Below are 57671 nucleotides of genomic sequence, written 5' to 3' on the forward strand. Positions count from 1 at the left end.
TGTGCTGGGAGTAAACGCGTGCGAATCATGCAGATGACCAGCGGCGGCAACACCGTCAATGGCGCGCTGCAGTACGCCGTGGAGCTGGCGACGCGGCAGGCGGCGCGTGGTCACGAGGTGACCATGTTGGCGCCGGAGGGCAGCTGGGTGGCCCAGCAGGTCGCCGGACGCGACATCCGGCACATCCCCAGCGATCTGCGACGCTGGCCGCTGGACGAGCTTCGCCGGGTACGCGATTTTGTCGCCACCGAGGGCATCGATGTGGTGCACGGTCACAGCAGTCGCGCATTTAATTTCGGCGTGTGCTTGCGGCGATTGTACGGCGTGCCCTGTGTCTCGACCGCTCATTCCAACAAGATTCAGGTGCACTGGGCGCTGGCCGATCATGTGATCGCCGTTTCCGCCGCCACGCTTCGCTTCCACCGCCGCTGGAATTGGGTCCGTCCGTCGCGGATTTCGGTGATCCACAACCCGATCGATACCCAGCGGTTCCGGCCCCTGGACGAGGAAGACCGCCGGCGGGTGCGCCGCGAAGTCGGGCTCGGCGAGACCGCGCCGGTGCTGTTGATCGCCGGTCACGTGATTCGCCGCAAAGGGCAACGAGTTGCCGTGCGCGCGCTGCCCCGCATCCTGGCCGAAGTGCCCGAGGCCCAGTTGGTGTTGGTCGGTCACGAATCGCACGAGTACGGTTTGCAGGTGCGGGCCGAAGCGGAGCGGCTGGGGGTGCAGCGGTCGGTGCACTGGTTGGCCAGCCGCAGCGACATCGAACGCATCTTCGCAATCGCCGACGTGTGTTGGTGTCCCAGTCTGGACGAACCGTTCGGCTTGACCGCCTGCGAGGCGCTGGCGTGTGAAGTGCCGGTGATCGCTTCGCGGCTGGGCGGATTCTTGGAAACGGTCCACCCGGGGCAATCCGGCGAACTGGTGCAGCAGGGCGACGAGCGGCAGTTGGCCGAGGCGACGCTGGAGCTGTTGGCCGACCCGCCGCGGCGGCGGCGCTACGGACGTCACGGCCGCCGCTGGGTCGAGGAGAATCTGGCCAGCGACGTCCACGACGACGCCGTCGAAGCGGTGTATCGTGCGGTGGCAAGAACCGCCGGGCAATAAAAATCGTCCTACCTCGGATTGGCATCCGAGGCTATCACCTGCCGTCGCTCCGCGACTCCGGACATGTTCTGGGGGCGTCCTACCTCGGATTGGCATCCGAGGCTATCAACTGCCATCGCTTCGCGATTCAGCGCCGCTGGCGTCCTCGTGCTCGTGCTCGTGCTCGTGCTCGTCCTCGTGCTCGTGCTCGTGCTCGTGCTCGTGCTCGTGCTCGTGCTCGTGCGCCGCTGCGCGGAGTACTGGATTGCGGCATACGAATTGCTATGTGTCTTGGTTATTCGTTGTTCCGCTCGACTCGTACTCTCGGTGGATTCACCCAGGCCCGTCATGCAACTGCTGAAAGCCAACTGCCCGTACTGTTCCAAAGAAGTGGAAACCACGGTCGACCGGATCGAGGAACCGATCGTCTGCCCGGCTTGTCAGAAGCCGTTTGAGATCGAAGTGCCGACGACGCAGGTAACGTCGGTGCGGACGGTGGAGGCGGGCGGCGAGGGGGCCAACGACGCCTTGGCCGGCAGTCCGGGCGAGCAGGAATTGTTCAAGGTGCATCCGGTGGCCTTTCGCGCTCGGCCGCTGAAGACGCTGTTGCTGCTCGTTGCCATCGCGGCGTGCCTGTTTGGCTTGTGGGCCGCGTTGCTCGGGGGGCTGGTCGCCGGAGGCCCATTCAACTGGCTGTTCTGGCTGTCGTTGGCCGGGTTGGTGGTCGTGGTTGGAATCGGGGCCAGTTGGATGCTGAAGAGCGCCTTTACGACGCTGACCGTGACCGACGACCGCACGATCCTGCAAGAGGGAATCATCGCGCGCGATACTTCCGAAGTACAGCACGACGACGTTCGCAACATCCAGGTCGACCAAACGTTTCTCGAGCGCATGTTGGGCGTCGGCGACATCGGCATCTCCAGTTCCGGACAAGACGATCTGGAGATTGTCGCCGAGCGGATCCCGAATCCAGCCAGGTTGGTCGAAGTCATCCGCCGCAACCAGTGACATGCTGCCGGGGCGGGAGTAGCCGGTTTTGGAAGCGTTCGGTATCTTGAAAACCGAACCCCGTTATGAAGCCAGATTCTCCCTCCCCACCGCCGTTTAACGAGGCCATGCTGGCCGATCGGTTTGCCCTGCGCCGCCAGTGGCAGCGGATCCAGGATTCGCAGTCCCAGGGGAATTCCACGGACCAGGACCAACAGCAACGCTTCGACCAGCGGCTGGAGGCCTCGCGTCAGCGGCTTGAGCAACGCCGGCGGATGCAGCCGCGGCTGGATTGTCCCGACGAGCTGCCGATTGCCGCCCATCGCGAGAAGATCGTCGAACTGCTTCGCACCCGCCAGGTGATCGTCGTCTGTGGCGAGACCGGCAGCGGCAAGAGTACGCAGTTGCCGAAGTTCTGTTTGGAAGCCGGCCTGGGCCGGGCCGCTCTGATCGGCCACACCCAGCCTCGCCGGCTGGCCGCGCGGTCCATCGCCGGGCGGTTGAGCGATGAAATGGCTTGCCCGGGGGCCGTGGGTTTCAAAATCCGCTTCGTCGACGAGACGGCCGATACGACGCTGGTCAAATTGATGACCGACGGCGTGCTGTTGGCCGAAACCCAGTCGGATCGCTACCTCGAACGCTACGACGCGATCATCATCGACGAGGCTCACGAACGCTCGTTGAACATCGATTTTCTGTTGGGTCTGCTGCGGCGGTTGCAGGGCAAGCGGCCGGATCTGCGGATCATCATCACCAGCGCTACGATCGACGCCGAACGTTTTGCCGCTCACTTTGCCGATGAGGACGGCCCGGCGCCGATCGTCAACGTCGAAGGCCGTGGTTACCCGGTGGAGCTGCGGTACCTGCCGTGGGAAGACGTCGTCGAAGGTGGCCGCGACGACGATGCGGACAGCCGCTCGGTGGTCCGCCGCGATTCGGATCACTACGACCTGGCGCGGCACGTCGTGGCCGGCGTCGAAGAGGTCATGCAGGCCGGCCCCGGCGATGCGTTGGTGTTCCTGCCGACCGAACGCGACATCCGCGAAGTCTCACACCGTCTGTCCGGGCACTTCAAACGCCAGGGCCGCGGCAATGTCGAACTATTGCCGCTGTACGCTCGTTTGCCACAGAAAGAACAGCAGCGGATTTTTAATCCGCAGGGCAATACGCGGCGGATCGTGCTGGCGACCAACGTGGCCGAGTCATCGCTGACCGTGCCGCGAATCCACTACGTCGTCGACGCCGGCACGGCGCGAATCAGCCGCTACAGCTCGCGCAGCAAAGTCCAACGCCTGCCGATCGAAGCGATCAGCCAGGCCAGCGCCAACCAGCGGGCCGGCCGTTGTGGCCGAATCGGACCGGGCGTGTGCGTGCGGTTGTACAGCGAGGAAGATTTCGCTTCGCGGCCCGCGTTCACCACGCCGGAAATCCGCCGCACCAATCTGGCCTCGGTCATCCTGCAAACCAAGACGCTGCGGCTGGGCGCGATCGACGAGTTTCCGTTTCTCGACCCGCCGCGGCCCGAATCGGTTCGCGAAGGCCTCAAAACGCTGCACGAAATCGGGGCCCTGGACGATGACCAGCGGTTGACGACGATCGGCCGGCAGCTGGGACGCATGCCGGTGGATCCGCGTGTCGGGCGGATGCTGTTGGCCGCCGAGGAGAACGGCGTGCTGCCCGAGGTGTTGGTGATCGCCGCGGCTATCGAAGTGCAGGACCCTCGCGAACGGCCGCCGGATAAACAGCAAGCCGCCGACGAGGCGCACGAGATCTTCCGCGACGCCGATAGCGACTTCATCGGTTACCTGCGGATCTGGGACTTTTATCATCGCCAGCAGAAAGAGCTGTCGCGCAGCCGGCTGCAGAAGGCCTGCCGCAGCCGATTCCTGTCGCCGATGCGGATGCGGGAATGGACCGACGTGTATCGCCAGCTGCGAAGCCTGGTCGGCGAGCTGCCGGCGGGTGGCAAACGAACGGGCGGCAAGCGAATGGGCGGCCGGTCGGCGGGTCGGTCGCGCGGCCGAGCACGTATCGAACCGCCGCGGTTATTGCCCTCGCAAGCGGCCGACGAAGACCTGGTGCCCCAGGATCGCTACGACGCCATCCACCGCTCGCTGCTGACCGGATTGTTGTCGGGCGTGGCGATGCTGACCGACAAGAACCGCTACGCCGGCGCGGGCGGGTTACAGTTGAGCCTCTGGCCGGGTTCGGGTGTGTTCGCCAAACCGCCCAAGTGGATCGTGGCCGCGGAGCTGGTGGAAACGTCGCGAACCTACGCCCGCACCGTCGCCCGCATCCAGCCCCAGTGGCTGGAGGATTTGGCCGAGCATCTGGTCCGCCGCAGTTACAGCGATCCGCACTGGAGCAAGAAGCAGGGCGGGGCGTTCTGTTACGAGCGCGTGAACCTGTTCGGGTTGCCGATCGTGCTTCGCCGCCGCGTGCCGCTGGCACCGGTCGACCCGACCACCGCTCGCGAACTGTTGATCGAACAGGGCTTGGTGGAACGCCAGTTGCCCACTCGCGCCAAGTTCGTCACGCACAATCGCCGCCTGCGCGATCTTATCGAGGCGTTGGCGGCCAAATCGCGGCAGCGCCAGTTCGTGGTCGATCCGTTGACGATCCTGCATTTCTATCACGCCCGGCTGCCGGTCGAAGTCGTCGACCGCACGAGCCTGGAACGTTTGGACCGCCAGTGGGATGTTCCCGACTGGAGTAAACAGCTGCGGCAGGCCGAGGACCTGGATCGTTGGCTGGACGAGCCGCCGGCGATCGAGGCCAACGAGTCCGAACTGTACATGCACCCCGGGGACCTGTTGCCCGAGGCGGCCGGCGGGATTCAAAGCCAGCAGTTTCCCGATGTGCTGGACGTGGGCGGATCGCAGTTGCCCGTCGATTACCACTACGAACCGGGCTCGCCGCGCGACGGGCTGTCGGTCACCGTACCGAAGGCCGCCCTGACCCAGGTCTCGGACCACCGCCTGGGCTGGCTGGTGCCGGGACTGCTGGAAGCCAAGCTCGTCGCGATGATCAAGTCGCTGCCCAAACGGATTCGCCGCAACCTGGTGCCGGCCGCCGACGTGGCTCGCGCCGTCTGTGACGAGCTGGCCGCAGACTACGGACGCGTGCCCTTCATGCCGGCGGTTTGCCAGAGCCTCTCGCGGCGGGCGGAGATGGAAATTCGCCCCGAAGATTTTTCGGAAGACAAACTGCCCGAACATTTTCAGATGCGCGTCAACGTCGTGGACGACCAAGGCCAAACGCTGGCCAGCGGTCGCAGCGTCAGCGGGGTGATGCAGGAGTTGGGCATTCAAGACTCGGCCGCCGGAGAAGCCGCGGGCGGCAAGCCAGTGGCCACGGCATCCGAACGCGAAGGGATGACGACGTTCGATCTGGAGCGCATCGAAGCCGAGGTGGTGACCGAGCGCGGTGGCGTGCGCGTGGCTCAGTATCCGGCGTTGGTCGACGATGGCGATTCGGTTTCGCTGCGATTGTTCGCCGACGCGGCCACGGCCGCCTGGGTGCACGAGGGCGGGCTGACGCGTCTGTTCGCGATCACCGAACGCAAAGAGCTGCGTTCGCAGGTGCGTTGGTTGCCCGGCGGGGATCAAGCTCGCATGTTGTTGGCTCGCGTGCTGCCGGCGGACCAGTTCGAAGCGTCGCTGATGGATTTAATTGCCCGGATCGCTTTTGTGGACGACCAGTCGCCGGTGCGCACGCGGGAGGAGTTCGAACAGCGTCGCCAGCAGCGTGGCCAGCGGATCGCGGTGGCGACGCAGAGCGTTGCCAAGTGGTTGCCGGCTTGGGCCGACGCCTTCCAGCAAGCGCGCAGCGGGTGGGAGTCGCTGGGCGGCAGCCGTCACGGGTGGGTGCGCGAAGACATCGATCATCAAGTCCAGTGGCTGACCCGGTCGGGATTCTTGACCGTTACGCCGTGGCGCTGGCTGCAGCATTACCCGCGGTACTTTGAAGCGATCGCCTACCGGATCGACAAGCTGCGATCCGGCGGCGAAGCTCGCGATCGCGATGCCACCGACCAGCTGTGGCGGCTGGCCACACGGCTGGACGAGCAGCGTGAGGGCCAGGCCGACGGTCAGCGGTCAGCGGCCATCCAGACGCTCGACTGGATGCTGCAAGAGTTGCGGGTCAGCTTGTTTGCCCAGCCCCTGGGCACGGCCGAAAAGGTTTCCGTGCCCAGGATCGAAAAGTTGATGGCGAAGCTGTAGTTTTTAAAAATCTATGATTTTCCCGTCGTCGCGGGTGAACAGGGCTTTCAGCTTTTCTTTGTCCTCACGAGGGATCGTGAGGACCGCCCCGTCGCCGCGCGCGGCTTGGAACCCGTCGGCACGCCGCTGGGAAAGGTTGGCCGCCGGGTTTTCCATATCGATCTGCACGTCGGCGGGTTTGGTCCACGGCACGGCGGCCGCTTCGGAGGCTTCGACAATCATCAGCGTGTTGCTCAGCCCATCGGTGATATCTCGGAAGTGTAGCGGTTCTCCAGCGGGAAACATGGTTCGCTCGCCGACCGGGACCTGGTACACGGTCTGTCCCGCCGGCAGGTTCAGTCGCGGATGAGCGTAGATATCGGGCATCTGTTCGAGCAGTGCCAGGTTGTGTTCGCTGTCCCACGGTTCATCCAGATGAAACTGTTCGTACAGAGCGTGCTGTTCAATGAAAGGCAGGATCTTGACTCGCCAGCTGAGCAGCGGCGTGCCATCTTCGGCGGTGATAGGCGACGGCAGCCGTGCATAGGCATCGTGATGGTTATGCATCGCCAGAGCCAAGTTTTTCAGGTCGTTGGCGACGACCACCCTGCGAGCCGCGGTGCGGGCGGCCTGAACGGCCGGCAACAGCACCCCGATCAGGACGCCGGACGAAGCCATCTTGCCACCGGCACGCAACGTAACGCGATTGCCGGTCCGCTGGGGCCGCAGGGCGTCGCTGAACTGTTGCGAGATGCGGGCATAGTACTTCAGCGTGGCCAGTTGAATCGGGTCTTCGGGATCCACGTCACGACCCATCTGCCGACGAAACTCATCGCGGCCAAAGTCCAAGGCGCCATTGAGGGCGGCTTCCAAATTGCTGGCCGCCGCTTCGTCGGTGCACAGCGCCACGGCCATGACCTGCATATCCAGCAGTCCGCGGGGTTGAACGTTGACGACCAACGCATCGGTCCACTCGGCAAAGTCGGTCAGGTCTCGCAGCGCGGGCGGCATTTGGTCGGCGTCCTGCTTCAGCATTCCCGTGATCATCGGCCGCACCGGCTCCATCACGCTGACGACCGTGACGCCGCCTTGGTTGGGGACTCGCGTGACCAGCTTGGACAGTTGCCCCTGGGTTTCGGCGGCGGTCAGCACATCTTCCAGGTAGCCGCCGGTAGCCAGGATCCAAGTGCGGCCATCGCGGCGGTGCAGGACCGTCCCCGGAGGGCCTTCGAGAGGATACACCTCGCGGTCGTCCATCTGCAGCGGCTCGGTGTCCAGCAGCAACCGCGGGTTCAAATCGCTGATCGCGTAGTCCTGTGTGAACTGGATGATCACCGCGGCGGGCGGTCCGTTGGGGCCGGGAAGGCCGGCGACGAAAGTCACTTGTTCGATGTGCAGCGGGTCGACACCCGTTTCCGCAATCGCTTGCGCCTGGATGATCTCCACCGGCATCATCCGCAGCTCTGGCGCGGTCATGATGGCCCGAGGCGAAACAAAGCCGGCGACGGCGGCATCGGGCGGTATGAAGGCGCCGGAGAACGCGGTTCGCTGGGCCGCCGGCCGGTCCGCCGCGTTGTCTTGAGCAAGTGCCGTCGTCAGGTTCAGGGCCAGCAGGCAGAGGCCTGCGCACAGCCGGATTGGGATCCACCGCATCGATCGTCCTCGGAAAGGAGGGAGCAAAGACAAAGCGGTAGTGTAACGCGCTGGCGGCGGGGCAGGTGAACCTGGGGGGCGTTGCTACCGCACGTGGAATCCACCGGTTGCGGGATCGAAGACGTACCGCGATTGCAGCTGGCGAAAGCGAGCTTGTTCGCGGGGCGTCCGGGTGGCGATGTAGCCGGCGTCGCGCAGGGTTTCGAGGCCCGCCACCGCCGCGCCATGCTGCGCGCGGTAGGCGTGCGCCAAACTGTTCAGGGTTGCCAATTCCTGCAGAGACATCCTGTCCATCGCGGTGTCGCCGTGGTGCGACATCGGCGCGACGGTAAGGACTGTCGCGGCGGCAACGACCACAAGAATCACGACGGCTGCGACGGTTTCCAGCAGCGAGAACCCCTGGCGAGATTCACGTCTTGGCATCTATCGGCTCCGGAAAAGTCAATCAGAATCGAATCGAAAAGGCTTCAGGACGAGGGGGTCTGGAGGAAACATAGCTCGTAAACCGCCGGCGTGCCCAGATTTTTTTTAACAGTGGCATAGGCTTCTAGCCTGTGAGCAGTGGCATAGGCTTCTAGCCTGTGAGCCGTGGCATAGGCTTCGGTGCCTGGGATGGTAGGGGCACGCGCGATGGGTGTTGGGTCCGTCGGTGCCGCGGCCGGATCGATCGGGATGAGGCCCGAGGCTAGCGCCTACGGCTCACGGGCCCGGCCGGTCGGTGCAATAGCCGCAGTACGATCAGCACCAGCACGGCCAGCGACACCATCAGCAGCGACACGGCGACCGCGGCGTCCAGGTGCCCGACGCTCAATTCCAAAAACACGCTGGTCGAAAGCACTTCGGTGCGCATCCGCGTCGCGCCGGCAAACACCAGGATCGGACCGAACTCACCCATCGCACGCGCCCAGGCGATCGTCAGCGCAGCGACCAGGCCACGCGAAGCCTGCGGTAGGGCGATCATCAGAAAGGCTTGGCCTCGGGTGCAACCGAGTGTTCGCGCGACGTCTTCACAGCGAGGATCGATCTGGTCGAAGGTGACCCGCATCGTGCGCGTGGCAAACCCGCAGGCCACCACGAACTGGGCCAGCACGATCGCCGGCCAGCGATACGTGACCTCCAAGCCCAGCCGCTGCGCAAGCCAACTCTCCAGCTGCCAAGAACCCAGCGACGTGTGAAACAGGATCAACAGACTCAAACCCACCACCAGCGGCGGCAGCACCAGCGGTACGTCGACCAGGGTGTCCAGCAAGCGGTGGCCGGGAAAGCGAAACCGCGACAACAGATAGGCCAGCGGCGTCGCGACGATGACCGACAGGATGGCCGCCGCCGAACAGGTCAGCAGGGTCAGCCGCAGCGAAGCCCGGATCTCCGGTCGCTCGAGCGCGACGCGAAAATCCGCCCACGAGGTGAAGGCCAGATCGGCGGCCAGCAGCAGCACGATCAGGACCACAAAACAGGAGGCGATTCCGCCCATGATGAAGAAGAACGGCAGCTGGGATCGCTGGTGCCGCTGCAATCGTTCCGGCCCGGAGGTCGTGGGCCTGAGCGTGTCGGGCGTCATGGTTTCGGCCCCTGCAGGCTTCGAACGTCGAAACCGAATTCAGCGTAGCGCCGCCGGCCTCCGTTCTCGGCAGTCAAGAAGTCGACGAATCGGCGGGCGGCGAGCTCGTGGCGGGACGTCGTCAGCACGGCGACCGAGACGTCCGAGCGGGCGCTGCTGAGTTCCGGCAGCGCGACCGCTTGCAGGTCGGGGTAGGCGTGCAGGACGGCATCGTAGACGATCCCCGCATCGGCCGACCCGACCAGTACGTCGTTGGCAACTTCGTTGACCGTGGCCCGAAAGGCCCGGCTTGCGCGTGCTGCGCCGGACCAGCCACCGGCGCGTTCTAACGCTTGCCGCGTCAACCGGCCGATGGCCGCCGAATCGGGGTTCGCCAACACCAGGGTGACGTCGCTGCGCAGCAGGTCATCCAGGCTGTGGATGTTCTTGGGGTTGCCGCGACGAACGGCCACCACCGCCCGCATTCGGGCCACCGGATGGCTGGCGGCGACCAGAGAATCGGCGGCGGCCAAGCGGACGTAGCTGTCGTCGGCCGGCAGGAATAGGTCGCCGGCGCGGCGGATCTGCAAAGTCGACAGCAGGGCCTGCGAGGGGCCGTAGTGGATCTCCAGATCCCGGCCGGATTGCTGGCGGTAGTCCTCCCGCAATCGCTCGATCACCGCCGCATTGCTGGCCGCACAGTACAGCACCAGCGGGTCGACGCCGCGATGTCGATCGCCGTGGGCCAACAAGCCCAGCAGGATCGCCAGGGCGGTGGCCGCGGCCAGGATCATCAACAACGAGCGATGCAGAGGGCTCACGGCCGATTGGCGGCTCACGGCAGACGGGCGGCTCACGGCAGACGGCGCCTCAGAACAAGCGGTTGTATCCGTTCAGTGCGGCGACCCGGTAGGCTTCGGCCATGGTGGGATAGTTGAACGTCGTTTCCACGAAGTACTCGATGGTGTTGTGCGGCGGCGGTTGGCTCATCACGGCCTGGCCGATATGGATGATCTCCGAAGCGTTTGCGCCAAAGCAGTGCACGCCCAGCACCTCCTTGGTCTCGCGGTGAAACAGCAGTTTCAGGATGCCGACGGTGCGTCCGGTGATCTGGGCCCGGGCCAAGCTCTTAAAATTGCTTTGGCCGACTTCGTAGGGAACGCAGGCCGCGGTCAACTCCCGTTCGGTCTTTCCCACCGAACTGATCTCGGGGCTGGTATAGATGCCCGTGGGGATGTCATGCAGGCGGAGGTTGCCGTCTTTCTTGCCCAGCATGTGCATCGCCGCAGCCCGGCCCTGGGTGTAGGCGGCGCTGGCCAGCGAAGGGTAACCGATCACGTCGCCCACGGCGTAGATGTGTTCGCGTGCGGTTTGGAACTGCTCGTCGACGACCAACTGGCCGCGACTGTTGGGTTCCAGGTCCACTGCGTCCAAGCCCAGAGCATCGGTGTTGCCTTGGCGGCCGTTGGCCCACAGCACCATGTCGGTTTTCAGCAGCTTGCCGCTTTTCAGCCGCATCACCGCTCCGTTGTCGCCCGGACAACCTTCCAGCGACTCGAACGATTCGTTGTGGCGGATCAGGATGCCCTGATCGCGCAAGTGGTAGGACAGCGCATCGATGATTTCGTCGTCGAGGAACTCGAGCAGTTTTTCTCGCGTGTTCACCAAATTAATTTTGATGCCCAGATTGCGGAACATCGACGCGTATTCCACCCCGATCACTCCGGCGCCGTAGATCGTGATCGAATGCGGCTTGGTATCCAGGTCCAGAATCGTGTCGCTGTCGAAGATGCAGGGGTGGTCAAAGTCGACGTTGGGCGGCCGGTAGGGACGCGAACCGGTGGCGATCACGAAGTGGTCGGCGGTGTAACGTTCGCCGGCGACTTCGACCGTGTGTTCGTCGACGAATCGAGCCGCGCCCTGCAGGATGGGCACGTCGTTGCGGTCGTAGAACGATTGCCGCATGTTGACCTGCTTGGCGATGATCGCCTGCGTGCCCTGTTTCAGTTGCCGCATCGAGGGGCTGAACCGCACGCCCCATTCGCGAAACATGGGATTGTTCAGGGCCGTCATGGTCGAGGTGATCGCATACCGCAGGGCTTTGCTGGGGATCGTTCCCCAGTGCGTGCAGCCCCCGCCGATCGAATAGTGGCGTTCGGCGACGGCCACGTGGTAGCCACCCTTGGCCGCTTGCATCGCCGCCCCCTCGCCTCCGGGGCCGGTGCCGATAACCAAAAGGTCGAAGTCCCGGTTGGAACCGCTGGCCGCTTTTTCGCGGTTCCGATACGTCCTGCAGCTGTTGGTCGTGTCGTTCATGCCTTCAAGTATCACGGAAACGGCGGCGTCTCGGTAGAGCGCCTCGCGTAGCTGAGGTCGCCAGACTTTGGGGATCGGTAGCTGACCCCCGCCCGGCTTATCGCGGTCTGGCGAGCACCGTATGCTGGGACGCAGCGTTCTCGCTAGACAGTTAGGACTCGATCATTCTTCGAACCAGGAAAATCAGACGATGCGTGTGGCCGCGGTGCAGATGGATGTTTCGTTGGCGGCATTGGCGGAAAACATCCAGCGGGTCGCTGGGCGGCTCGCCGACGCGGCCGCAAACGGGGCCGAGCTGGTGGTGTTTCCCGAGTGCGTGCTGTGCGGCTACTGTTTCGAATCCCGCCAGGAGGCCGCCGAGGTGGCGATCGGCCTGGACGATCCGGCCTGGCAGCCGCTCCGCGACGCCCTGGCGGCTCATCCCGGGGTTTCCGTCTCGCTGGGGTTTTTGGAGGCGGCCGAGGCGGGGCAGATGTTCAATTCCAGCGTGCTGTGGTCCGGCGGAAAGCCGGTGGGGCTGTATCGCAAGATTCATCTGCCGCAGTTGGGCGTCGACCGATTTGTCGATCGTGGCGACCGCCCCTATCGGACTTGGCCTGCGGGGGCGGCCAACGTGGGCATGGCGATCTGCTATGACAGTTCGTTTCCCGAACCCATGCGAGTGCTGGGTTTGGCCGGGGCCGACGTGATCGCCCTGTCGACCAATTGGCCCGTGGCGGCGCTACGGACCGCTCTGTTGGTGCCGCCGGCGCGGAGCATGGAGAATCACCTGTATTTCGTGGCCGCCAACCGCGTCGGGCAGGAGCGCAGCTTTCAGTTCTGCGGCCGCAGCAGCATCTGTGGCCCCGACGGCATCGAGCTGGCCCGGGCTGACGATGACAGCGAGCAGATCCTCTATGCCGACATCGATCTCGAGGCGGCTCGGAACAAACGCATCGAACGCACCGTCGGAGCCCATGTGATCGATCGTTTCGCCGACCGCCGCCCCGAGTTCTACGAGGCCATTGTCCAGCCCGCCCAGCCCGACCAGCCCGTCCAGCCCGACGGCGGAGCGCGCTAGGTCCGGCTGGGGTTGACCCCTCCGAGAAGGTTTTTGTACCACCTCCGCAGTGCTTCCTGCGGCAATTTGCCTAGGTTGCCTAATCCTGTTTCGGTTCCGCTTTTTCAGCACGAAACGGGGCGAGGCGGCCATGCGAGCCTAGCCGGCAGCGCTAGGATGCATACAAATTGTTGGCTGGCGGGTTTCCCGGGGAGTGGGAAGCCCGGCGTCGCCTGAACCGAAGGATATTGATGACGCTGTATTTCGAAGACTTGAAGGTGGGTGACCGGTGGTTCAGTCTGCCCCGGAAAATCGAACGCGACGACGTGGTCGATTTTGCGGATTTGACCGGTGATCACGACCCGCTGCACAGTCCCGCCGAAGGCGCCGCCTCGCCGTTTGGCAAGCCGGTCGCGCACGGGTTGCTGGGGTTGTCGCTGATGGCTGGGCTGTCGAGCGACTGTCCGGCCGTTCAGACGCTGGCCCTGGTGCGGATCGGCCAGTGGCAGTTCGAACGCCCCATCTATTTTGGCGATAGCGTTCATGTGATGACCGAGGTCGCGGCTCTGGAGCCCTACGGTCGCCGGGCGGGCCGCGTGATCTGGTTTCGGCAATTGATCAACCAGCAGGGATTGACCGTGCAGAGCGGCGAGCTGGAGACGCTGGTCGCCCTCCGCTCGCGAGTCACCCGCCGGATGGCCCCCAAGAGCCGTCCACCGGCCGCCGCCGGCCGGTGAGGCTGGAGATTTGAGATTTTCCCGCTGCCGGGTCGGGAAAGCTGGGAAAGCTGGGTTTCTCGAAAAACCATGCGTTGACAGCCCCGCAGTCCAGCTTCTACCATACCGGGCTTCATTGACCGCAGATCCTGCGTCAATCGACGGCTCCCTCTTGTCGGGAGACGTGGTTTACGGAAAACGTGTTCGCCTCCGAACCGGTACGCATAGAGAATATCGATGGCCGTTCCCAAAAGAAAACATTCCAACAGCCGCAGTGGTAAACGACGCAGTCACCACCGCATCAAGCCTCGTCAGTTGACCTACTGCCCGCAGTGCAGCAGCCCCGTGCCCACGCACGTGGTCTGCCCCAAGTGCGGCAGTTATCAGGGTCGCTACACCGTCGAAACCGCGCAGGAATAAGACCCTCGCGACTTTCTCGCAAGCCAAGGCGGTTTCTCGATGGCATTGGACGTCGACGCAGTCGGGTTTCTGTTTCCCGGTCAAGGGGCGCAGAATGTGGGCATGGGCAAATGGCTGTGCGACACCTATCCGGTGGCCGAGCAGTTGTTTCGCCAGGCCGGCGAGGTGTTGGGCTACGACCTGGCGGAGCTGTGCTTTGAAGGCCCCGCCGAGCGGCTCAACGCCACCAAGTACTCCCAACCCGCCCTGTTTGTCACCAGCATGGCGGCCGTCGAGGTCTTGCGCCAGGAGCAGCCGGAGTTGGTTGCCAAAGCGCGCTGTGCCGCGGGGCTCAGTCTGGGCGAATACACGGCCGTGTGCTTTGCCGGCGGATTGAGCTTTGAAAACGCTCTGAAACTGGTTCAACGCCGCGGCGAAGCGATGCAGGACGCGGCCGATCAGGTCGACAGCGGCATGGCCAGCGTGCTGGGCCTGCAGTTGGACGTCCTGGAGCAGGTTTGCGAGAGCGTGCGGCAGGGCGATGAAGTGCTGCAGCCGGCCAATTTGCTGTGCCCCGGTAATATCGCCGTCTCGGGGCACCTGAGTGCGATCGGGCGGTTGGAGGCGGCAGCCAAGGAGGCGGGTGCGTCCCGCGTCGTGCCATTGGCCGTCGCCGGGGCCTTTCATACCGTGTTGATGCAGCCCGCCGTCGCCCAGCTCCGCGAAGCCCTTTCCGAGACGCCGCCGACGGACATGCCGATGGCCGTGTACTCCAACGTCGACGCGACGGCTCACCGCGACGGTTCGGATGTGTTGCAGTTGTTGGCCGAGCAGGTGGTCAGCCCGGTGCGCTGGGAGGATTCGATCCGTCAGATGATGGCCGATGGCATCGAAGGGTTCCTGGAGATCGGCACCGGACGCGTCTTGCAGGGCACGATCAAGCGGATCGAGCGGCGTTTTCCGATGGATGGTTTTGGCGACGGAGCCGCGTAAGCTTCGGGGCCTTGGCAATGATTTATTGGCCGCCCCCTTGGGCGGCCCTCCCACCCTCAGAGTCTTCGCTCCCCCTTGCGGTCCGTCAGAGCCGAGGGGAATCGCGCCGAGCGAGTTTCCTACAGTCACCGAGATAACTACCCATGCAATTGTCGCTCACCGCCGATCTGAAAGATCAAGTTGCTGTCGTCACCGGAGCATCCCAGGGTCTGGGCAAAGCCGTGGCGACCGTGCTGGCCGCCAACGGAGCCCACGTGGCCTGTCTGGCACGCAGTGCCGAAAAGCTGGAGGGCACGGTCCAGGAGATCCAGGCCGCCGGCGGCACCGCCGAAGCGATATCCTGTGACGTGACCGATCGGGCGGCGACGACCGATGCGATCCAGGGCGTGCACAAGCAGGGCGGCCGGTTGGACATCCTGGTCAACAACGCCGGCGTGACCCGCGACAAGTTGCTGCGCGGCATGTCCGACGAGGAATGGGACGACGTGATCGCGACCAACCTGACCAGTTGCTTTGTGGGCTGCCGAGCGGCGGCGACGATCATGCGACGCGCCAAGTACGGCCGGATCGTCAACATGGCCAGCATTTCGGGCGTGATGGGCAACGCCGGTCAAACCAACTACGCCGCCAGCAAGGCGGGCATGATCGGCCTGTCCCGATCGCTCTCGCGCGAGCTGGCCAACCGCGGCGTGACCGTCAACTGCGTCGCCCCCGGCTTCATCGCCAGCGACATGACGGCCAAGCTGGGCGATGTGGTGCTCGACGAGGTTCGCAAACGCATCCCCGCCAACCGCGTGGGCCAGCCCGAGGACGTGGCCGCGGCGGTCCTCTTCCTGGCCAGCCCGGCGGCCAGCTACATCACCGGGCAAACCCTGATCGTCGACGGAGGGATGTGCTGGTAACAGGCGCCGCACCGGTAAAACGCCGCTTCACACCGACGTCCCCCGGTGGAAACGCGGACCGGCGGTGGAATCGCCATTTTTTTCGGGCATCTGCTCGATCGCCAGGCTCCCACTGTATTGACGCCTTTTGCACGCATCCCCTATCTTTCGGTCCAAACCTTTCCAATCAACTTTCCGATCCTACTTACTCAAAACCAAACTTTTGGAGAACCGACCCATGGCTTCCATTGAAGAGCGGGTTATCGATATCGTTGCCGAGCAACTGGGTGTCGAAAAAGAAAAGATCAATCGAGACACTTCGTTCGTCAACGATCTGGGTGCCGACTCGCTGGACACCGTTGAATTGGTGATGGAGCTGGAAGAGGAGTTCGACATCAGCATTCCCGACGACGCGGCGGAAAAGATTCAGAAGGTCGGCCAGGCGATCGAATTCATCGAAAAGGAAAAGGGCGACGACGCCTAGGCGTTCTCGCGAAAGATTGAATGGTCGGGTTGTCGTGGTCGCTGTGGTTTGCTGTTGAGGTCTCCGGATGAAGCGTCGTGTGGTTATTACCGGTATGGGGCTGGTGACACCGCTTGGCTCCGAAGTCCGGCAGGTTTGGCAAAATCTGTTAGAGGGTCAAAGCGGGATCCGCCGTTTGTCGACCCTGGATACGGAAGGGTTCAAGATCAAGATCGGTGGAGACATTCCCGGTTTTGGCCTCAATGGGATTGTCGAACCCAAAGAAGCGAAGCGACTGGACCGGTTCTCGCAGTTCGCACTGTGGGCCGGTGCTCGGGCCGTCGAGCAGGCCGGCATCGACTTCGCCCAGGAGGACACCACGCGGTGTGGCGCGATCCTGGGTTCGGGCATCGGAGGCCTCTGGGAAATCGAATCCCAGATGGAACGGATGCTGTTCAAGGGGACCGACCGCGTCAGTCCCTTTACGGTCCCCAAAATGATGCTCAACGCCGGCAGCGGCAACCTGGGCATCCACTTCGGTCTCCGCGGGACCAACTACACGGTCGCCACCGCGTGTGCCAGTGCCAGCAACGCCATGGGCGATGCGTTGGCGAATATCCAGCGGGGCGAAACCGACATCATTCTGACCGGGGGCAGCGAGGCGGCGATCACCCGGATCGGTTTGGCCGGTTTCCAGAACATGAAGGCCCTCTCCTCGCGCAACGACGCGCCCGAGCAGGCCAGCCGTCCGTTCGACGCCCAGCGGGACGGTTTCGTGCTGAGCGAAGGCGCCGGAATCAGCGTCTTTGAAGAATTGGAACATGCCCGCGCCCGCGGCGCGGAGATCGTCGCCGAGGTGATCGGGTTCGGCTGCAGTTGCGACGCCGGCCATATCACCCAACCCGACCCGCAGGGTGCCGGGGCGGCGCAGGCGATGCGCATGGCGATCGCCAGCGCGGGCCTGGAGCCCACCGATGTCGATTACATCAATGCCCACGGCACCAGCACGCCGCTGGGCGACAAGGCGGAAACCCGGGCCGTGCATTCGGTCTTCGGCGATCACGCCCAGAAACTGTCGATCAGCAGCACCAAGTCCGCCCTCGGCCATTCGCTGGGGGCCAGCGGTGGTATCGAAGCGGTTGTGACGGCGATGTCGCTGCACGATGGTGTCGTGCATCCGACGATCAACCTGACCAACCCGGATCCGGATTGCGATCTGGACTACACGCCCAACGAAGCTCGCCAGCGAAAGATCGAAGTCGCGATGAGCAACAGCTTTGGTTTCGGCGGTCATAACGCCTGCCTGGTCCTCCGCCGTTACGACGGTTAACGACCGCGGGGCGGGATGTAGCGATACTGTCCGCCATTGGCTTCGGCCAAGCGGCGCATCCGGGCTTCGCCGGATCGGCTGTGGTAGCCGATCGTATGCACGATACTGATCGGGCCGCGATGTCCGAACAGATTGCTGGTCTGATTGTGTTCGGCCAGCAGGTCTTCGATCCGCTGCGGAAATTCGCCGTCGGACAGCAGGAAGATCACGTCCGGCCGCAGCTTCAGGGCGAACAACAAGGCCTGCTCCGGCGGCGCACCACGCTGCAGCTCGGCGCCCATCGCCCAGCGTCTTGCCCGGCGTTTGTTCTCGTCGCTGGCCAGCACCGAAAAGTCGTCGGGCTGATCCGGATTGCCGACGCACATGCGATCCAAGCGTTCGCCATAGAACATGATGTAGAACCGCTGCTGGGGCTCGAGGGCGTCGATCGACTGCAGCAGTTCCAGGCGAGCCGAGGTGAACCGCCCGTCCTTCATGCTCTGTGAACTGTCGACGATGTAGACAAAGTGGTTGCCGCCACTGGCCACGCCGCAGAACTGCGAGCTGGACTTGTCGGCTTCGGCCAACGCCGCAGCGGCTTCGGTCGAGTCGGCCAGCGGCCCGGCCAGGGAGGGCGGCGACGGCGGGCCGGCAACGGCGATCGCGGGTGCCGGCGGAACGGACAAACCCGCCAAGGGGTCGACCGGAGCCAGCGGAGACGGTGCCTCGGCATGCGGTGGGGCCTCGGCCGTCGAAGGCGGTATCTCGGTGTCCAGCCGCACGGTTTCCAAAGCGGCCGCCGGTTGAGTGTCCTCCGCGGCCACCGTCAGAGCCACTTGGTCGGCGGGGTCGGGGATCGAGAACGTCAACGAGGCCAACAGCAACACGATCACCACGTGAGCGCCGGCGCTATACCACCAGCCGGCCATCCGCCGCCGCCGCGGCGCCGGCGGAGCGGTCTTGGTCAGCCAGGACGGGGGCGGGGACGATGGCTTCCGGGGCGTGACGGCGGACGCGGTGGGCGCGGGCTCCGGGGTGTGATCGGGCTCCGGGGTGTGATCGGGCATCGGGTTCCTGGCCGGGCCGGGCGGTTCGGCTGCCGGCGACCGCAGCGACCCGCCGGTTGGCAGCGACCCGCCGGCTGCCGGCGGCCCGCCGGTCAGAGAGTCCGGCGTCACGGTTTGCGGCGCGGAAGCCTCTGGCGGCGGCGGATGGCGGGCGGCGGCGACCGCCGCGCTGGCCACGGGAACCAGCGAAGCCCAGGAGGCGATGCGGCCGGCGTCCGAGTCCGGGCTGGCCGAGTCCACGCCGGTGGAGTCCGGGCTGGGGAAATCGGAACTGGTGCCATCTGGGCTGGTGAAATTCGGGCTGGCTAGATTCGGGCTGGCTAGATTCGGGCTGGGGGAGTTTGGCGGGCAGCCGGCGTCGGCGCGGCGCAGCAGCAGTTCCAGTTCGGCCGCGCGGGCTTCGAGCCTGGCGGCCAAGGCCTGCTTCTGGACTCGCCGCAGCTCCAGCCGAAGCTCGGCGACCGACAGTTCCTCGCCCGCCTCAGGGCCGGTAGCGTCAGGTCCGGCAGGTTTGGTGTTTGCCGGCGAAGGAGTCGGTGCGCCGTTGTGTTGCCCCATTGGTTGTGCCCCCGGCCGGTCGATTGCCACCTGTGTTGGTTCGTTATATCAGCTGGATAGGGGGTGTCAAAACAAAGCCGACAAATGCGTCAAAAATGTTCAAGTTCGCGGCGATTCGGTGTTGGAGGCGGCGGGGAATTCTTCCTATAGTCGCCGCGGCTCTTTTCCGCTGTTCCTGCAAGGAAACGATCGATGCGACTGCGAATCAAACTGCTGCCGGCCCTGCTCGGCTGCCTGCTGGGAGTCGGTGCTTTGGCGCTCGTCCCGTCCGCTTCGGGGCAAGGCATGGCGATGCCGTCCGAGGGCGCGGCCGGAGCATCGGCCGGCCCGCAGGCCGGCGCCGCAGCGCCCGACACCCCGCCCAGTCTCCAGCCCGTCCCGACGACGCCTCCGCCGGGAGCCGCACAATCGGCTGCCACGCCGTCTGCCGCCGCACCAGCTCCGGCCGCTTCCAGCCCCTCCGCCGCCCGCCCCTCCACGACGGCGGCTTCGACCGCCGGTGGCCAGTTGCCGCAGGAATCCGGCCAGCAGTACCGGCAGTACGACCTGCGTCCCTACACCGGATACCTGACCAAACACGATCGGCCCGAGCAGGCCATCGTCGACTGGGTCTTGCGCGAAACCGGTACCGACGTGTGGTTCACCGAACCGTTCGGTTTTCTGAACGCCAACCGCGATCGCTTGTCCGTCTATCACACGCCCGAAATGCATTCGGTGGTCGCCGATGTCGTCGACCGCTTTATCGCCGGCACCACCGATCCGCAGGTGTTTGGTTTGCGGGTCATGACCGTGGGCAACCCCAATTGGCGCAGCCGCATGCATCCGATGATGCAACACGTGACGGTCCAGTCGCCCGGCGTGCAGGCTTGGCTGTTGACCAAAGAGAACGCGGCGATGGTGGTTTCGATGTTGCGTCAGCGAACCGACACGCGCGAAGTCCAGGCCGTGGACGTGATCACCTACAACGGGCAAACCGAAAAGCTGGCCAGCATGCGAGGACGAAACTTTGTCCGCAACATCCGGCCCTCGGTCAATCCATTGGCTTGGCCGCCGTACGAACCGGAAACCGGTGAAGTGCAGGAAGGGTATCAGCTGGAATTCAGTCCGTTGCTGAGCCGGGACGGTGCCTCGATCGATTGTGTGATCGAAGCCAATATCGATCAGGTGGACAAGTTGTTGCCGGTCGATTTGGACCTGCCCCTGCCCAGCGGTCAGACGCACCGGGCGCGAATCGAAGTGCCGCAGGTGGTCAGTTGGCGGCTGCACGAGCGATTTCGTTGGCCCAGCGACATGGTGTTGCTGCTGTCCTGCGGCGTCGTGGCCAGCCCGGACCGGCCGCAGTCGTCGGTGCCGCTGTTGAACCTGGAGCGTTTGACCGGGCAGACCGCCGGCCGCGCCGACGCGCTGCTGTTCGTGGAGTTCCGCGGCAATGCGACCAACAATCTGATCCGCGCCCCGCAAGTCGCCGACTTGCCCCGCACGACCACCCCGGCTGGTCGACGGTACTAAGTGAGTCGCCTTTCGCTCCGCCGAAAGTAGATTAGAGTCGCCTTTCGCTCCGCGAAAGTAGTGTCGAAACCGGAGCAACTTTCGCGGAGCGAAAGGCAACACTGGCGACTTTCGCGGAGCGAAAGGCAACACTCTACTTCCTGCGTCCTGGGCCGATCAAATCGTCGCCGCCGGCGGCATTGCTGAGCACTTCGTCGGTGCTCTGGGCGTCGACCGCGCGGCAGGTTTCGGTCAACCGGTCGGCCAGATCGTCCAGCGGATCCTCCCACTGTTCGGGCGTGGTTTCCGAGGGCGGGATATTGGCCATCTCGTCGAGCAACAGAATCATCCGCAGCAGGTGCCGGAACAGGATGCCTTCCTCCTTCTGCAGCTTGTGCGCGGTGATGTACTTGTTGAAGTCGCCGTCGAACTGCAGCAGCTCGCCCACGATCCAGACCGGCCGCACCCGCACGTCTTGAACGCGGGGGAATTCGTTTTGGAACAGGCGATACAGTTTCTCGCCCAGGGTCAGCGGCCAGACACGCTCTTCGAACATCACCCGGCCGAAACCGCGGTCCTGAACCTCTTCGTCCTCGTCCTCGCTGGGCGAGCCCAGTTCTTCGGCGGTGGCCAAGCCCAGTTGCAGGAGCATCGGGTCCAGCCGCAGTTTGGCCAGCGGACCGGCCGGCAGGTCGTCGTAGCCGGGGACGCGGACCAGGCGGGCCACCGTGCCGGGCACTTCCAGCACGCTTTCCAGCGCCAGGATGCGTTCGGTCTGGTCGGCGATCGCCAATTGATCGGCCAGGTACACGCCGTACAGCGGATTGATGCTCCGCAGCTGGATCAGCAGTGGCAGGCGAGACGTGGGCACGGCACGCTCGGGCCGGTAATTGCTCAGCTCGTAACCGCGGCTTTCGATGGCCTGCTGCTCGCTGTCGCCGCCGGCATCGTCTGGTTTGGCGTCCTCTGGCCTATCGCCGTCCTCGCTCTTTTCGCTTTCGGCCTTGGGCACCGTGTCCAAAAGGTGCGAGAACAGGCCCTGCGGCTCGGCCGGCTGGCTCGCGTTCTCTTTGCTGGTTGGGTCCGCGGGCTTGCCGGCACCGGCTTTGCCGCCGGAGCCCTTGCCGCCGGATTTTTCGGGCCGATCGGCCGACAGGTCGGCGGCCCGCGGTTTGGGGTCCAGGCTGACGTAACCGGCTTTCCACAGCGTGATCAGCATCCGGTTTAGATCGCGCTGGGCATCTTCGAGTTGTTTCGGCTGGAGCAGGCGGCGGCCGACCAGATCGCGCAGGGGCTGGACTTCGGGGGATCGTTCCAGCATGTAGGCCAGCAGCCGCCAGGGCAATCGTCCTCGACTGGCCAGCCGGGCCGAGGGGGCGTCGCGAAGCTGGTCGAATTGTTGCTGCGTCCAGTACTGTTCGCCCGAGCGGCGTTTGGGCATCTTCTTCTTCAGCTGCTTGCGCATCTTCAACAGCCCCGGATCCTTGGTGTCTTCGGGGATCTGTTCGTACTGCTCGCGCCAGCGATTGATTTTGACGTCGTCCTCGTGGGCCAACGCGAAGACATAGCCCCGGTCGTCGAATTGAGGCCGGCCGGCGCGGCCGAAAATCTGATGGGCCGTGGCGGCCTCGACCACCTTCTTCTTGCCCTTGGGACCTTTCAGCAAACTGGGCAGGATCACGCTGCGAGCCGGCAGATTAATTCCCGCCGCCAGCGTTTCGGTGCACGTGCACAGGCTGAGCAGTTTGCGTTGGAACAGTGCTTCGACGATCCGCCGGTAACGCGGCAGGATGCCGGCATGATGCACGCCCACGCCGCGCATCAAGATGGCTTTGAGTTTCGGGCCGGCCCCCTCGCTCATGTCGGCGGCGTTGAGGTACTCGGCCAGCTCGCTTTGGCGGGCCTTGTCGATCAGCTTCTTGCCCTTGAGCATCTCGGCGGTGGTCCAGCACTGGGCGCGGTTAAAGCAGAAGACCAGCCCCGGCGTTCGGCGCTGGTCTTCGTCTCCGGCGGCGATTTGTTCGGAGAAATCCGCGAGGATCTGGTCCTCGACCCATTCAAACTGCAGCGGCACCTTTCGTTCGTCGCCTTGCACCAGCATCAAACGCCGGTTGTGGGCTCGCGACAACCACTGCGTGAACTCCAGCGAGTTGCCGACCGTCGCGCTCAACAGCAACAGCCGCGTGTGAGCCGGCAGCAAGCCCAGGGTCAATTCCCAGACCACCCCGCGCTCGCTGTCGTTGAACGAGTGGAACTCATCCATCACGACCGCCGAGACATCGGCAAAGTCGAAGGCGTCCTGATTGAGCAAGCGATTCAGCAGGATCTCGGCGACCACGACCAGAATCGGAGCGTCCGGGTTCACCTTGCGATTGCCGGTGACCAGCCCCACATCGTCGGCCGAAAACCCCCAGCGGACCGCCGACTGGCGCAGCTCGTCGAGTTTCTGGTCCGTCAGCGCGATCAGCGGCGTCGTGTAGTACATCCGCGTGCCGCTCCGCAGCGCCTCGTACACGGCCGCTTCGGCAATCAGGGTTTTGCCGGTTCCCGTCGGAGCGCATACCAGAACCCCCTCGGGACTGGTAAAGTATGCCAGCAACGCTTCCTCTTGGACCGGATACGGTTCGAAGGGCAGGGTCTGAAAATAATCCGCCGCAATGCTGTCGCGATCGGCAATGCTGTCGCGATCGCCAACGCCGTCGCGATTGGGCGGGTCCGAGGAAACGGACTGGTCTGAGGAAGCGGGTTGGCGGGATGGGGCCACGGAAGTGTCCACTGGGGCTGGCGGTGTCGGTCGAAAAGTTTCGTCGAAGAGCAGTCGTGGTAGGTTTGTTTAGCGTTAACGAGGCATCCGATGGTCATCCAGCAAGTCAAGTTGTTCAAAACAATCGAGAGCGAGCTTCCCGAGATGGAGCAGGAGATCAACCGCTGGATCCGCAAGCACAAGGTCAAGGTGCTCTCGATCACCGGCAATATTGCCAGCCACGGCGGAGCCAGCGGCGGGCCGATGAGCTCGTTTTCCTCCAACGACATCCTGATTGTGGTGCTGTATGAGAGAGAAGTCGAGTAGCGGGTGGAGGCGGCGGGAGACCGGAGCGAGATTTGAGATTTGCTGACTCTAACGGATTCTATGTATGGCGTGCGAAGTTCGAGCGCAGCAGCCACGGCAGTGGCGACATGCGGTAGCCCCAGGCGCGAGCCTGGGGTGTCGCCCCCACACCCGCACGCCAGTCCCAGAGGGACGACACGAATTCCGGTGCCAGACTTCCTGTCGCCCTTCCAGGGCTTTTGTTCGTAATGTTTACGTTTCCCCGGGCTCGCGCTTTGGGGCTACCACAGACAATCGCTCCGCGATTTAGGAACGTTCGTTCCAGTACATAGATTCCGTTAGGTTCAGGAGATTTGAGATTTTTTTGCTCCGGGGGGGCGAACCATCTCGCGGTGGCCGACGTCTGAAGTGAGTAGACAGGCTGCCTTCCGGGTTGCCCTTTCGAGGGCCAGCGGAAATGCTTGTCAGTGTTGGGTCGCGGTGACGCGTCGCGACGGACATTTCAGTACGGTTCGCTCGATCGCTCTGGTTGGCACCTGATCGAGGACCGTCGGGTATGTTTGCAAAGGAGGTGTTCAAGTGGAATATTGCTGTACTAGCCAACGGGGTGGTTTGAACCCGTAGTTAGAGTCGGCGGGCTGCTGATTGCGGCGGCCACCCCACCTCGCGCACCTTTTCAAGAGATACGCGAGACAAACGGCCCATCGGTTGGGATCCAAGGGATCTCGGCCGGTGGGCTTTTTTCTTGGCGGCGTTCGTCTTGCCGGCGTTCGTCTTGCTGGCGTTCTTCTTGCCGGCGTTGGCTGGCCGAGTTTCTCTTGTTTCCGCCGCCGCTTTTGGCGTAGGCTGCCCCTGTCGATCCGCCTGCTCGGTGGGCGTCTCGACCGAGTTCCTCTTGTGGCTGTACGAATTGCCTGCATGGATGTCTCCGGCAAACACTACCTGACCTGCCTGTGGCCCGGCTTGCCCGAGATGTGGTTCCGCGGCCAGTTGGCCGCCTTGCCCGCGGCGTTGACCTTTGCCGTCGCCCTGAATTTTCTGTTGGTCGCGCGGTTTCTGTACCCCGAGTGGCTGACGCCGCTGTTGGTCAAGATCGCCTGTTGGGTGGCCCTGGGGGTGTGGCTGTGGTGCGTCGCCAAGAGCGTGATGCGGTTGCCCGAGATCGTCAGCCCGCGTGCGGCCAGCGACCAACCCGACCGCTTTGCCGAAGCCCATGGCCAGTACCTGCGCGGCCACTGGGTCGAAGCCGAAGCGTTACTGGCCGATTGTTTGGAGATCGAACCTCGCGACCCGCCGGCCATGCTGCTGTTGGCCGGCGTGTATCGCCACACCGGCCGCTTGGCGGCGGCGGCCGGCGTCTTGGATCAACTGGAACGGCTCGAACGAGGCGACTTCTGGTGGTTGGAGCTGCAGGACGAACGACGACGCTGGCAACGCTTTGCCGACGCAGCGAACGAGGGTGCGCAGGCCTCCGGCGACGAGGAAGCGGCCTCCGGCGACGAGGAAGCGTCAAACGCTAGCGAGGCGGATGAGGCAACTTTGGCGGACGGCGAGGCAACTCCGGCGGACGAGACCGCTGGCTCCGAGCAGTCTGCACCATCGGCCGAGTCCGCACCTTCGGTCGAGTCCGCACCTTCGGTCGAGTCCGCGGCTTCGGATGGGCCCGAGTCCCAGGCGAATGCTAGCAGCCCAGCCCAAGCATCCGCGGCGATTGACTCGGCCATAGAGTCCTCACAGGGGGAAGCGACCGACCGCGCGTTTGCTGCCGATATGGCAGCGGACTGGAGCGAGCTTGGCGAGCGAGGCGTCTAAACCGTCAAGATTTTTCGAAAAGAATTAAGAACGCGATATTCTTGAGGTTTCGGCCGGCTTCGTCAGTGGTCTCCTACTCCCCCAAAACTGGAAAACCGATAGAATCGGCATAGCTGCTGCAATAAACGGTTTGTGGACGAGCTGAATGCCTTGGAGGGCCGCTGCGGGAGCGGAAATCCTCTGTGCGGCGTACAGTTTGCAATGTATAGAGCTGATAACCGGGAACGCCAGCCTGGCAGGCGAGTCCAAGCGAACACGCAATAAGAAGGTTCGAGATCATGTACGAACGATTTACTGACCGCGCTCGCAAGGTGATGCAACTTGCGAACCAAGAGGCCCAGCGGTTCAACCACGAATATATCGGCACCGAGCACATCCTGTTGGGCTTGGTCAAAGAGGGCAGCGGGGTCGCGGCCAACGTGCTGAAAAACCTGGAAGTGGATCTGCGCAAGATCCGCTTGGAGGTGGAGAAGCTGGTGCAGAGCGGGCCGGAGATGGTCACGGTAGGCAAACTGCCGCAGACGCCTCGGGCCAAGAAAGTCATCGAGTACTCGATGGAAGAGGCTCGCAATCTGAATCACACCTACGTCGGCACCGAGCACATCCTGCTGGGATTGCTTCGCGAGCAAGAAGGCGTGGCCGCGCAGGTGCTGATGAATCTGGGCCTGAAACTGGAAGACGTCCGCGAGGAGGTTCTGAACCTGTTGGGGCACGGTTTGGAAGGTTCCGAAGTCGGCGAACGCGGCGGTCGCGGCGGCGAAGGCGAAAGCAGCAGTAGCAGCAGCAAGAGCAGCAAGAGCAAGACGCCGGCGCTGGATAGTTTCGGTCGTGACCTGACCGAGTTGGCCAAGAAGGGCGAGTTGGATCCGGTGATCGGCCGCCAACGCGAAATCGAACGCGCGATCCAGATCCTCTGCCGACGTACCAAGAACAACCCGGTGCTGTTGGGCGAAGCCGGTGTGGGTAAGACGGCCATCGTCGAAGGCTTTGCCCAGCGAGTCATCGCCGGTGAAGTGCCCGAGATCCTGGCCGAGAAACGCATCGTCGTCTTGGACCTGGCGATGATGGTCGCCGGAACCAAGTACCGCGGTCAGTTCGAGGAGCGGATCAAGGCCGTGATGACCGAAGTGCGTCGCGCCAAGAACACGATCCTGTTCATCGACGAACTGCACACCCTGGTCGGTGCCGGCGGCGCCGAAGGAGCGATCGACGCGGCCAACGTGCTCAAGCCCGCCCTGGCTCGTGGCGAGATCCAGTGCATCGGAGCCACGACGCTGGACGAGTACCGCAAGTACATCGAAAAGGACAACGCGCTCGCGCGGCGGTTCCAGGAAATCATCATCGAACCGACCGGAACCGACGAGACGATCGAGATCCTCAAGGGATTGCGGGAACGCTACGAAGAGCATCACCGCGTGCAGATCACCGACGATGCCGTCGTGGCCGCCGTGGAGATGAGCGAACGCTACATCACCGCACGCTGCCTGCCCGACAAGGCCATCGACGTGATCGACGAAGCCGGGGCTCGGATTCGTCTGCGCACCATGACCCGTCCGCCGGACCTGAAGGAGATCGACGTCGAAGTCGAAACCCTGAACAAGGACAAGGAAGACGCGGTCGCCAACCAGGACTTCGAAAAGGCGGCCAAGCTGCGTGATCAGGCGGAGAAACTGCGCCGCAAGAAGGAGCAGATCACCCGCGAATGGCGCGAGAAGAGCCAGCAGACCGACGGCGTGGTCGACGAAGAAGTGATCGCCGAAGTGGTCAGCAAGATGACCGGTATCCCGCTGACGCGACTGTCCACCGAGGACTCGCTGCGATTGATGCAGATGGAAGAGGAACTGCACAAACGCGTGGTCAGCCAGGACGCGGCCGTCACCGCGATCTCCAAAGCCGTGCGGCGTAGCCGCAGTGGCCTGAAGGATCCCAAGCGGCCCACCGGTTCGTTTATCTTCGCCGGACCCACCGGTGTCGGTAAGACGCTGTTGGCCAAGGCGCTGGCCGAATACATGTTCGGTGACGCCGACGCCCTGGTGCACATCGACATGAGCGAATACATGGAGAAGCACAACGTCAGCCGTCTGATCGGTGCGCCTCCCGGATTCGTCGGCTACGAAGAAGGCGGTCAGTTGACCGAAAAGATTCGCCGCCGGCCCTACGCCGTGGTCCTGTTCGACGAGATCGAGAAGGCTCACCCCGACGTCTTCAACACCTTGTTGCAGGTGATGGAAGAAGGCCGTTTGACCGACTCGTTCGGACGCAATGTCGACTTCCGCAACACGATCCTGATCATGACCACCAACGCCGGTGCCGAAGCGATCAAGAACGAATCGGCCTTCGGGTTCCAGACGCCCGAAGACGACGCCAGTTACGAGTCGATGAAGTCGCGGGTGATGGACCAGATCCAACGCGTCTTCCGCCCCGAGTTCCTGAACCGATTGGACGATACGATTATCTTCCGTCACCTGACCGGTGAAGACCTCAAGAAGGTCATCGACTTTGAACTGGTCAAGGTTCGCGAACGACTGGAGGACCGCGGTTTCGCTCTGGAGTTGACCGACGAGGCCAAGGAATTCTTGATCAAGAAGGGCAGCGATCTGGACTACGGAGCTCGCCCGCTGCGTCGCGCGATCGAACAGCGCATAGAGGATCCGTTGGCCGAAGAACTGCTGCGTGGCACCTTCGAAGGCAAGGACACCCTGGTTGTCGACGTGTTCCGCAACGACGATGGCAAGGTGACGCGTCTGAACTTCGAAGGCGAAACCCGTGGTCATCAAGCCGCCGACGAACCGGTTCCGGCCGGAACCGGTGGCGACGATGCCAAGGGATCCGAAGGCGACAACAGCTAGGCGGCACGCGGTTCGTTAAGCATCGGACGCGATCCTGAGCCGTTTGGGCGAGAGCCCCGGTTTTTGTAGACGCGTTGCGAAGCAACCGCGGCTAGCGCCGAAACGGCTCAGGGAAAACCGCGGCTAGCGCCGAAACGGCTCAGGGAAAACCGCGGCTAGCGCCGAAACGGCTCAGGGAAAACCGCGGCTAGCGCCGAAACGGCTCAGGGAAAACCGCGGCTAGCGCCGAAACGGCTTAGGGAAAAACCGCTGAGCCGGTTCCGTCAGGACCTATACTAGAGAGACGCTTCGAACTCGTTCGTCGTCTCTCTTTATTTATGCTTGGGCTGTTCATGGCTACCGCACCCGTCTCGTCTCCGTCGTCCGGATCTCAGGTCAGCGATGCGTTCATCGAGCAGCGTATCGAAGAGGTTCGGCGGGGGCTGTGGCGGAGCGAATTGACGCGCTGTGTGCTGGGATTGTTGATCGGTGCCCTGGGCCTGTTGTTGGCTTGGTCGGTGGTAGACCAGTGGATTTGGTCGCCCGGCGTTTGGGGCCGGTCGCTGATCGCGGCTCTGGCGCTCGCCGCCGGGGTCGGTTGGTTGTGGATGCGTCTGCGGCCGTTGTTGACCGCCGAGATCGATCGGGCGTATGCGGCCTACGCGATCGAACGAGACCTGCCGGCGCTGCAGCATGCGTTGACCAGCTATGTGACTTTGCGCCCGCAGCGGGCCGATCCGGGGCTGCGAGGCGTCGTCGTGCGATCGATCGGCCGGCAGGCCGCGAGCCGTCTGCGCGGTCACGGCGACCGCCTGCCTCAGGAAGCCCACAGCAGTTTTCAGTTGTGGATGATCGTCGCGGCCGTTCTGGCCGCCCTGGCCCTGTATGCGGTCGTCTCGCCCAAGAACACGTTTCAGTCCGCCGGTCGGTTGCTGATGCCGCTGGCACGAATCGACGCGCCGACGCGCGTCAAGATCCTGGAGGTAACGCCCGGCAGCGATCGAGTGATGGCCGGCAGGCAGGTGTCCGTCAGCGCTCGCTTTGCAGGACTGGGCGGTCGTGACCAGCCGCAGTTGATGCTGCAGACGATCGGCGAAGCGTCGCGGCGTATTGAGATGCGGGCCGATGACGAGGCGTCCGACTTGTATCACGCTACGTTGGGGCAGCCCTACGGCCTGCAGACCACCACGCGATACGTTGTGACAGCCGGTGACGCCCGCAGCGAGCGGTTCACCATCGATGTGCGCGACGTGCCTGCGATCAACATTACGGCCGTGCGTTACCAGCCGCCTGCCTATACGGGCCGTCCGGTACGCTCCCAGAGTGCCGCGGCGGTCGAGGGGCTCGAAGGAACTCGCGTGATCGTACAGGCCCGAACGAATCGACCGATCCAATCCGGGCGGATCGAGTTTAATCCGCGCCGCACGCACGATCGCACGATCGCGTCGGCCGGTTCCAGCCCGCTGCGTTTGTCCGAAGACGGGCAGAGCGTCGAAGCCGAATGGACGCTGCGACGAGGCGATTCTGCTCGCGGACTGGTTACCATCGATAGTTATCGGTTGGTCGTCCAAGACGCCGCCGGCGCCGAGAACCCCGAACCGGTGGTCTATCCCGTTCGCGTGCTGCCCGACCTGGCGCCCGAAGTTTCCTTTGCCGTTCCGACGCGCTCGCCGAAAGACGTGCCGGTCGATGCACAGCAGTTGATCGAAGTCCATGCGCTGGATCCGGACTTCGGGCTGACCGAGCTTCGCCTGAAGCTGCAGCGAGGCGTTCAGTTACTGGCCGAACCGGTGCTGTGGAGCGACGCCCAGGGAGATCGTCAAAGTCGCGTCGCGATCATGCGGTTTCGACCGGCCCAGTGGAATCTCAAACCCGGCCATGAGATCACGGTAACGGCCGTGGCCAAAGACAACCGGCACGATTCCGAAGCGCGGCCCGCGCCCAACGTCACGCTCAGCGATCCGATCACGCTGCGCATCGTCGAGGCGGCTCAGTTGAGCGAGAACCAGCCTGCCGAAGACGGTTTGACGGCTGCGGATGATCAGCCAGCTGTCGATCCTCAAAACAATTCCGACGACGCTTCTCAGGACGGGCAAAGCGATTCGCAAGATGGTCAGGGAGAATCCCAAGACGGTCAGGGCGGTCAGGGTGGTCAGGGTGAGTCGCAGGGCGGTCAGGGCGAATCCCAGGATGGCCAAGGCGGCTCCCAGGACGGCCAAGGTGGTTCCCAGGACGGCCAAGGTGGTTCCCAGGACGGTCAAGGTGGTACGCAGGACGGCCAAGCTGGTACGCAGGACGGCCAAGCTGGATCGCAGGATGGTCAGGGCGAGATACAGGATGGCGCGCAAGATGGGCAGGGTGGTTCACAGGACGGGCAGGGAACGCAAGACGGCCAAGGGACGATGCCTGAGGGCCAACGCGGTACCCAGGACGGCCAAGCTGGTTCACAAGATGGCCAAGGTGGCTCTCAAGTCGGCCAAGGTGGCTCTCAAGACGGGCAGGGCGGGTCTCAAGACGGACAGGGTGGCTCTCAAGACGGTCAACGCGGTACCCAAGACGGTCAGCGCGGTGCTCAGGACGGCCAAGCTGGTACCCAAGACGGTCAACGCGGTCCCCAGGACGGCCAAGGCAGCCAAGGTACCCCGGACGGTGCTCCGGACGGCCAGGGGACGATGCCCGATGGCCAACGAGGACCACAAGACCGTCAGGGTGGCCTCCAGGATGGCCAAGGGGGACCTCAGGACGCCGAAGGCGGCTCGCAGGATGGTCAGGGAGCGGGCCCAGACGGGGACTCTCCGGCCGCCACGGGCGAAGCAGCTCCGGGCGCCGACGGGACCGGCAGTGCTGGGGCCGAAACGGGCGAAGCCGCGGGTGCGGAAGGCGGAGCCGGCGAGCAACCCGGCCAGCGTCCCGAGACCGATGCCGAAGCGTTCGAACGCATCAAAGAACACATCGAAGCGATGCGCGAGCAGTCCGGAGACGCGGCGACTGGACCCGATGCGGCCAGCGGAAGCGAAGCGGCCGGTTCTTCGGCTGAACAAGCGGCTTCGAGCGGTTCCGAATCCGGCGAGGGAATGACGCAGCCTGACGATGGTCAATCGGCCAGCGAAGCCGCGACGGATGCTTCCTCCTCGCCGGCCGACGCACAGCAAGGCGACTCCGCCTCTTCCGCCGCGGATGCGCCAGAGTCGGATGCGGCTGAGTCGGATGCGCCCGGCGCTCCCTCCTCTGACTCGGCGTCCGGCTCGCAAGCTTCCGGCGCCGAAGCGGGTGAAGCAGGCGAAGCGTCCGAAGCGGGCGCGTCGGAATCGGCTTCGTCCAGCGACGCCGCGTCGGCTTCGGAAGCCGGTCTTTCCAGCCGCGGCACGGCCGGCACGCCGGCGGATTCCGACGATTCGCCAATCGCGCCACCCGAAGCCGATCCGGCGGACTTGGAGTACGCCAAGAAGGCGACCGACATGGTCCTTGATTATCTCGACCAGACGCGTGATCGTCCCGACGAGGAACTGCTGGAACGATTGAACTGGAGCGAGGAGGACCTGCGTCGATTCGAACAGCGTTGGCAGCAAACACGCGAGCTGGCCCGGCAACCCGATGGGCAAGGCGGCGGGGAGTTTGAAGAGGCGTTGCGTTCTTTGGGACTGCGCCGCGACAACCCGCGCGCGATCCGTCAAAGCGATCGTCGCGACGCTTTACCGGGCGTGGAGGATGCGGGCACGCGCGTCCCCGCACCGCCGCTGTACCGCGATGCTTTCGAAGCCTTCCGTCGTTCTCTGAACCCGTAGCCGCCAAGCGACCGACTTGCGGCGATAAAAAACCGAAAAAACCAAAAAACTTTCGGTCGTCTCAGCGCGGCAAAACGGTGCGCTTCGAGGGGGCATAACGGTGACCGAAGCGCAGGCTACAATCGAGCCAGATCGGCTGTGTCGTGCGCCGTTTGTTCGCTTCGAAGTTTGGAATGAGACCCGTTCATGTTGTTGCAAGAACCCGCTCGATCTCCCTACGACTTGGAGTTTCGACTGGGAGACTTTCCCGTCCGCATTGCCTGGACGTTTTGGTTGATGGCGGCCGTCTTCGGTTACGGACTGGCGGTTGGAATCGACCAGATCTTTCTGCAGGAGTATCGACAGTGGACTCCCGGTGTGTGGCTGATCTTATTGGTTTGGGCGGTGTGCATTCTGGTTTCGATCCTGGTGCATGAACTGGGGCACGCCTTGGCGTTTCGCCGCTACGGCATCCACAGCGGGATCGTGCTGTATCACTTCGGCGGGCTGGCGATTCCGCTGGCGGGCAACGGCTTCGGGCGGTCGCCTGCGCGGCTTTCCAGTAAGGAAAACCTTGTGATTGCAGCGGCCGGTCCGGTCGCTCAGCTGTTGTTGGCCGCGGCCGTGATTGTCCTGACACGTGCGGCTGGCTATCAGGTCCGTCTCCTGCCGGGCTGGCTGTACTGGATCCCCGGAGCCGGCGGTGGCGAGCCGATTCTGAACGTCGGCACGTTCGCTCTGGTGAATTGTTTGGTTTGGCCTAGCGTGATGTGGGCGGTGTTGAACCTGGTGCCGGTGTGGCCGCTGGACGGAGGTCGCATCGCCCGCGAGTTGATCTCGCTTGGCGGCGGTACCCTGCGTCAAGCTCTGATGCTTTCGTTGGTCGCCGCAGGCTTGATGGCGGTCTGGGGATTCAGTTCGGGGAACGTCTTCTTGGCGATCTTGTTCGCCTCCTTGGCCTTCGGCAACTGGGAGATGTTGCAGTCGATGGGCGGCTGGTAAGCGGGCAGCGCTGCGCCTGCAGCAGCGCGCAGCAGCGACATCGATCAGCCGTTTAGAAGTGTCTCGGCGGGCTGGGAATTTTCCCGAAACATGTTGCCAAGGTCTAAGAAGCGCGTAAAGTTACGCAAAGTTTGTTTGGGATCAATTTGTCAAGTGCCGATAACGAGGATCGTGATCGGCAACTTGAACGTTGATCAAACTTTTTTTGCTTGACGGACGTGGCCGTGGTCATCGCGACAGAGTTCGCCTGACTCAAAAGTTCCGTCATGTTTCCTTTTCGCGGAGGAACCCCGATGGCCAAGAAGAAAGCAACGAAGAAGGCGCCGAAGAAGAAGGCCGCCAAGAAGCGCGTAGCCAAGAAGACGGCTACCAAGAAGGCCGCCCGCAAGACCGCCAAGAAGAAGGCAGTCAAGAAGAAAGCCGCTAAGAAGAAGGTGACCAAGAAGAAAGCGGCGAAGAAGAAGGCCGTAAAGAAGACGGCCAAGAAGAAGACGGCTAAGAAGAAAGCCGCCAAGAAGAAGACGGCCAAAAAGAAAACCGCTAAGAAGAAAGCGGCCAAGAAGCGAGCGACCAAGAAGAAGACTTCCAAAGCCGCTCCGAAAAAGAAAGCGACGCGTCGCAAGTAAGCGTCGGTCCCAAAGCCAAACCGCATCGAGCTGCCGCTCGATGCGGTTTTTTTTGTGGCATAGGCTTCCGCTTGTGGCATAGGCTTCTAGCCTGTGAGCGGACGGCGCCAGCCGCTACGCCCCCGCGTCAATGGGACCAGGGGGTTGTTGTTTTCACAGGCTGGAAGCCTGTGCCACTGGGCTACAGCGTGGGCAGCTGCGGCTTGGGCGGGGACGCGGCGGCTTTCTGTGCCAGACTTCGGATCAGCGACCGGGCGACCTTCTCCATCGGGGCTCGCGCCCGAGCGTCGTCGCGAATCACCGCGGCCAGTTCGCCCGCGTCGCCGGCTTCGCGAAGCACCGGATCGATGGGCACTTCGCCCAGAAACGGCACGTCCAGCTCTTCGGCCTTGGCCCGCGCTCCGCCGGCGCCGAAGATGTCGTAGCGACGGTTGCAGTCCGGGCAGACAAAGCCGCTCATGTTCTCCACCATTCCGGCGACGGGGATCTTCACCGTGCCGAACATGCTGATCGCTTTGACCGCGTCGAGCAGCGCCACTTCCTGGGGCGTGCACACGACCACCGCACCGGCGATCGGAACCGCACCCTGGGAAAGCGTCAGGGCCACGTCACCGGTTCCCGGCGGCATGTCGATGACCAGGTAATCCAGTTCACCCCAGTCGGTTTCGGTCAGGAACTGGGTGATGCTTTGATGCAGCATCGGACCTCGCCAGATCACGGCCTGGTCGGGTTCGATCAGAAACCCCATCGACATCACGGGCATCTGCCCGCAGCGGATCGGCTGGATCCGTTTGTTGGCTTCCAGCGTCGGCCGTCCTTTCAGGCCCAGCAGGTGCGGGACGCTGGGGCCGTAGACATCCGCATCCATCAATCCCACGCGGGCGCCCAGGCGTTCCAGGGTCAGGGCCAGCGACGCGGCGACCGTACTCTTGCCGACGCCGCCTTTGCCGGAACCGACCGCCAGAATGGTCTTGATGCGCACGCCCGCTTGGCCGCTCCGGGCGGGCGGCCGGGCGTGGGGATGCACTTGGACCTCGACGGTCGTGCCGGGCAACCGGGAGGCCACGGCCGAGGCCACTTGCTCCTTGACGTCTTCGGCGATCGGCAGGGAATGCGTCGAGAGTCCCAGGCGGATGTCGGCGTGTTGTTGGCGGACGTGGATGTCACCGATCTGGCCCATCGATCCCAGGGGGCGACCCGTTTCGGGGTCGGGCAGGTTTTCGATGGCGGCTCGCACCGCTTCGGCAGTCAATTTGGGTTCGCTCATATTTCCGTTGTCATAAATTCGGGCGTCAATGCGGTGCAGAGAAAGGTTGGGGTTACGATCGGCCGCGCTCGCTCCACAATCGCAACAGTTCTACTAGATGTTCGGTTGCGGCCACCATCTGATCAAGGCAGGCAAATTCGTGCACCGCATGGATGTTGTGTTGGCCGCTGGAAAGGTTGGGGGTGGGCAGTCCCTTTTCGGTCAGTTGCGAGCCATCGGTACCGCCGCGGACGATTGTCCGTTGGCAGCTGTGTCCCAGATTCTGGTAGGCCTGCTCCGCTAGCGCGGCCGCCTCGGGCAGTTTCTCGAGGCCTTCGGCAAGATTGCGATACTGGCGCCGCACGTTGACTTCGACTTCCAGGCCGGGGAATTTCTGTTGGGTCTGCTGGGCGCATTGCCGGATCACTTCGGCATAGCGCTGCAGTTCGGGCGTTTCAAAGCTGCGCAGGATCAATTCCACCTTGGCCTCGCCGACGCCGCCGCTGATGTTGTAGGGGTGGATGAAGCCCTGGCGATCCTCGGTGGTTTCGGGGCTTTCCCGCATCGGCAATCCGGCCAGAAAGTCGGCGGCCGCCCGCACGGCGTTGATCATTCGTCCTTTGGCGATCGCCGGATGGATGTTGTGGCCGCGCAGGATGACGCTAGCCGCGTCGGCCGAAAACGTTTCCACGTCCAACTGGCCGGCATCGCCCCCGTCCAGCGTGTAGCCGACGACCGCGTTCAGTTTGTCCAGATCGATGTAATCGGTGCCGCGTCCGATCTCTTCGTCGCAGGTGAACAGGATCCGCACCGGACCATGGACCAGGTGCGGGTTTTCCAGCAGGTGGTGGGCCAGTTCCATGATGATGGCCACGCCCGCTTTGTCGTCGCCGCCCAGCAGGGTGTTGCCGTCGGTGGTGATCAGGGTCGATCCGACCAAGTGTTTCAGTTCCGGCGTCTGGTCGACGCGAATCACTTGGCCGCTGGGCAGCCGGATGTCGCCGCCCTCGTAATGCTGGATCACCTGGGGCTGGACGTTATGGCTGGGCGCTTCGGGCGATGTATCCAGGTGGGCGATCAGCGCCACCGCCGGACCCTGTCCGCCATCGGTCGCCGGCACGGTGGCCCAGACCAATCCGCGGTCGTCCTGGTGCGGGTAATCGGCCGACATCTCGGTCAACTGCTGCGTCAGCAGGCGTCCCAGTTCCCACTGGCCGGCGCTGCTCGGGTACTGGTTCGGACCCGCCGCGGGGTCCGCCGCCGTATCCACCGAGACGTAGGAAAGGAAACGGTCGAGCAAACGTTGCCGATTGATCGCGGTGGTGGTCATGGCAGAGGCCTACGGAGACGAAATCGCTACAATAAAACCAGCACGGTATTGTGACAGCATCTAGCGACCAGAGGGAGATAGGCGGTTGGCCAACGCAAAGAAGATCGAGTTTCTGCTGTTCGATGTGGAAACCGTCGCGGATGGAAATCTGGTTGCAGCGGTGAAGTACCCCCAGGACGAACTCGCCCCCCAGGCGGCGATCCAGCGTTTTCAGGAGGAGCTGCGGGAAACGCAAAACGGACGCGACTTCATTCCCCACACGTTTCAGATCCCCATCGCGGTGGTGATCGCCAAGGTGGACAGCGACCTGAACCTGGTGGATCTGGTTTCGCTGGACGAGCCGCAGTTCCGTTCGCACGTGATGACCCAGCAGTTCTGGCGCGGCTGGGAACACTACGATCGGCCCACCTGGGTGACCTTCAACGGACGCGGCTTTGATCTGCCGGTGATGGAACTGGCCGCCTTCCGTTACGGCCTGTCGCTGGGGCAGTGGTTCTACAGTCGCGGGGCGGCCTACACCCATCCGCGAAACCGCTACAACGCCTCGTCGCACCTGGATTTGCACGAATGGCTGACCAATTACGGTGCATGTTGGTTTCGCGGCGGCCTGGACCTGGCCGCGACGCTGCTGGGCAAGCCCGGGAAGATGTCCACCAAGGGGGATCAGGTCCAGGAAATGTGGGACGCCGGCAAGCTGCAGGAGATCAGCGATTACTGTCGCTGTGACGTGCTGGATACGTACTTTGTGTTCCTCCGCTCGTGCGTGGTGTCGGGGCGAATTGATTTGAAACGCGAAGCGGAATTGGTGGATGCGGCACACCGTTGGCTGATAGGTCAAGCGGACTCCTGCAAAGCCTACGAAGACTACCTGTCGTGCTGGGGGGACTGGCACAATCCGTGGGCCGAAACCGAAAAGGCCGTGTGATGAACATCCGCCGCGCAAACCAGCCGTCGATTCCTGTCGCAACCTCTTCCCCTTGGCGGCGACGGGGGACGCTGGCCTTGCTGGTGGGATGGTTGTTCTGCGGCAGCTTGTCCGCTCAGCCGCCAACGGAGCGGGAATCGATCCGCGTCCCCGGCGCCGGGGTGTTTTCGCCGCGGATCATCGACATCCCGGTCGAGGCCGCCCCGGCGATCGTTCCGGATCGACCTCGGCCGCCGTCGCGACTGGACCGCGGCCGCTTGACCACCGAGGACGCGGCCCGAAGCGGGTTGGTTTTGGAAGCCGTTGCCGATCGGCCGGCGCGGATGGCTCGCGCGGCCCTTCGCGAAGGTCAGTTCTGGGTGGTGGTGCCGATCGATGCGGACGTGGTGCGCTTGCAATTGGTCGAGGCCGGCGACCTGTGGTCGCTGGCGGCCAGCGGACCGGCCGGAGCGGTGGGCATGGAGCGGTCGCGGCAGGACGCGCGCCAGTTGTGGCGAGCGGTTGCGATCGGCGGCGTGCTGCGACTGGACAGCGTGGCGTACCCGGGCCGGTCGCTGGCCGGCAGCGCCGATGGCCTGGTCCAGCTGGAACGGACCAGCGACGGCGAGGCCCAGCACTGGTTGGCCAATTTCGATCCGCCACCGCCCGCCCTGACTCTGCCGCCGGTGCGGATGGTCCGACGCGAGGTGCGTCCCCAGCCAGGCTTGCCGGCCGTGGACGTGCGGCTGGTTAATACGCATCGCGACGGCCTGTTGGTATCGGTGATCGAGATGCGAAGCGGCCGTGTGACCCACCGCGTCGATCTGCCGCCGCGTGGTTCCCAAACGATTCGTTTGCAGCGAGACGCCGGGGCCGCGATCGTGGAACGGTACCAGGTTGTCACGCCCGGGGGGATCGTCCACAGCGAAGAGATCGTCACGTCGCTTCCGCCCCAGCCGCTGTACAGCGTGGCGGTCTACGAACGCTACCTCGCCTCGATCGCCATCGACCGCACGGGCAAAAGTCCCAACGTGGTCGAGGACATCAATTACCAGAGCCGCGGCGTTGGGCAGTTTCTGTTGCCGGCCGGCGCGGAGCTGGATCGCGGGGCGTCGATCGACGTCTACGCTCGCGCCCGAGCGATGCGGAACCCGGGCAGCCTGCCACCGATCCGTTTGCCCGAGAACGACCGGCCCGGCCGCGATCCGCTGCAGCAGACCCTGGACGAACTGGGCGTTCCGCGTCGCTGAAAGTGTGGCATAGGCACGTCGCAACATTACCTTCGGCATTTCTCTCCCTCTGGGAGAGTCGGGCTCTTAGGCCCGGAGAGGGTTTTCGCAGGGCCCTCCCCGGGCCTAAGAGCCCGACCCTCCCGCTGCGCGGGAGGGTGTTGTCGCGGCTGCGCCCCTGTTTTCAGGTTCGCGGTTTTCCGGTCCAATGGTTCCGTTTGAACCTGTTCGAGTCTGCGGGAAACTGCCTCTCTGGGAAACGCGGGAATGTCGTTGAATCTTCGTGCTGCCGAGCTCTGCGATCAAGCTTTCGATACAGCCGACGGGGCGGTCGAGGTCCACACCATCGCCGGTGCGTGCGTGATCGATGCGGGCATCGAAGCGTCTGGCGGCCTGGCCGCGGGATTGTGGTTGGCGCGGGTCTGTCTGGGCGGCGCCGCCGAGGTGCAACTGGTGCCCGAAGACGCGGAACGATTTCACAGCGATTTGGCGGTCACGGTGCGCACCGATGCTCCGGTGTTGGCTTGCCTGGGCGGTCAGTACGCCGGGTGGCCGGTGCAGGCCGAGGACTACTTTGCGATGGGCAGCGGGCCGATGCGGATGGCCCGTGGAAAAGAAGCCGTCCTCGAAGCGTTGGCGCTGCGGGAAACGCCGGACCGGGTGGTGGGTGTGCTGGAATCCGACGCGCTGCCCACGCCGGCAGCCGTGGCCACGGTGGCCGAGCAGTGCGGGGTGGCCACCGAGCAGTTGATCCTTTGCGTCGCCCCTTCGACGTCGCTGGCCGGTACCGTGCAGGTGGTCGCACGCAGCGTGGAGACCGCCATACACAAATTGCACGAGTGCGGTTTCGATGTGGCTCAGGTTCGCAGCGGGTGGGGCACGGCGCCGGTGCCGCCGGTGGCTCACAAGACCATCGCCGGGATTGGCCGCACCAACGACGCGATCCTCTACGGCGGACGGGTGACGTTGTGGGTCGACGCCGCCGAAGAAGACGTCGACGCGGTGATCGAGCGGGTTCCCAGCACCGCTTCCAGCGACCACGGACGGCCCTTTGCCGAAATCTTCAAGCACTACGAATACGATTTCTACAAAGTCGACCCGAATCTGTTCAGCCCGGCGGTGGTGACAATCGTCAACCTGCGCAGCGGCAGCACGCGCCGCAGCGGCCGCCTGGACACCGACGTCCTGCAGCGCTCCTTCGAAGGGTCGTGACCTTGAGCCCGCAGCTGTCGCCTACGGATTCGCTTCGCTTTCTGGTGCTGGGACCGGACCAGGGTTGGCACGCGACGCAGCTGGCCGAAGCGGCGTCGGCGGCCGGGCACCGTTTGTGGTTCGCCGCGTATGAAAGCCTGTCGGCGAGCATTGATGCTGCCGGCCGCCACCGCGTTGGTTGCTCCGCCGGAGCGCTCGACCGCTTTGACGTCGTCCTCGCGCGGACGATGCCGATGGGGTCGCTGGAACAGATCACGTTTCGTCTGGCCACGCTGCATCAATTGGACGGGCCGGCTGCACCGCTGGTGATCAACGGGCCGCGGTCGCTGGAAACGGCGATCGACAAATACGCCACGCTGGCCGTGGTCCGGCGGCTGGGCTACGACGTGCCGGCGACGACGGTCGTCCAGTCGCGCGGCGAAGCGATGGCCGCGTTCGAACAGCTCGGTGGCGACGTCGTGGTCAAACCCATTTTCGGTGGGGAAGGGCGGGGCGTGATGCGAATCCAGGATCCTCAGTTGGCCTGGGTTTCCTTTGCCACGCTCGAACGCCTCGGGGCGATTGCCTACGTCCAGCGTTTCGTGCCTCCGGGCGGCATCGACACGCGGTTGTTGGTGATCGGTTCGCAGGTCTGGGGCGTCCGCCGCCGCTGTCAGGACGACTGGCGGACCAATGTTTCCCAGGGCGCTCGCAGTGAAGCGATCGAGGTGGACGCGGCCCAGCGAGAGATGGCCCTGCGGATTGCCGGCGCGCTTGGCTTGCACATCGCCGCGGTGGATGTGCTGGAAGCCAGCGACGGCCGCCCCCGAGTGTTGGAGGTCAACGGCGTGCCCGGTTGGAAAGGGGCACAGGGGGCCTTGGGAATTAATTTGGCCGAAGCCATGATCGCCCACGCCGCTCATCTGGTCACCCAGCCCCGCCAGCAGCGCCGCCCCACCGATGCGTATTCGCCGCCCGTCCTTCCTTCCGTCCCGACACGTTGAGCATGAACAAGACCGAGGATCGCAATGTTGCCCGTCGCCTGAGCAAGGTGGCCGCCCTGGTACCCGGCGGGATCGCCATCGCCACGCCCTTGGGCCGACCGCCCCGCAGCGGACCGCGGTCCTACGATGCGGTGACTTTCGAACAACTGGACCAGCGGACCGATGCCATCGCCCGCGGGTTGCTGGATTGGGGAGTCCAGCCCGGCATGCGGCTGGCCATGCTGGTCCCCTTTGGTCCCGATTTTCTGGCCCTGACGTTTGGCTTGCTGAAGGCCGGGGCGGTCGTGGTGTTGATCGATCCCGGGATGGGCCGTCGCAACATGGTCCGTTGTCTGCAGGATGCTCGCCCCGATGGGTTTGTCGCCATCCCGCAAGCCCAAGCCGTCCGCAGCGTGCTTCGCAAACGCTTCTCGCAAGCTCGCTGGAACGTCTCTGTCGGTGGCAAATGGTTCCTGCCCGGCGGCGGTCGGCCGCTGGAGTCGGTGGAGGTGACCGGCCGAGAATCCCAGACGGAGCTTCCCACGCGAGAGGACAGCGACGCGGCGGCGGTGATCTTTACCACCGGCAGCACCGGCCCGCCCAAAGGCGTGCACTACACCCACGGCATCTTTAATCACCAGATCGACCTGATCCGCCAGCGATACGGGATCCAGCCCGGCAGCCGCGACCTGGCCTGCTTTCCGCTGTTCGGCTTGTTCGACGCGATGATGGGCGTGACCACGATCATTCCCGACATGGATCCCACGCGTCCGGCCGACGTGAATCCGCGCCGCGTGATCGAAGCGGTCGAGCAGTGGGAGATCGATCAAGCGTTTGGTTCGCCCGCCCTCTGGAACACGGTGGCCGGATACTGTGTCAAGCAAAACCAACGACTGCCTACGCTGCGCCGGGTGCTGTCGGCCGGCGCTCCGGTGCCGCCACAGACCCTGGCCATGCTGCGCAGCGTGATCCATCCCGATGGCGAAATCTTTACGCCCTACGGCGCGACCGAATCGCTGCCGGTCGCTTCGATCGAATCGCGCGACGTGTTGACCGATACCGCGCATCGCAGCCGCCAAGGTGCGGGAACCTGCGTCGGCACGCGGTTCGAATCGATGCAGTGGCGCGTGATCGAAATCAACGACGGCCCGCTGGCCAGTATCGACGAGACACGCGAAATGCCGGCCGGCGAGATCGGCGAATTGATGGTCAGCGGTCCGGTCGTCACCGAGCAGTACGTGACGCGGTCCGACCAGAACGCCCTGCACAAAGTTCGCGATGGCGACCGGGTGTGGCATCGGATGGGCGATGTGGGATACCTGGACGCCGAGGATCGCTTCTGGTTTTGCGGCCGCAAAGCGCACCGCGTCCGGACCGCCGGCGGCACGCTGTACACGGTGCCCTGTGAGTCGATCATCAACACGCATCAGGACGTGTATCGATCGGCGCTGATCGGTTTGGGAGCTGCGCCCGAGCAGCATCCGGTGATCGTGGTCGAACCCTATGGGTCGAGGCGTCCGCGGAGCCCGCGAGCCAAGCAGCGTTTGATCGACGAGCTGAAGCAGTTGGCCGCCTCGCACGAGTTGACCGCGGCGATCAGCGACATTCGCATCCACCCGCGGGGGTTGCCGGTAGACATCCGCCACAACAGCAAAATCTTCCGCGAGCAATTGGCCGACGTTTATCGCGGGTGAATTGGTTGTTGGTTGTTGGCGCCGCGTTTTCAGAGCTCAAATCTCAAGCGGAATCTATGAACGGCCTGCGGCAGGCGAACGCGATAGCCACTTAGGCCCAACGGGCCGGCCTTAGGCCAGCCCAGGCCGTTGGCCTGGGCTGACCTAAGGTTGCCCCGTTGGGGCGAGGAGTCCAAAGTCTGGCGACTTCAGCTACCGAGGCGGCTGGCCAGTTGCGGGCTGATCACTTTGGGCAGCTGGCGGATGATGAAGCGGGGGCCGCGAACGATCAACTGCGAGCTGACCGGATCCACGGCCGCGGTGATCTCCTCGACGGCGATGCCCACCGAGGCGGCCAAGCGAGTCAGCACGGCATCGGCCTGCGAAGCCTCGACCGGGACGATGGCGACAAGCTCGGAACGGTCGTAGGAGGCGGCCGAGCCGATCCACCACCGCGAGTCGCCGGCTTGATAAGCCTTTAAGCCGTGCGGCTGCAGCATGTCCTCGAGGACTTCGCCCGCGGTGACCCCTCTCAGCCAGGGCATCGAATCGGTCGCTGGCGAAAACCCGCCCGCCAAAGCATCGGTCCAGTTGATCAAGGGGAAGGCGTCGTTGGCACGGGCCAGACGGACGATCAGGTCCAGGGTCGGCTGCGGTTGATCGACCGGCTGCAGCGACGCGCCTTGGCGGACCAGCGGCCATTCGCCGTCGGAGCCGCGGACCAAGTAGCGGGCGGTGGACTGCCGCGGCAACCGCGGGGGCAGATCGCGAGCCAAACGCATGGCGTCGAGCGTCAAGGCGACCAGCCACTGCTCGGACGCCGTCGCCTCGGGCCAGGTGAGCCGGCCCTCGGCGTCGAGCTGGACCTCGGCGATCCCCGCCACACGGGACACGATCTTCTTGAATGTCTCGGGGCCGTCCGCGGCCGGGCCTGCCAGGTCGTCGACTCGCAACGCAGCGGCGATCGCGGCGCTGATCCGCTCCGGGGCCACATCCACCAGAACCGCGTCCTCGGTCACGGTCAGGCGGCATCCGGCTTGCCCGCACAAGTGCTCGAGCACTTCGCCGGCTGTCGACCAACCGGGCGGCGGAGTGACCGAGACCCGAGGATCGATGCGAGCGGCGTCCAGCGCGACCATGTCGACGCCCACCGGTACGCCGCTCAGCTGCGCCAACAGGTGCAGCCAGCGAATCAGTGGGGCAGGGCGTTTGTCGAAGGCCATCCGCCGTCCGAGCCCCAGGGAGACATCGATGTCGCCGATCGCTTCTTCGTCTGCCTGAGCCGCCGCGGGCAAGTCCAATTCAACTTGATCGATCGTCGGCGGAGCGGCTCGATCGTCTTGTTCGGCCGGCCCGTCCAGGTCTAGGACCTGAACCCAGCGACGCATCGCGGCCGGCATCTCGGTCGAGGCGCCAGCAGTTGCCGGGTTGGTCGCGGTCGCGTTCTCGGGCGGTTCGCCAGCAGCGTCCTCGGCCGGCACGTCCAGGATCGGATCCGCCAGCAGCGAATCCGCAATCTCTTCGGCGGTCGGTTGGTGGTTCGTTGCCGGTGGTGGGTTGTCGGTGCTGGGGCCGGCGGGGGGCATCGGTTCCGGTTCGGTCGCCGGTTCTGAAACACCTGGCCCGGCCGAATCGGTTTGCTCGGCGGAGTCGGTTTGTTCGGCGGGGTCGGTTTGCTCGGCGGGGTCGGTTTGCTCGGCGGGGTCGATTTGTTCGGCCGGATCGGTTTGTTCGGCGGAGTCGGTGGGAGTCGTGCTCGGATCGGGCGTGGGATCCGTTGCATCGGCCGCAGTGGTGGCGGTCGCTGGGGTCTGTTCTGCCAGCTGCGGCCGCGGCTCGGATTCGCTTTGCCACCACCGCACGAAGAGGATGAAAGCCAGCAAGCTGGCGGCCAGGGCGACCGTGGACAGGGCGGTGATCAGCCCGATCTGTCGGCGGCGATGGCTGCGATCGCTCTGCGCAAACGCGGCGGCCGACCAGCGGCTGGCCTGTTCGCTTTGCGCGTCGTGCGGGTCGGCTGCCGGCGGCACGCCCGCGGCTTGAAAGACGCCCGAATCGCCTGTTTCGCCCGTTTCGGCCGCGGCGGCGCTCGCGGGCGCGGTTGCGGCCGGATCCAGATCATCCTGGGTGATCGAATCGCGCGTGATGGCTTGGCTGTCGACCGTTCCGTCGGGGCCCACACGAATCCGCGATTCCGTTTCGCCGGCGGGCAACGGCTCTCCGCCGGCGGGCGCGTGTGCTCCGCTGGCGGGCGCGTGTGCTCCGCCGGCGGGCGTTTGGGGCTGCGGGTCTGCCGGATCGTCCTGGTCTGGGGAACTCGGCGGAGCCGTGATCTGCACCATCGACCCGCATTTGGGGCAGGCCAGGATCTGTCCGACCAGGCTGCGGTCGCGGACCTTCAGCCGGCTTCCGCAAGTCGTGCACTCGATACTGAAAACACCAGAAGATTCCAAGGCGACCACTCACCGAAAACAATGACTCGAACGCTTTCTCCAGTCTACCAGCGAGCGGGCGGTCGCCCTGGAGAAATAGGGCTTTCCGTGAAAAATGTTGACCCCACCCGATGGGTTCGTCAGGATAAAAGGGTCCGTCCTTGGGGCATTCTCTTCTCGACTTCGGAGCCTGTTGGATGAATCACACGGTCACTGCTCGCGATATGATGGTTTCGAATCTCGTCACGCTTTCGCCCGACATGGATACCTTGGACGCGATCGACGTGTTGCTCAAGCACAATATCTCCGGGGCGCCGGTGGTCGATGAAAACGGCCACTTCCTCGGCACGTTCTCCGAGAAGAGTTGCATGCAGTTCATCGTCAGCGTGACGTACGAGCAATTGCCCTCGTCGAACCTGATGAGTTTTGTGCTGAAAGATCCGCCGACGATCAACGAAGAGACGGACCTGCTGTCGATCGCCCAGAAGTTCCTCGACGGCGAATGCCGCCGCTTGCCGGTCCTGGACGACGCCGGCCGGCTGTGCGGACAGATCAGCCGCCGCGACATCATGCGTGTGGTTCAGCATCAGTTGCGGACCCGAACGCCTGTTAAGACCGGCGGCGGACCGTATTTCAGCGCCTTGAACGCACCCCAGGATCGCCCGATTTAAGTGGCCGCGGATGATCCCTTTCGCGTCCTTGAGCCGTTTGGGCGATAGCCCCGGTTGTTTTGTCTACGGGCAAAAACCGGGACGTTCGCCCAAACGGCTCACAGGCTGGAAGCCTGTGCCACTACGGCGTGGCGGCGGCGGCTCGGCTGTCGGCCGCTTCGCTGGTGCGGGCGTGGATCTGTTGCAGTTGATTGGTCAGGTCCAGGTTCGAGCGATACAGCGAAGTTAATTGTTGTTTGGTCGACGCGATTTCCTGCTCCAGCTTGTCGGTGTAGGTCTTGATCGCCCCGCGTTCGGTCAGGATCTGTTCGCTGTCGGCTTCCAGTTCGGCTTTTTCGATCTGGAATTTTTGATTCATCGCGTCGGTCATCGCCATGGTTTCCTCCAGCAATTCCTTTTGCTTGGTCAGCTCGGCGATCAGGTCCTGAACTTCGTCGATTCGCAGGTCGGTGCGGCGGAGCACGAAGCGGTAGTCGTTCAATTCCCGCACGGTATAGTTGTCCAGGATCGTCGCCACGCCTTCATCTCGCAGTCGCGTGGCCACGTCGGCCGGCACGTAGACTTCATCGCCGCTTTGGAATGTCACTTCCGGACCTTCGACCCGTTTCAAGCGGCTGTCGACGGCATAGCCCATTTCGAAGAATCCGCCCACCTTGGCTTCGCGCTGTTCGGTGCTGTCGACCGTCTCGCTGTAGGCTTGGGTGAACTGGATCTTGGACCACAGTGAAAGTTGTTCGTTGCGTGCGCCGGCTCCGCCGCCATCGTCCTCGTCGGCGACGATCGCCGCACCCTCGGCGGCTCGTTGGCCGTCGCGAAGGTAGGCATCCAGCGTTTCCGGCGAGACGCGATTGCCCAGCAGACGCTGGACCAGCTCGGTATCGACGCGGCCGAACATATTGCCCTGATCGGGCTGGCTGCCTTCGGCGATGAACGGTTCGTGCCCGTCCAGCGGTAGCACTTCGTACAGGCTCCAGCGCGCCGCACGACCGCTTTCGATCAACTGGCGCTGTTTATCGGTGGGTGGATTCAGGTTCTGTACGACCACTTGGTTGTTCGTGCTGCTGACGACTTTGAATTCACCCAGATAGGCCACCGGGACGGACCAATTGCCTTGATCGAACTGCATGTCCTGTTCGGCAAAGCCGTAGACGATCGACGTGGGGGCGATCAATTCGACGTTGGGGTCGGCAGCGTCGCCGGCATTGGGATCCGCGGCGGCGGCCGGCGGGGCCCCCATGGGGTCCAGCCCCGCTGCGGGCTGGGGCATCTGCCTTAGGGTGACTCCCTGGGGCGAGACGTTCTGCATTTGCATGCGTCGCCACACCCGGCCCGATTCCAGGCTCAGGTTCTGCAGCTGCAGCTGCAGGTCATTGACGCCGCCCTCTTCCTCGTTGAGCCGCTGGAATTTGGCTTTCTCCGTTTCCAGTTGGCCTTCGACGGTCTCGAACATGCGGTTCCAAGCCGTGCGCGCTTTCAGTACCCCTGCCAGAGGGGCCAGGAAGACGATGCCCAGGATCAGGATCAGAGCGGCCATGGTGATGTGATACCACCGCCACACCGCCGCGCTCTTCCAGAGCAAGACGAAGAAGCCGATGACGTACAGCACCAGTAGTACAAGCAGGACGATATTCATTGTTTCAGCGTATGCCAACTCCGTGGGAGACGCATGCGGTCCAGAGGGGCGCCAGGGAAAAGACCGGTACGATCTAACCTACGGTAAGTTGGGTTATCTGAAAGGTCAAGTTTTTCATGTTTTCGCGTATGGAAAACGTTTTCTCTGAACCGAATCGGCCAGTTTGTTTCGCGCAACCGGCAGAGCTTGCCTGATCGGTGCGGCGCGAACCGCTCCTTCGTTACCAGCGGTGCGGGGCGTGCAATCCGGTCAAGCCGTGCCAAAGGAACCACCGAACTAAAGCACAAGCCACCACCGGTCTGCAGGTTGTCGCCGGTTGTTCGTATGGATCGTCATCAAGGAAGAGGGCATGCCCACGATCGACTCTCGCGTGTTATCCGGTCCGTCAGTGTCCCCGCCCTGCCGTGACCGCGTCGATACCCTGCGAGCTCTGGCGGCGATGCTGCTGGCCATCATGCTGGGGTGTCTGACGATGGGATGTCATCGGGCGCATTATCGCGTCCAGGCCGATGCCGAAGCGTACGCCTTGCTGGACGAAAAGGCCGCACATCTGTGCGAGCCGGTCGACGGGCCGCTGCGCATCGAACCGGCCCGCGAGAGCCGAATGTTCGATCCCTTCGATCCGGACCGCCAACCGATGCCGGTCGACGATCCGGCTTCGCACCGCTACATGGCCTGTGTCGATGGACGCCGCGGGTACCCGCTGTGGCACGTCAATGGCCAGACCAATGCCGCCGAATCACCCGACTGGTGGCAGTTCCTGCCGCTGGACGAAAACGGCGTCCTGGTGCTGGACAGCGAGATGGCGGTGCGGTTGGCACTGCTCCACTCGCCGGATTACCAGCGGCAACTGGAGCAGTTGTACCTGTCGGCGTTGGACGTCAGCAGCGAGCGTTTTCGTTTTGATACCCAGTTCTTCGGCGGGGCGCAGACGTTCTTCACCGCCGACGGACCCGATCGCAACGTGCTGGGCGGCGAGAGCAGCACGACGCTGCAGGTGGGGCCGTTTTCCAGCGGCCGCCGACCCCTGTCCGCCCAGCGGACCTTTGCCACCGGAGCGGACTTGGTGGTGGGGCTGGCCAACAGCATCGTCTGGGAGTTCAGCGGTCCCAACACGCAAAGCGCCAACACGATCTTGGACTTTGCCCTGGTCCAGCCGCTGCTGCGCGGCGCGGGCCGCGACGTGGTCCTGGAACAGTTGACCTTTTCCGAACGCACCCTGCTGGCCAACGTGCGGGCGATCGAACGTTACCGACGCAACTTCTATCTGTTCGTCACCACCGGTCGCAGCATCGATACCCAGGTGCAGCGCGGCGGGGTCGACATCGGCTCGGGGCTCAGCGGCGGCGGTTTCGGCCAAGCCGGCGGCTTCATCGGTCTGCTGCAGACCCAGCTGCAGATCGAGAACCAGGCCGAAAACGTCTCGCGGCTGAAAGAGAACCTGATCATCCTGCAGGATACGTTGGTCGAGCAGATGACCAAGATTCCCGACAGTGCCGAAGACATCCTGCGGCAACGGCTGCAGGTCGCCCAGGCCCAACAAGCGTTGATCGGCGCCCAGTCCAATCTGCTGTCGCGACGGGCCTCCTACCAGGCCTCGGTCGACGACTTCATGCGGGATCTGGGGCTGCCGCCGTACCTGTGCGTGCGGATCGAAGACCCGATGCTGAAACGATTCGAATTAATTGACCGCGACCTGCGTCTGCGTCGCGAGGAGCTGACGGACCTGCGAAACAGCACCGGCCAGACCAACCTGGAGCTGCTGGGGTTTGCCGAACAGACGGTCGACCCCGACACCAATCTGCCCAGCCGCGTGATCCGCTGGTCGCCCGAACTGGCGGCGACCTTGAAAGAGCTGCGCGGCCGGCTGGGCCCGCTGGCTCGGTTCCGCGACGAACTGGTCAGCGAGGACCTGCCGCGCGTGGCCGCCGACATCCAGCGACTGGAAGCCTCCTTGCCCAAGCGGCGTCAACAGATCCGCCGCCTGCAGGCCCAGTTCCTCGAGCAGCGCGAGCAGATCTGCGCCTTGTTGGATCTGCCGGCCCTGGATGAAGACCTGTTCAACCTGGGACGCGTCGAGGCGCTTTCCGGAGAACTGCAAGCCGAGTACGAACGGCTGGAGGGCCGCTTTGCGGGCTACGAGGAGCGAATCGTCCAGCTGGCCGACCAACTGTCCGCCCTGGCCAGCCCCGAGGCGGCCGAGATCGACGACGCCGAGCTGATCAACCGCCTCCGCGACGACGTCATCCTGGCGTCGCAAGACCTGCTGGCCGAACTGTCCGACGATGTGTTGGCCCTGCAACTGATGCAGGCCCGAGCCCGCACCGAAAGCGTGTTGCTGCCGGAAGTGGACCTGGAACCGGGCGAGGCCCTGGAGATTGCTCGGGTGAATCGCCGCGACTGGGCCAACGCTCGAGCCGCCCTGGTCGACGCTTGGCGGTTGATCGAAGTCACCGCCGACGATCTCGAAAGCAGTCTGGATGTGGTCTTCAGCGGCGATGTTCAGAATGCGACCGACAACCCGCTGGACCTCCGCAGCAGCACCGGCCGGTTGCGGGTCGGGCTGCAGTGGGACGCCCCGCTGACCCGCTTGCTCGAACGCAATACCTACCGCGAGTCGCTGATCCAGTTCAACCAGCAGCGGCGTCGCTACTACCAGTTCGAAGACGGCGTCTGGCAGGCCCTGCGGCGACAGGTCCGCCAGCTGCAGGCCAACCAGTACAACTTCGAACTCTCGCGACAAGCGGTGCGAATCGCCGCCGCCCAGATCACCTTGAACGAGGACATCCGCCAGAACCGCGAGGCGAGGGGGTTGTCCAGCGGCCCCACGGCGGCTCGCGATACGATCTCCGCCCTGAACGACTTGCTGAACGCCCAGAACTCGCTGCTGAACGTGTGGGTCAACTACGAGGTGCTGCGGCGGGATCTGGACCTGGATCTGGGCACGATGCAGCTGAGTCCCGAAGGGTTGTGGATCGATCCGGGCGAGATCAACCTGCGAACCGTCGGCGGCGAAGGCTCGCTGGATCCGGCCGGGATGATCGACGGCGACATGCCTCCTCCGCCGCCACCGGTCGCGGCCGAACCGGTGCCTCAGGTCGAACGGATCGACCTGCCGCCGGCTCAGCAAGAAGCTCTGTAACGCGGTTTATCGTTGTTTTTAAAGCGTTCGCCCATTATACTTTGGAGTGGTTATGCGCTGCTTGCGCCTCACTGGGCGCCGCTTTTATTATCTTTTCGGAGCACTTCTCTCATGCCCAACCCTCGCAGACAGGGGTTTACCCTGGTCGAACTACTCGTTGTGATCGCCATTATCGGTGTCTTGGTGGGGTTGCTGTTACCAGCGGTCCAGGCCGCTCGTGAAGCCGCTCGGCGGATGAGCTGTGGCAATAACATGAAACAGCTGGGCCTGGCCATGCAAAACTATCACGACACCTATAAATCGTTTCCGCCGGCGGCCAGCGGAACCGATACGGGATCAAATCACAACGGCGGCAGGCTGTCGTTCTTCGTGGGAATGCTGCCGTACCTCGAACAGCAGCCCCTGTACGATACGATCATGGCCAACAACGGTCAGACAGGACATCCGGGGAGCCCTACGACTTTCCAGAGCTGGGCCGATACCGATCTGCCGTTCTTGACCTGCCCCTCCGATGCAGGGTTCCAGGATCGCGACCGCGGCAAAACCAGCTACGTTGGCAACAAGGGCGACCGCACCACGGCCCTGACCGACTGGCGGTTCGAGCAGGGGCGGGGAGTCTTCTTGTGGAACCGGCCCCTGGGCATGGAACACATGAAAGACGGTGCGAGCAACACCCTGGCGTTTTCCGAAGTCGTCAACTCGCCCAGTTACGGCGGCGACAACCTGGAGGTTCCCGGCGGGATCCTGCAGGGGATTGACGTGCACGCCAATCGTCCCGCGGCTTGCAAGGCCGCCGTCGATCCGGCCGCCAAAGAATGGTTCCTGCCTAGTGCTGGCAGCGGCACCCACTCGGATCAGCGGCGTGGTAATCGCTGGGCCGACGCGCATCCGACGTACACCGGATTTACCACCGCCCTGGGGCCGAATTCGCCGTCCTGCTCGGCAGCAACACCCGAGTTGTCGGCCAATAGCGCCGTCTTGTCGACCTACTCGTTCCATCCCGGCGGCGTGCAGGCCACCTTGGTCGACGGTTCGGTACGCTTTGTGGCCGAATCGGTCGATACCGGCGACGCGACTGCAGCCGATCCGGGACCGACGCGACGGCCCAGCCCCTTCGGCGTCTGGGGCGCGATGGGAACCCGCACCGCCGGGGAGTCGGTTGTGTTGCCCTAAGGTTTGACGCTAATCTGGGACGCTGACCAAAGAGTCGAGCACTTTGCGTGCTCGACTCTTTTTCTTCCTCGGTTGCCGCTTCTGTCCACACCGCCAGGAACCCTGTCTGGGGTTGATCGCACGATGATGAATTTCTGGAATGCTTTGTTGCCCACCGCTGTGGGTGCCGCGTTGTTGCTATCGGTCGGATGCGGCGGTGGCGACAAGAACCCCGGCGTGGATTTGGAGCCGGTCAAGGGCAAAGTCCTGCTGGATGGTTCCCCGGTGCAGGGAGCGATTGTTGTTTTTCATGGCGAACGGGGCGCGTCGGGAGTGACCGATGCCAACGGCGAATTCATCCTGACGACGTTTGACCCCGGCGATGGAGCCAAGGAGGGCATCTACAAAGTGACCGTGGCCAAGAGCGAATTGGTGGGCGTAGATTCGTCCTACAGCGATATTAATTCGCCCAACTACGGCAAAACGCCGCCGCCCGAAGCAATGGGTACGCGGAAGTACATCGTTGCCCAAAAGTATTCCCAGCCCGAGACGTCGAACCTAACCGCAGACGTGCAAAGCGGTAGCAACGAATTCACCTTCGAAGTGACCAGCAAGTAAGCCGCGGTCGGGAAACACAAAAACGGTCCTGCCGCTAGCGCCGATGACTACACCGATTCTGAATATCGCTGCGTACAAGTTCGTCACGCTCGACGGCTTGCCCGAACGCCGCGAGCAGTTCCGCCGGGCCTGTGCCGAGCACGATCTCCGCGGCACCGTGATGCTCAGCCCCGAAGGATTGAATTGTTTTCTGGCCGGGGCCACCGAAGCGGTGCGGGCCTGGGTGCGGTGGCTCCGCACACTGGAAGAATTCGCCGACATCGAAGTCAAAGAAAGCTTCAGCGAGCGACAGCCGTTCAATCGGATGTTGGTCAAGCTGAAGAAGGAGATCATTGCTTTTGGGGTCGAGGGAATCGATCCGCAGCAGCGGACCTCGCCCAAGTTGCCCCCTGCCGAACTCAAGCAGTGGCTGGACGAAGGCCGCGATGTTGCCCTGCTGGACGTGCGCAACGACTACGAGGTCAAACTGGGAACATTTGCCGATGCCCAGCCGATCGGCGTGGACCATTTCCGGCATTTCCCCGAAGCCGTCGAGAAACTGCCGGCGGACTGGAAAGAGAAGCCGGTCGTGATGTTCTGCACCGGCGGGATCCGCTGTGAGAAGGCCGGGCCGTTGATGGAGCACAAAGGTTTTAAGAACGTGTTTCAGTTGGAAGGCGGGATCCTGAAATACTTCGAGCACTGTGGCGAGGCGCACTACGAAGGCGATTGTTTCGTGTTCGATGGACGTGTGGCGGTCGATCCTCAGTTGCAACCCACTCAGGCCGCGCAGTGCTTTGCCTGCCAAGCCGTGTTGACGGCCGAGGAGCAGCAGGACGCACGCTACGTCGTGGGCCAGTCCTGTCCGTACTGTTACCTGACGCCCGAGGAACGGACGCAGCGGCGGCTGGAAAAACGACAATCTCAGATCCGCGCCGCCGTCGATCCGTTGCCCGGCAGCGTGCCCTATACCAACCGCCGGCCCATCAACATTCCGGCTCGCTACGAGGGCCGGACGTTGCTGGAATGTTTGACCGAGATGCATCCGCACGTTCCCACCGCACAGTGGCAGGCGAGCTTGGATGCCGGTCGGATCGTCCAGGGCGCACGTCCCGTACGACCCTGGCGCGTGGTCCGTGGCGGCGAGCAATTTACGCATGTGATTCCCGACACGGTCGAGCCCGACGTTAACGCCGCGATCGAGATCCTGTACGAGGACGAAGCGATCGTCGCGGTCGCGAAACCGGCCCCGCTGCCGATGCATCCCTGCGGTCGCTTTAATCACAATACGCTGGTTTCGATCCTGAACCGCGTGTACGCCCCGCAGGTATTGCGTCCGGCTCATCGTCTGGACGCCAACACGACAGGCGTCGTCGTGTTCTCGCGGACGCAGGCCATCGCCCGCCGCTTGCAACCGTGCTTTCAGACGTCCGAGGTCGACAAACGTTATTTGGTGCGTTGTCAGGGACATCCCCCCGAGGACCGGTTCGTATGCGACGCGCCGATCGGCCGCGAAGCGACCCGTGCCGGAGGCCGGACGGTGGACGAGGATGGACTGCCGGCCCGTACCGAGTTTCGCGTGCTGGAGCGATACGCCGACACCACAGCCCTGTTGGAAGCCCGGCCGATCACCGGCCGTACCAATCAAATTCGTGTCCACCTCTGGCATCTGGGTTGGCCGGTCGAGGGCGACCCGGTGTATCTGCCCGACGGCCGGCTGGGCGAATCTCAAACCCTTCCGGCCGCCGGCCAGCCGATGGCCCTGCATGCCTGGCAGCTCCGCTTCCCCTCGCCCAGTACCGACGAGCCTCTGACCCTGGTTGCCGAGCCGCCGGCGTCGCCTTTCGCGCCGAGTGTTGCCTTTCGCTCCGCGAAAGCAGCCCGCGAGACCTAGGAAACTTTCGGCGGAGCATAAGGAGACACTCGCCAAGGGCGTCGCGTGTGCCGTATTCGCGGGTGTAACGCGGCGAGGAATCGCGTTGGGCCAGCTTCGCTCACCAGTCGGCCGGCCGGTTATGGCTCTGCCGGCGCCCTGCCTATCAACTCTGCACATCGACCAACTCCCCGGTCCTTGCTAAGTTAGGCGAATCATCGACTCCATTTCGTAGCCGATCAGCAGAAAGTAGTGCACATGTTATCGCAATACGACGACGAAGAACTGCAACGCGCCCTGGGTTGGAAGCGGTTGGCCTGGACCGACCCGACCGAACGCGAGCACCTGCTCAGTTACATCGCGTTGCAATTGGCTTCGGCCGGTCTGCTGCCGGCGGATTTGGGCGAATCGGATCGCGGTCTGGCGGCCTTTTCTCGCGGTATGTTGGAGAATCTGCGAGAGAAGAACCGTTTGTTGGCCGAGCACCGGGCGCCGGTGGACCAGCGGATCGAGTCGTTTCTGGCGAATTATTTTGGCCCCCTGGCGGCCGACGCGCCGCTGTCGCTGCCCTCGCGCACGCTGGTGCTGGACCGGCACGGGATGGCTCGCGAGATGAGCCTGCCGGCTCAGGGCGAGCGGTTTGAAAACGAACTGGTCGAGTCGACGCGATGCCTTAACGGTGTGGTCAACAATCCGGTGCACGACCGCCGGACCACGGCCGGTACGTTCCACGTGGTCGAGGGTGGGCTGCCAATTCCCGGCGACAAACGCGAGGTGCCCAAGCAGGCGTTCGTGGCCCTGTTCCGCGCTGCGGTGCAGCCACCACGCGACCTGACGCTGTTGCCCTACACCTGCCAGTCCGATCAGCCGGCCCACACCTGGGTGTCGCTGCTGCTGCGGCCGTTGGTCTGTCCGGAGGTGCCGGGTTACTGCCGCAAGAAGACCATGGAGACGCGGTTTTTTGCGCCGGCCAGTTTGATCAGCAACCTGGACTTTGTCGAATCGATCTTCGGCAACGCCGGCGATCCGTTGGTCCCGGACAACGATGCGGGATTGGACGCGCGGCACTGGAGCGGGCACAGCGGATGCGTGATTCTGGCTCCCCACCTGACGCAGTTGACGAAGAAAGAGCTGGGGCTGCCGCACGTCAGCGAAGCCAGCGAGCGTCAGCGACGGGACGCGATGTGCTGGGAAGACCCCGCCGAACGCTACAACGACGGCTCGGCGTTCAAGCTAACCTGTCGCGACGAATCGGGCGTCGTGGTCACCCTGATCGCCGACAACTACTACGGCTACTGCAAGAAAGAAGTCAAGACGCAGATCAGCTACGCCGCCAACTTGATGGGCGGGGTGGAAGAGGAACACGCCGGCGGCGCGCTGGCCTTTGCCTCGTACTCCCTGGGCGACGAGTTTCGCGTCAACAGTCGTCGTTACAACAAGGGGACGTTCGCCGAAGTGGCCAAGGAGTATGCTTCGTTCATCGACGTCCAGCCCGAAGGCTATGGCATCGATCGCCGCTTTCCCACGCTGATCTACATCCCCGAGGACGCGATCGTTTCGCAGACCGAGCGTTGTGTAAAGTGGCAGCAAGGCGACCGGCAGCGCAGCATTCCGCTGTCGCCGGAAAACGTCTACATGGCGCCCAGCGGCTACAAGATCCGCTTGGAAAAGCACCCCGAGGCGCCGTCTTGGCGGCTGGTGGGCACCGTGGGCGAAGGCATCATGTGCCACAAACCCTGTACCGTCAGCGGTGGTGGCAAGAGCGAGATCAGCAAGAGCCTGCGAGACTACATGCTGTACGGGCCGATCTTTGTCGCCGACCAGGAGAAGGACTTTGAACAGCTGGACGAGCTGTTTCAGAAGGACTACCAGGACCGCTGGCGCGAAGACTATGCCGACAAACCCAGCTATGCCGATCGCCCCAGCCGCGCGCTGTTGGATCCCAGGCGGAGCCTCGGTAGCGTGATCCAGTTGTTGACGCCCACCGGTGAGTACAGCGACGCGTACAACGCTTGGTTGGAATCGATCCCGGATCACATCTACAGCATGGCCTTGATCATCAAGCGGTTTACCAAACCGGGGATGGAAGACAACTGGCGCGAGCACTTCGGCGTGGACATCGTCAACGGTACCAAGGGGCACCAGTTGAAGATGGGCCGACGAGCCCTGGTCGGGACGTACTTGCGGGTCGGGCTGCAGGACGCCAGCTGGCGCACGTTTAAACTTCGCCAGGACTTCATCGCCGCGGCCAAGGTCCAGCGCGAAGACGACATCACGGCCAGCACGGTCGTTCCGGCCCAGCGGGTGGGGCCGATGGGCGAGGCGGTGTTGGAGACGTTTAGTTACAAGTTCGTCGAGAACTGCGAGTTTCGACTCTTCCAGCGTCCCGACGACGCGGTTCACCGGGGGCTGGACAAACAGACCGAGTACGACCTGTCGCGGCGCGGCGGTTACATCTGTAACTTCCAGCCCTTGACCGCTCCCGAGGCCAAGGCCTTGGTCGACGATGTGATCGATTTCGACCAGTACACGTCACCCATGCAGGACCTGTTGCGCCGGGCGGCCGATCGTGACAGCGGGTACGTGGTCAGCAGTTCGCATCCGCGGGTGATGCCCGATGGTCGGGTGAGCAAGAATCCGCGTTACCTGCAGGATCGGCCCGACCTGGTGCAGGATCGAGAGACCTATATCGCCGAACGCGGCATGCGGCTGTTTCGCAAAACGCCCGTCGATCAAGCGGTGTATGCGCCGGTCGGAGCGGTCCTGGCCGGACGTCGCAACAACCCGCCGGATCCGGTCGCCGGTTTCCGCTCTCTGGCCGTGTACAGCCCGCTGCACTACCAGGAATTGCCCGAGTTGTGCATGGACTGGATCTGTTCGTTGACCGGCAAAAGCCCCAGTACGACCGGGGCTGGCAGCGAGGGAGCCCTGACCAAAGGACCGTTCAATGCCCTGCTGCCGACAACCGACTTGAACGCGGCTTTTGTCAGCATGATCCTGACCGGCCTGGGCGGCTTTAGCACCGCCGCCGGCCACGTCGGACCGGATTTCGAAGTCGGGCACGACATCAGTCTGTTGATCCCCGAACTGTGGTGCCGGATGGGACCCGAGGAACGCGATCCCCAGCGGATGATCGCCGACGGGATGCTCGAGCGGATCGAGGATTTTGAACACCACGGTGAATCGATCCCGGCCAGCCGCTTGGGGTATCGGATTACGCGGCGGTTCGTTCGTCAGTACGCCGCCCGCGTGTTCGACAATCCCAGCAAGGTCTTCAGCGACGACATTCTGCGGCCCGAGCTGCAGGATGCGGATTCCTATGCCGATGGCATCCTGCACATCGCCGAAGCCCAGCAGCGAGTTGCCCAGCGATACTTTGACGACGGCAGTCTGCCCCTGGCCTGTCCGCCACTGCAGGCGATCCTGCACATCATGGCCCACGGACACTGGCATGGGCACGATGTTCGCAGTGACGTCCTGCGGCGGATGTTTACCCGCGAATACCTGCTGGAAAGCGATTGGTACAAAGCTCGACTGCGCGCCAAGCAGCGGCAGGATATTCGTCGTTGGCAGCGATTCGTCGACAACCTGCAGACCTATGCCGAGCACGCCAACCACGCCGATTCGATCGCGGAAATGAATATCGAGGGACGTTTGCAGTACGCTCGTGAACAACTGGAGCGTGTCTCGTCCGATTCATTCCTCGAAGAGTTGGTAGGAACGATCGGTGCCGACCCGATGGAACCGATCGACGTTGCCGCCGAACTGGCCCAGTCTCAGCACGCCGAAGCCAAACAGTAATGAACCGATGCTCCGACGCTCCGTGCGATACATGGC

General features: G+C 63.8%; 41 protein-coding genes (2 of these 41 running past the window's edge). 30 read left to right on the forward strand and 11 right to left on the reverse strand.

Annotated features, from left to right (window positions below; genetic code table 11):
- The 4 genes from GE027_RS04715 to hrpA all read left to right on the forward strand — a co-directional run.
- Positions 1 to 14, forward strand: the final stretch of a protein-coding gene (locus tag GE027_RS04715; protein ID WP_153556024.1) for a dihydroorotate dehydrogenase electron transfer subunit. Its footprint begins 871 nt before the window's first position; only the last 14 of its 885 coding nucleotides appear in the window; its start codon lies off the left edge, out of view; the stop codon is at positions 12 to 14.
- A 13-nt stretch (positions 15 to 27) separates the two neighbouring features.
- A complete protein-coding gene (locus GE027_RS04720) occupies positions 28 to 1107 on the forward strand; it encodes a glycosyltransferase family 4 protein (RefSeq protein ID WP_237607290.1) in 1080 nt (359 codons plus the stop codon).
- Between the two features lie 147 nt (positions 1108 to 1254).
- A complete protein-coding gene (locus tag GE027_RS04725) occupies positions 1255 to 2094 on the forward strand; it encodes a PH domain-containing protein (RefSeq protein WP_237607280.1) in 840 nt (279 codons plus the stop codon).
- Between the two features lie 65 nt (positions 2095 to 2159).
- The gene (hrpA, locus tag GE027_RS04730; RefSeq protein WP_237607281.1) at positions 2160 to 6296 is read left to right on the forward strand and encodes an ATP-dependent RNA helicase HrpA; all 4137 of its coding nucleotides are present in this window, start codon (positions 2160 to 2162) and stop codon (positions 6294 to 6296) included.
- Between the two features lie 3 nt (positions 6297 to 6299).
- Here the strand turns inward: hrpA and GE027_RS04735 are convergent, their stop codons facing one another.
- From GE027_RS04735 to sthA, 5 genes are all read right to left on the reverse strand, one after another.
- The gene (locus GE027_RS04735; protein WP_153556026.1) at positions 6300 to 7928 is read right to left on the reverse strand and encodes a DUF1559 family PulG-like putative transporter; all 1629 of its coding nucleotides are present in this window, start codon (positions 7926 to 7928) and stop codon (positions 6300 to 6302) included.
- A gap of 84 nt (positions 7929 to 8012) precedes the next feature.
- Positions 8013 to 8351, reverse strand: coding sequence for a prepilin-type N-terminal cleavage/methylation domain-containing protein (locus GE027_RS04740; protein WP_153556027.1), 339 nt, complete (start codon positions 8349 to 8351; stop codon positions 8013 to 8015).
- Between the two features lie 262 nt (positions 8352 to 8613).
- Positions 8614 to 9489: an ABC transporter permease gene (locus GE027_RS04745; protein WP_202617330.1), complete on the reverse strand. Its 876-nt coding sequence runs from the start codon at positions 9487 to 9489 to the stop codon at positions 8614 to 8616.
- Positions 9486 to 10289 (reverse strand): substrate-binding domain-containing protein, encoded by an 804-nt coding sequence (locus GE027_RS04750; RefSeq protein WP_153556028.1) that lies wholly within the window; start codon positions 10287 to 10289, stop codon positions 9486 to 9488. The genes GE027_RS04745 and GE027_RS04750 overlap by 4 nt, the downstream gene beginning before the upstream one ends.
- A gap of 49 nt (positions 10290 to 10338) precedes the next feature.
- Positions 10339 to 11784, reverse strand: coding sequence for a Si-specific NAD(P)(+) transhydrogenase (gene sthA / locus GE027_RS04755; protein WP_153556029.1), 1446 nt, complete (start codon positions 11782 to 11784; stop codon positions 10339 to 10341).
- 190 nt (positions 11785 to 11974) lie between these two features.
- Here sthA and GE027_RS04760 point away from each other — a divergent pair, with 190 nt between their 5' ends.
- From GE027_RS04760 to fabF, 7 genes are all read left to right on the forward strand, one after another.
- A complete protein-coding gene (locus tag GE027_RS04760; RefSeq protein WP_153556030.1) occupies positions 11975 to 12844 on the forward strand; it encodes a carbon-nitrogen hydrolase family protein in 870 nt (289 codons plus the stop codon).
- A gap of 230 nt (positions 12845 to 13074) precedes the next feature.
- Entirely contained in the window at positions 13075 to 13560 is a 486-nt protein-coding gene (locus GE027_RS04765) for a MaoC family dehydratase (protein ID WP_153556031.1), read from the forward strand.
- 216 nt (positions 13561 to 13776) lie between these two features.
- Positions 13777 to 13959, forward strand: coding sequence for a 50S ribosomal protein L32 (gene rpmF / locus GE027_RS04770; protein WP_153556032.1), 183 nt, complete (start codon positions 13777 to 13779; stop codon positions 13957 to 13959).
- A 39-nt stretch (positions 13960 to 13998) separates the two neighbouring features.
- Complete coding sequence (fabD, locus tag GE027_RS04775; RefSeq protein WP_153556033.1) at positions 13999 to 14931, forward strand: ACP S-malonyltransferase; 933 nt, start codon at positions 13999 to 14001, stop codon at positions 14929 to 14931.
- A gap of 143 nt (positions 14932 to 15074) precedes the next feature.
- A complete protein-coding gene (gene fabG / locus GE027_RS04780; RefSeq protein WP_153556034.1) occupies positions 15075 to 15833 on the forward strand; it encodes a 3-oxoacyl-[acyl-carrier-protein] reductase in 759 nt (252 codons plus the stop codon).
- A gap of 217 nt (positions 15834 to 16050) precedes the next feature.
- Positions 16051 to 16296, forward strand: coding sequence for an acyl carrier protein (locus GE027_RS04785; RefSeq protein WP_153556035.1), 246 nt, complete (start codon positions 16051 to 16053; stop codon positions 16294 to 16296).
- A 67-nt stretch (positions 16297 to 16363) separates the two neighbouring features.
- Entirely contained in the window at positions 16364 to 17605 is a 1242-nt protein-coding gene (gene fabF, locus GE027_RS04790; RefSeq protein ID WP_153556036.1) for a beta-ketoacyl-ACP synthase II, read from the forward strand.
- On the opposite strand, the gene GE027_RS04795 is transcribed toward fabF, so the two are convergent.
- On the reverse strand, positions 17602 to 19209 hold the full coding sequence (locus GE027_RS04795; protein ID WP_153556037.1) for a vWA domain-containing protein: 1608 nt from the start codon (positions 19207 to 19209) through the stop codon (positions 17602 to 17604). The two genes, fabF and GE027_RS04795, sit on opposite strands and share 4 nt — an antisense overlap.
- Before the next feature lie 192 nt (positions 19210 to 19401).
- On the opposite strand from GE027_RS04795, the gene GE027_RS04800 reads away from it, so the two are divergent.
- A complete protein-coding gene (locus GE027_RS04800) occupies positions 19402 to 20718 on the forward strand; it encodes a hypothetical protein (protein ID WP_237607282.1) in 1317 nt (438 codons plus the stop codon).
- 133 nt (positions 20719 to 20851) lie between these two features.
- On the opposite strand, the gene GE027_RS04805 is transcribed toward GE027_RS04800, so the two are convergent.
- A complete protein-coding gene (locus tag GE027_RS04805) occupies positions 20852 to 23461 on the reverse strand; it encodes a DUF3516 domain-containing protein (protein ID WP_237607283.1) in 2610 nt (869 codons plus the stop codon).
- 90 nt (positions 23462 to 23551) lie between these two features.
- Between GE027_RS04805 and GE027_RS04810 the strand changes: the two genes are divergently transcribed.
- The 6 genes from GE027_RS04810 to GE027_RS04835 all read left to right on the forward strand — a co-directional run bounded on the left by GE027_RS04810 (position 23552) and on the right by GE027_RS04835 (position 33778).
- Positions 23552 to 23767 (forward strand): hypothetical protein, encoded by a 216-nt coding sequence (locus tag GE027_RS04810; protein ID WP_237607284.1) that lies wholly within the window; start codon positions 23552 to 23554, stop codon positions 23765 to 23767.
- An 876-nt stretch (positions 23768 to 24643) separates the two neighbouring features.
- Entirely contained in the window at positions 24644 to 25558 is a 915-nt protein-coding gene (locus GE027_RS04815) for a tetratricopeptide repeat protein (RefSeq protein WP_153556038.1), read from the forward strand.
- Positions 25559 to 25836: 278 nt separating this feature from the next.
- Complete coding sequence (locus tag GE027_RS04820) at positions 25837 to 28407, forward strand: ATP-dependent Clp protease ATP-binding subunit (protein WP_153556039.1); 2571 nt, start codon at positions 25837 to 25839, stop codon at positions 28405 to 28407.
- 332 nt (positions 28408 to 28739) lie between these two features.
- Positions 28740 to 32171 (forward strand): hypothetical protein, encoded by a 3432-nt coding sequence (locus GE027_RS04825; protein WP_153556040.1) that lies wholly within the window; start codon positions 28740 to 28742, stop codon positions 32169 to 32171.
- 186 nt (positions 32172 to 32357) lie between these two features.
- On the forward strand, positions 32358 to 33152 hold the full coding sequence (locus tag GE027_RS04830) for a site-2 protease family protein (protein WP_153556041.1): 795 nt from the start codon (positions 32358 to 32360) through the stop codon (positions 33150 to 33152).
- A gap of 293 nt (positions 33153 to 33445) precedes the next feature.
- Positions 33446 to 33778: a histidine biosynthesis protein HisIE gene (locus tag GE027_RS04835; protein ID WP_153556042.1), complete on the forward strand. Its 333-nt coding sequence runs from the start codon at positions 33446 to 33448 to the stop codon at positions 33776 to 33778.
- A gap of 181 nt (positions 33779 to 33959) precedes the next feature.
- Here GE027_RS04835 and GE027_RS04840 read toward each other — a convergent pair whose 3' ends face one another.
- Both GE027_RS04840 and pepT read right to left on the reverse strand, forming a co-directional pair.
- On the reverse strand, positions 33960 to 35045 hold the full coding sequence (locus GE027_RS04840) for an Mrp/NBP35 family ATP-binding protein (protein WP_153556043.1): 1086 nt from the start codon (positions 35043 to 35045) through the stop codon (positions 33960 to 33962).
- 52 nt (positions 35046 to 35097) lie between these two features.
- On the reverse strand, positions 35098 to 36354 hold the full coding sequence (pepT, locus tag GE027_RS04845) for a peptidase T (protein WP_153556044.1): 1257 nt from the start codon (positions 36352 to 36354) through the stop codon (positions 35098 to 35100).
- 85 nt (positions 36355 to 36439) lie between these two features.
- Here pepT and GE027_RS04850 point away from each other — a divergent pair, with 85 nt between their 5' ends.
- The 5 genes from GE027_RS04850 to GE027_RS04870 all read left to right on the forward strand — a co-directional run bounded on the left by GE027_RS04850 (position 36440) and on the right by GE027_RS04870 (position 42355).
- Complete coding sequence (locus GE027_RS04850) at positions 36440 to 37279, forward strand: 3'-5' exonuclease (protein WP_237607285.1); 840 nt, start codon at positions 36440 to 36442, stop codon at positions 37277 to 37279.
- Positions 37279 to 38508 carry a hypothetical protein gene (locus tag GE027_RS04855; protein ID WP_153556045.1) on the forward strand — a complete coding sequence of 410 codons (1230 nt, stop codon included), beginning with the start codon at positions 37279 to 37281 and terminating at the stop codon, positions 38506 to 38508. Before GE027_RS04850 ends, GE027_RS04855 begins: the two co-directional genes overlap by 1 nt.
- A gap of 246 nt (positions 38509 to 38754) precedes the next feature.
- Positions 38755 to 39699: a methenyltetrahydromethanopterin cyclohydrolase gene (gene mch, locus GE027_RS04860; protein WP_153556046.1), complete on the forward strand. Its 945-nt coding sequence runs from the start codon at positions 38755 to 38757 to the stop codon at positions 39697 to 39699.
- A gap of 2 nt (positions 39700 to 39701) precedes the next feature.
- Positions 39702 to 40682: an ATP-grasp domain-containing protein gene (locus GE027_RS04865; RefSeq protein WP_237607286.1), complete on the forward strand. Its 981-nt coding sequence runs from the start codon at positions 39702 to 39704 to the stop codon at positions 40680 to 40682.
- Between the two features lie 2 nt (positions 40683 to 40684).
- On the forward strand, positions 40685 to 42355 hold the full coding sequence (locus GE027_RS04870; RefSeq protein WP_153556047.1) for a fatty acid CoA ligase family protein: 1671 nt from the start codon (positions 40685 to 40687) through the stop codon (positions 42353 to 42355).
- Between the two features lie 188 nt (positions 42356 to 42543).
- Here the strand turns inward: GE027_RS04870 and GE027_RS04875 are convergent, their stop codons facing one another.
- The gene (locus GE027_RS04875; RefSeq protein WP_153556048.1) at positions 42544 to 44787 is read right to left on the reverse strand and encodes a hypothetical protein; all 2244 of its coding nucleotides are present in this window, start codon (positions 44785 to 44787) and stop codon (positions 42544 to 42546) included.
- Positions 44788 to 44963: 176 nt separating this feature from the next.
- Between GE027_RS04875 and GE027_RS04880 the strand changes: the two genes are divergently transcribed.
- On the forward strand, positions 44964 to 45437 hold the full coding sequence (locus GE027_RS04880) for a CBS domain-containing protein (RefSeq protein ID WP_153556049.1): 474 nt from the start codon (positions 44964 to 44966) through the stop codon (positions 45435 to 45437).
- Positions 45438 to 45558: 121 nt separating this feature from the next.
- Here GE027_RS04880 and GE027_RS04885 read toward each other — a convergent pair whose 3' ends face one another.
- The gene (locus tag GE027_RS04885) at positions 45559 to 47070 is read right to left on the reverse strand and encodes a coiled-coil domain-containing protein (RefSeq protein WP_153556050.1); all 1512 of its coding nucleotides are present in this window, start codon (positions 47068 to 47070) and stop codon (positions 45559 to 45561) included.
- Between the two features lie 316 nt (positions 47071 to 47386).
- Between GE027_RS04885 and GE027_RS04890 the strand changes: the two genes are divergently transcribed.
- From GE027_RS04890 to GE027_RS04915, 6 genes are all read left to right on the forward strand, one after another.
- Entirely contained in the window at positions 47387 to 50212 is a 2826-nt protein-coding gene (locus GE027_RS04890; RefSeq protein WP_153556051.1) for a coiled-coil domain-containing protein, read from the forward strand.
- Positions 50213 to 50323: 111 nt separating this feature from the next.
- A complete protein-coding gene (locus GE027_RS04895) occupies positions 50324 to 51385 on the forward strand; it encodes a DUF1559 domain-containing protein (RefSeq protein WP_153556104.1) in 1062 nt (353 codons plus the stop codon).
- Between the two features lie 123 nt (positions 51386 to 51508).
- The gene (locus GE027_RS04900) at positions 51509 to 51982 is read left to right on the forward strand and encodes a carboxypeptidase regulatory-like domain-containing protein (protein WP_162006576.1); all 474 of its coding nucleotides are present in this window, start codon (positions 51509 to 51511) and stop codon (positions 51980 to 51982) included.
- A 43-nt stretch (positions 51983 to 52025) separates the two neighbouring features.
- Positions 52026 to 53855 (forward strand): sulfurtransferase, encoded by a 1830-nt coding sequence (locus GE027_RS04905; protein ID WP_153556053.1) that lies wholly within the window; start codon positions 52026 to 52028, stop codon positions 53853 to 53855.
- A 237-nt stretch (positions 53856 to 54092) separates the two neighbouring features.
- Positions 54093 to 57635 carry a hypothetical protein gene (locus GE027_RS04910; protein WP_153556054.1) on the forward strand — a complete coding sequence of 1181 codons (3543 nt, stop codon included), beginning with the start codon at positions 54093 to 54095 and terminating at the stop codon, positions 57633 to 57635.
- A gap of 7 nt (positions 57636 to 57642) precedes the next feature.
- A protein-coding gene (locus GE027_RS04915) for a YhjD/YihY/BrkB family envelope integrity protein (protein WP_153556055.1) crosses the window boundary here: on the forward strand, positions 57643 to 57671 show its start. The gene runs 1663 nt beyond the window's last position; the window shows 29 of its 1692 coding nt (coding positions 1–29); its start codon is at positions 57643 to 57645; its stop codon lies beyond the right edge, outside the window.

Source organism: Roseimaritima sediminicola, from assembly GCF_009618275.1.
In the GTDB taxonomy this organism is placed as follows: Bacteria; Planctomycetota; Planctomycetia; order Pirellulales; family Pirellulaceae; genus Roseimaritima; species Roseimaritima sediminicola.

Excerpts from the sequence above, each read along its gene's own strand:
- GE027_RS04720 (WP_237607290.1), top strand. The coding sequence starts at position 28 with ATGCAGATGACCAGCGGCGGCAACACCGTCAATGGCGCGCTGCAGTAC.
- hrpA (WP_237607281.1), top strand. The coding sequence starts at position 2,160 with ATGAAGCCAGATTCTCCCTCCCCACCGCCGTTTAACGAGGCCATGCTG.
- GE027_RS04735 (WP_153556026.1), bottom strand. The coding sequence starts at position 7,928 with ATGCGGTGGATCCCAATCCGGCTGTGCGCAGGCCTCTGCCTGCTGGCC.
- GE027_RS04740 (WP_153556027.1), bottom strand. The coding sequence starts at position 8,351 with ATGCCAAGACGTGAATCTCGCCAGGGGTTCTCGCTGCTGGAAACCGTC.
- GE027_RS04745 (WP_202617330.1), bottom strand. The coding sequence starts at position 9,489 with ATGACGCCCGACACGCTCAGGCCCACGACCTCCGGGCCGGAACGATTG.
- sthA (WP_153556029.1), bottom strand. The coding sequence starts at position 11,784 with ATGAACGACACGACCAACAGCTGCAGGACGTATCGGAACCGCGAAAAA.
- GE027_RS04760 (WP_153556030.1), top strand. The coding sequence starts at position 11,975 with ATGCGTGTGGCCGCGGTGCAGATGGATGTTTCGTTGGCGGCATTGGCG.
- GE027_RS04765 (WP_153556031.1), top strand. The coding sequence starts at position 13,075 with ATGACGCTGTATTTCGAAGACTTGAAGGTGGGTGACCGGTGGTTCAGT.
- rpmF (WP_153556032.1), top strand. The coding sequence starts at position 13,777 with ATGGCCGTTCCCAAAAGAAAACATTCCAACAGCCGCAGTGGTAAACGA.
- fabD (WP_153556033.1), top strand. The coding sequence starts at position 13,999 with ATGGCATTGGACGTCGACGCAGTCGGGTTTCTGTTTCCCGGTCAAGGG.
- fabG (WP_153556034.1), top strand. The coding sequence starts at position 15,075 with ATGCAATTGTCGCTCACCGCCGATCTGAAAGATCAAGTTGCTGTCGTC.
- GE027_RS04785 (WP_153556035.1), top strand. The coding sequence starts at position 16,051 with ATGGCTTCCATTGAAGAGCGGGTTATCGATATCGTTGCCGAGCAACTG.
- fabF (WP_153556036.1), top strand. The coding sequence starts at position 16,364 with ATGAAGCGTCGTGTGGTTATTACCGGTATGGGGCTGGTGACACCGCTT.
- GE027_RS04795 (WP_153556037.1), bottom strand. The coding sequence starts at position 19,209 with ATGGGGCAACACAACGGCGCACCGACTCCTTCGCCGGCAAACACCAAA.
- GE027_RS04800 (WP_237607282.1), top strand. The coding sequence starts at position 19,402 with ATGCGACTGCGAATCAAACTGCTGCCGGCCCTGCTCGGCTGCCTGCTG.
- GE027_RS04810 (WP_237607284.1), top strand. The coding sequence starts at position 23,552 with ATGGTCATCCAGCAAGTCAAGTTGTTCAAAACAATCGAGAGCGAGCTT.
- GE027_RS04820 (WP_153556039.1), top strand. The coding sequence starts at position 25,837 with ATGTACGAACGATTTACTGACCGCGCTCGCAAGGTGATGCAACTTGCG.
- GE027_RS04825 (WP_153556040.1), top strand. The coding sequence starts at position 28,740 with ATGGCTACCGCACCCGTCTCGTCTCCGTCGTCCGGATCTCAGGTCAGC.
- GE027_RS04830 (WP_153556041.1), top strand. The coding sequence starts at position 32,358 with ATGTTGTTGCAAGAACCCGCTCGATCTCCCTACGACTTGGAGTTTCGA.
- GE027_RS04835 (WP_153556042.1), top strand. The coding sequence starts at position 33,446 with ATGGCCAAGAAGAAAGCAACGAAGAAGGCGCCGAAGAAGAAGGCCGCC.
- GE027_RS04840 (WP_153556043.1), bottom strand. The coding sequence starts at position 35,045 with ATGAGCGAACCCAAATTGACTGCCGAAGCGGTGCGAGCCGCCATCGAA.
- pepT (WP_153556044.1), bottom strand. The coding sequence starts at position 36,354 with ATGACCACCACCGCGATCAATCGGCAACGTTTGCTCGACCGTTTCCTT.
- GE027_RS04855 (WP_153556045.1), top strand. The coding sequence starts at position 37,279 with ATGAACATCCGCCGCGCAAACCAGCCGTCGATTCCTGTCGCAACCTCT.
- mch (WP_153556046.1), top strand. The coding sequence starts at position 38,755 with ATGTCGTTGAATCTTCGTGCTGCCGAGCTCTGCGATCAAGCTTTCGAT.
- GE027_RS04870 (WP_153556047.1), top strand. The coding sequence starts at position 40,685 with ATGAACAAGACCGAGGATCGCAATGTTGCCCGTCGCCTGAGCAAGGTG.
- GE027_RS04880 (WP_153556049.1), top strand. The coding sequence starts at position 44,964 with ATGAATCACACGGTCACTGCTCGCGATATGATGGTTTCGAATCTCGTC.
- GE027_RS04885 (WP_153556050.1), bottom strand. The coding sequence starts at position 47,070 with ATGAATATCGTCCTGCTTGTACTACTGGTGCTGTACGTCATCGGCTTC.
- GE027_RS04895 (WP_153556104.1), top strand. The coding sequence starts at position 50,324 with ATGCCCAACCCTCGCAGACAGGGGTTTACCCTGGTCGAACTACTCGTT.
- GE027_RS04900 (WP_162006576.1), top strand. The coding sequence starts at position 51,509 with ATGATGAATTTCTGGAATGCTTTGTTGCCCACCGCTGTGGGTGCCGCG.
- GE027_RS04905 (WP_153556053.1), top strand. The coding sequence starts at position 52,026 with ATGACTACACCGATTCTGAATATCGCTGCGTACAAGTTCGTCACGCTC.
- GE027_RS04910 (WP_153556054.1), top strand. The coding sequence starts at position 54,093 with ATGTTATCGCAATACGACGACGAAGAACTGCAACGCGCCCTGGGTTGG.